The sequence below is a fragment of the Chitinivorax sp. PXF-14 genome (genome assembly GCF_040812015.1).
Classification (GTDB): Bacteria; Pseudomonadota; Gammaproteobacteria; order Burkholderiales; family SCOH01; genus JBFNXJ01.
In genome coordinates this window covers 1-57,671 of the sequence record NZ_JBFNXJ010000009.1, presented here as the reverse complement: position 1 = coordinate 57,671, position 57,671 = coordinate 1, and the positions used below count along the sequence as shown (strand labels likewise).

The window sequence follows — 57,671 nt, the reverse complement described above, 5'->3', positions numbered from 1 at the left end:
GTCGACGGCCAGCCGGCGGTGTTCTACCTGCACCCGTGGGAGATCGACCCGGGGCAACCGCGGCAGCAGGGGGTCGGGGTCAAGACACGCGTGCGCCATTACCTGAACCTGCATCGCACGGAATCCCGCCTGCATCGGCTGTTGGCGGATTTCCGCTGGGATCGCATGGACAATATCTTCCTCAAGGACGCGGCATGAACGACTCTTTACGCATGACCTCCGCGGCAGCGGTCTCGGTGCGCGAGCTTCAGCCATCCGACCTGGTGAGCTGGGATGCATTCGTGATGACCTGCCCGAGCGCGACTTTCTTCCATCGAGCCGGCTGGAAACGCGTCATCGAGAAGGCGTTTGGCCATCGTTGCGTGTTCCTGCTCGCCGAGCGCGAGGGCGTGATCGAAGGCGTCCTGCCGCTGGCCGAGATCAAGAGCCGGCTGTTCGGCCATTCGCTCGTTGCGTTGCCGTTCTGCGTCTATGGCGGCCCGGCCGCGAGCACGGCAGAGGCTCAGGCAGCGCTGGATCAGGCCGCACAAAAGCTGGCGAGGCAGCTCGGCGTCGAGCATCTCGAATACCGCTCGCAGCATGCCCTGCACCCGAACTGGTTCCACAAGGAGCTGTACGTCACCTTCCGCAAGCAGATCGAGCCGGATGTCGAGGCCAATATGCTGGCCATCCCGCGCAAGCAAAGGGCGATGGTGCGCAAGGCCATCAAGTTCGGCCTGGAAGGGGTGATCGATCGCGATGTCGAGCGTTTCTTCACCGCCTATTCGACCAGTGTGCACAGGCTGGGTACGCCGGTGTTCTCGAAGCGCTATTTCCAGCTGCTGCTCGACGAGTTCGGCCAGGATGCCGAGGTACTGACTATCGTGCAGGGCGATACCCTGGTGGCGAGCGTGCTGAGCTTCTATTTTCGCGACGAGGTCCTGCCTTACTACGGCGGTGGCATGGATTGCGCGCGCGAGCTGGCCGGCAACGATTTCATGTACTGGGACCTGATGCGGCGCGCCTGCGAGCGGGGCCTCAAGGTATTCGATTTCGGCCGCTCCAAGCTGGGCACCGGCGCCTATGATTTCAAGCACAACTGGGGCTTCGAGCCCACACCCTTGCCCTACGAGTATCTGCTGGTGACGGCCAAGGCTGTGCCGGACCATAATCCGCTCAACCCCAAATACCAGCGCTTCATCAAGGCTTGGCAACGGATGCCCATCGGGCTCGCCAATCTGATCGGGCCTCACATCGTCAAGAATCTCGGTTAGGTCCGGCCATGCAGCACCTTCTGTTCCTCGTCCATCGTTTCCCTTATCCCCCGAACAAGGGGGACAAGGTGCGTTCGTATCACCTGCTGCGCCACCTGGCCAAGCGTTATCGCGTGCATCTCGGCGCATTCATCGATAGTGCAGAAGACTGGCGTTACGTCGACGAGGTGCGGCAATACTGCGGCGAGTTTCACTTCGAACCGCTGAGCCCTCGCCGCGCCACGCTGAAGAGTGCGCTGGGGCTGTTGTCGGGCGAAGCGCTGACCTTGCCTTACTACCGCAACGGCAATATGCAGCATTGGGTGGACAGAGTGTTGCGGCGCCATCCGATCGAGCGTGTGCTGGTCTATTCGTCGCCGATGGCGCAATACGTGTCAAAACATGCGCAACTCACGCGTGTCGCTGATTTCGTCGACATCGACTCCGACAAGTGGCTGCAATATGCTGCCTCCAAGCGTTGGCCGCTGAGTTGGGTCTACCGTCGCGAAGCGGCCAGGCTGTTTGCGTACGAACAAGCCATCGCGGGGCAGTTCGATGCCACCACCTTCGTGTCCGGCATCGAGGCCCAGCATTTCCGCGAAATGGCCCCGCCGTGCGCCACCAAGGTCGGGCATGCCAACAACGGTGTGGATAGCGCTTACTTCGACCCACAGCGCGGCTACGACAATCCCTATCCGGCCGACGTGCAGCCTGTCGTGTTTACCGGCGCGATGGACTACTGGCCCAACGTCGATGCAGTCTCCTGGTTTGCCCGCGAGGTACTGCCGTTGCTGCGCAGCCAGCTGCCGCGGGCTGCGTTCTACATCGTCGGCACGCGTCCGACCGATGCGGTAAAACAGCTCGCCAACCTGCCTGGCGTGACGGTCACCGGCTCGGTGCCCGATGTCCGGCCCTATCTCGCCCACGCGGCGCTCGCGGTGGCCCCGCTGCGCATTGCGCGCGGCGTGCAGAACAAGGTGCTCGAAGCCATGGCGATGGCGAAGGCCGTGATTGCGTCGCCGCAGGCGGCCGAAGGCATCGAGGCGGAAGCCGGGCGCGACCTGCTGGTTGCCCATGCGCCCACCGATTACGTGATGCTGGCCCAGCGCGTGCTCGCCGGCGAGCTGCCGCTGCTGGGCCAGGCTGCGCGCGCAGCGGTGACAAGCCACTACGACTGGGACGCCAATCTCGCACAATTCGAACAATTGCTGAGCCGGCCGCCACTGGGCGGGCAACAGGCGGCCCTATCGGCTGTCTCGGCCTTGCGGAGGGCAGGATGAAGCGCGAATGGCCCCAATCCATCCCGGCCGGTGAAGCGACCGATGCCGCCTGGCGCTTGCCCTTGCTGATGTTCTTGGGGGTGCTGGCGGCCGTCCTGTGGTGGTATCGCGAGACCTGGATGGGCATGGCCGCGATCTGGGAGCGCTCCGAGACCTTTGCCCACGGCTGGTTGATCGTGCCGATCAGTCTCTGGCTGATCTGGCGCCGCAGGCACCTGTTGGCCACGCTGCACCCGCAGCCCGAATTCCTGCCGCTGCTCGGCGTGGCGGGGCTCGGCTTCGCCTGGCTGCTGGGCAACATCGCCGGCGCGGGTGTGGTCCAGCAATACGCGTTCACCCTGACGCTGCCGTTGCTGGTGTGGAGCATGCTGGGGCGCCAGGTGGCGTCCGCCATCCTGTTCCCGCTGGGTTACCTGGTGTTGGCCGTGCCGTTTGGCGAGGTCTTCCTGCCCTGGTTGATGAGCTTTACCGCCGACTTCACCGTCTGGGCGCTGCGCCTGACCGGCATCCCCATCTACCGCGAGGGGCTGTTCTTCACCATCCCGTCCGGCCAGTGGTCGGTTGTCGAGGCCTGCAGCGGGCTGCGCTACCTGATCGCGTCGTTCACGCTCGGCACGCTGTATGCCTATCTCACCTATCGCAGCTTCAAACGGCGACTGATCTTCACGCTGGCGTCGGTGCTGGTGCCGATCGCGGCCAACGGCGTGCGGGCCTACATGATCGTGATGATCGGCCACCTGAGCGGCATGAAGCTGGCCGTCGGCGTTGACCACCTGATCTATGGCTGGCTGTTTTTCGGCCTGGTCATGCTGCTGCTGTTCTGGATCGGTGCGTTCTGGCGCGAAGATACCGACGAGCCGGTCGTGGAAGGGACGCCGGCGGCTGTCGCTGGCATGCAGCATCAATCGCGTGCGCGCCTGCTTGCCGCGCTGGCTGGCGCGCTGGTGGTGGCCGGTGTCTGGCCGGCGTATGCCAACCATATCTTTGGACACCCGAACGTCGAGGTCGTGCTGCAACTGCCCGATCCCGACGGCTGGCAAAGGACGGCACCCAGCAACGACTGGCATCCGAGCTACGACAATGCCGGTTTCAAGCTGCAGCGCGACCTGCAGCAGGGTGGTGCGCGTGCGGGCGTCTTCATCGCCTACTACCCAAGCCCGGTCAAGGGCAAGGAGATGGTATCGACCGGCAACCGCATCGTCGCCGGCGAGCATGAACACTGGGCGGTCTCGCGCATGGCCGATCGCCAGATCGCGCTTGGCACGGTCAGCGAGATCGACATCAAGGGCGGGCCGAGCCGCGTCCGCGTGTGGCAACGCTACTGGATCGCAGGCGAGTGGGCGACCAGCCCCTATCTGGCCAAATGGCTGCAGGCGCGCGATCGCCTGCTTGGCAAGCCGGCCAGCTCGGCCGTGGTCATGTACTACCTGAATACGCATGACGATCCCGCAGCAGAGGAGGTGGCGCTTGACCGCTTTGCCCGCGCGATGGAGCCGCTCGTGACCCGGAGCTTGGCGCATGGCGGCTGACCGGCTGCGGGCCGAGCGCCCATTGATAGTGCATCTGATTCACAGTCTCGACGTCGGCGGCCTGGAGAACGGCCTCGTCAATCTGCTCAATCGCATGCCTGACGATGGCTGCCGCCATGCCATCATCTGCATGACGCACTACAGCGAGTTTCGCAACCGCATCAAGCGGCCCGAGGTGCAGGTGTATGCGCTGCACAAGCCGCCGGGCAAGGCACTGGGCACCTATGTGCAGCTATGGCGCCTGTTGCGGCGCCTGAAGCCTGCGCTTTTGCACACCCGCAATCTGGCGACGCTGGAAGGGCAGTTCTGGGCGATGCTGGCCGGGGTCAAGCGGCGGATTCATAGCGAACATGGGCGTGATGCCGACGATATCGACGGCAGCAACGTCAAATACCAGCGCATGCGGCGTGCCTTGCGACCGCTGGTGCAACACCAGATCGCGTTGTCGAAAGATCTGGAACGCTACTTGCTTGAGCGTGTGGCGGTGCCCGCGAAACAGCTGAGCCAGATTTACAATGGCGTCGACGACAGCCGTTTCTTGCCGGCGGCGCAGCGCCAGGCGGTAGCGGGCAGCCCGTTCAATGATGCGCCCGGGCTGATCGTGATCGGTACCGTCGGCCGCCTGCAGGCCGTCAAGGATCAGCTCAACCTGGCGCGTGCGTTTGCGCTGCTGATCGAGCGCCGCCCTGAGCTGCGGCCGGTTGCCCGGCTGGCGATCGTCGGCGACGGTCCCTTGCGCGCCGATGTCGAGGCCATCCTGCGCCAGGCTGGCGTGGCGGAGCTGTGCTGGATGGCCGGCTCGCGCAACGATGTGCCCGAGCTGATGCGCGCCTTCGATATCTTCGCGCTGCCATCGTTGGCGGAAGGCATATCCAATACCATTCTCGAGGCGATGGCGTCGGGGCTGCCGGTCGTGGCGACCGATGTGGGCGGCAATGGCGAGTTGATCGAAGCCGGCGTCACCGGGCTATTGGTGTCCAAGGCCGACCCGGCGGCGCTGGCCGATGCGCTGGCGCGTTATGTCGACGATGCCGCGCTGCGCGCCGAGCACGGCCAGGCAGGGCGCCAGCGGGTGGAACAGCAATTCAGCCTCGACCGCATGGTCGAGCGTTATACGCGGATTTACCGGCTTGCCCTCGAGGGCGGGCTCAAGAACAAGGAACGGAGCTAGGCCATGTGTGGCATCGTAGGGCTATTCGATCTGAAGGGCAGACGCGAGTTCGATCGTGGCCTGTTGTCGCACCTCAACGACCTGCAACACCACCGCGGCCCCGATGAGGGTGGACTGCATCTTGAGCCGGGGGTCGGCTTCGGCCATCGCCGCCTGTCGATCATCGACCTGTCGAGCGGCCAGCAGCCGATGTTCAATGGCGACGGCTCAGTCGTCATCGTGTTCAACGGAGAAATCTACAATTTCCAGGAGCTGATGCCCGAGCTGCAGGCATTGGGTTACCAGTTCAAGACACACAGCGACACCGAGGTCATCATCCACGCCTGGGAAGCCTGGGGCGAAGCCTGTGTCGAGCGCCTGCGCGGCATGTTCGCCTTCGCGATCTGGGACCGCAAGCGCCAGACCCTGTTCCTCGCGCGCGACCGGCTTGGCGTCAAGCCGCTGTATTACGCCTGGCTGCCTGACGGCACGCTGGCCTTCTCGTCCGAGCTCAAGTCGATTTCGGCCCACCCGGTGTTCGACAAGACGCTCGATCCGATGTCGATCGAAGACTATTTCGCCTACGGCTACATCCCCGAGCCGCGCACCGTGTTCATGGGGGCGCTCAAGCTCGAGCCGGGCCATACGCTGACGGTGCCGCGTGGCTGCACGACGATGCCGTCGCCGCGCGAATATTGGGACATCCCGTTCAAGCCGCTCGGGGCGATCAGCGAACAAGAGGCGCAGGAAGAAATGGTGCGCCGCCTGCGTGAGTCGGTGAAGATCCGCATGGTGGCGGAAGTGCCACTCGGCGCCTTCCTTTCCGGTGGGGTCGATTCGAGCGCGGTGGTGGCGATGATGGCGGGGCTGTCAGAAGGCCCGGTCAACACCTGCTCGATCAGCTTCGGCGACCCGAAATTCAACGAGGCCGAGTTCGCGCAGCAGGTGGCTCAGCGCTATCACACCAACCATTATGTGGAGCAGGTCGATCCCGACGACTTCAGCCTGCTCGATAAGCTCGCCGGCATGTACGACGAGCCCTATGCCGACAGCTCGGCGCTACCGACCTACCGCGTCTGCCAGCTCGCGCGCAAGCATGTGACCGTGGCGCTGTCCGGCGATGGCGGCGACGAGAACGTCGCGGGCTATCGCCGCTACCGTTTCCACCTTGGCGAAGAGAAGCTGCGTTCGGCGCTGCCGCTGTCGGTGCGCCGCCCGCTGTTCGGCACGCTCGGCACGCTGTATCCGAAGGCCGACTGGGCACCGCGCGTGTTCCGTGCCAAGTCCACCTTCGAGGCACTGGCACGCGACTCGGTCGAGGGCTATTTTCATGCCATCTCGATCTTCAAGACGCCGATGCGCGCCAAGCTCTACACGCCCAAGTTCATGGCCGAGCTCGGCGGCTACCACGCGATCAACACCATGATGCGCCATGCCGACCGCGCGCCAACCGATCATCCCCTGAGCCTGGTGCAGTACCTCGACATGAAGACCTATCTGGTCGGCGACATCCTGACCAAGGTCGATCGCGCGAGCATGGCCAATTCGCTCGAAGTGCGCGAGCCGCTGCTCGACCACCAGTGGATGGAATGGCTGTCCGGCCTGCCGCCGGAGCTCAAGCTCAAGGGCGGCGAGGGCAAATACATCCTGAAGAAGGCGCTCGAACCGTACCTGCCCAACGACATCCTGTACCGCCAGAAGATGGGCTTCGCCGTGCCGCTTGCCGGCTGGTTCCGTGGCCCGCTCAAGCAGAAGGTGCGCGATGCGCTGCTCGGCGAAACGCTGGCGCAGACCGGCTGGTTCAACCGCGACTACCTGCTCGAGCTGATCACCCATCACGAGAAGGGTATCCGCGATTACAGCGCGCCGCTGTGGACCTTGCTGATGTTCGAATCCTTTCTGCGCAACTGCCTGGGCAGCGAGACCCGGCGAGCGGTCGAGGCAGCCTGATGCGCATTCTGCATGTTCTCGACCATTCCATCCCGCTGCACTCGGGCTACACCTTCCGCACGGCCGCCATCCTGCGCGAACAGCGCAAGCTGGGCTGGGAAACCTTCCACCTGACCAGCCCCAAGCAGGAAAACTGCACGGTGGCCGAGGAGGATATCGATGGCCTGCATTTCTTCCGCACGCCGCCGGCCCAGGGCTGGATGGCAGGCAAGCCGGTGCTCGGCGAAATCGCCCTGATCGACGCGACGGCACGCCGACTCGAAGAAGTAGCGAGGCGCATCAAGCCTGATGTGCTGCACGCGCATTCGCCGGTGCTGAACGCAATCCCGGCGCTGCGTGTCGGGCGCAAGCTCGGCATCCCGGTGGTCTATGAGGTGCGCGCATTCTGGGAGGATGCCGCAGTTGACCACGGCACCAGCAAGGAGTGGGGGCTGCGTTACCGCGCCACGCGCGGGCTCGAAACCTACGCGCTGAAGCATGTCGATGCGGTGACGACGATCTGCGAAGGGCTGCGCGGCGACATCGTGGCGCGTGGCGTCCCGGCTGACAAGATTACCGTCATTCCCAATGCCGTCGATATCGAGAAATTCACCGTCGGCGCCGAGCCCGATCGTGCGCTGCAGGCCAGCCTGGGCCTCGAAGGCAAGACGGTGCTGGGGTTCATCGGCTCTTTCTATGGCTACGAGGGGCTCAACATCCTGCTCGATGCGCTGCCCATGATGTTGCGCGAGAAACCGGACATCCGCCTGTTGCTGACCGGCGGCGGGCATCAGGAGGCCGCGCTGCGCGAGCAGGCCGCCGCACTCGGGATCGCCGACAAGGTGGTGTTCACCGGCCGCGTGCCGAATGCCGAGGTGCCGCGCTATTACGATCTCGTCGACGTGCTGGTGTACCCGCGCCTGCCGATGCGGCTGACCGAGCTCGTGACGCCGCTGAAGCCGCTCGAAGCGATGGCGCAGGGGCGTCTCGTCGCTGCGAGCGATGTCGGCGGCCACCGCGAGCTGATCCAGCCCGACGTCACGGGCGTGCTGTTCAAGGCTGCCGATGCGGCCGACCTGGCGCGCCAGGTGCTGGCCCTGGTCAATCAGCCACAGTGCTGGCCGCAGATGAAGGCCGACGCGCGGCGTTTTGTCGAGACCGAGCGTAACTGGGCCAAGAGCGTCGGCCGCTATCAGGGCATCTATCCGCGCCTGATCAACGGAGCGGCCCGATGAGCGAGCAACTGAGCGTCGCCCTCGTTGGCCCCTTGCCGCCGCCTTCCGGCGGCATGGCCAACCAGTGTCGTCAGCTCGCACGCCTGCTCGGCGAGGAAGGCGTCCGGGTCGAGGTGGTGCAGGTCAATGCACCTTACCGGCCGGCCTTCGTCGCCCACCTGAAGGGCATCCGCGCGTTGTTCCGGCTGCTGCCCTACAAGCTCGCGCTGTGGCGTGCCGCGGGGCGCGCCGATGTCATGCACGTGATGGCGAATTCGGGCTGGTCCTGGTATCTGTTCGCCCTGCCGGCGATCATGATCGCCCGTCTGCGCGGCACGCCGATCATCGTCAACTACCGGGGCGGCGGGGCGGAGACGTTTTTTGCCAACGCGCCCGGCTGGGTGCTGCGCTACCTGAGGCAGGTCGATGCGCTGGTGCTGCCATCGGGCTTCCTGCGCGAGGTGTTCCAGCGTTTCGGCGTCGATGGCCAGGTCATCCCCAACATTATCGATCTCGACCGCTTCAAGCCCGCGCAACGCGATGGACGTGAGCCGCCGCACCTGATCGTCACGCGCAATCTCGAGCCGATCTACGACATCCCGAGCGCGCTGCAGGCCTTCGCCCTGGTGCGCCAGCAGCTCAAGCAGGCGCGGTTGACGATTGCCGGCTCGGGGCCCGAGCGCGAGCAGCTCGAACAGCTCGCGGCGGACCTCGGTATCGCCGATGCGGTGACCTTCACCGGCCGTATCGACAACGACCAGATGACGGCACTCTACGCCTCGGCCGATGTCATGCTCAACCCGAGCACCATCGACAATATGCCCATTTCCATCCTTGAGGCCTTTGCCAGCGGCGTGCCGGTGGTATCGACGCGCGTCGGCGGCGTGCCATTCGTGGCCGAGCATGGTCGGACGGCCTTCCTGGTCGAGGCCCGTGATTATCGCGCGATGGCGCAAAGCGTCCTGCGCCTGATGCAGGAGCCCGAGCTGGCGCGCGCATTCCGCACGGCCGGGTTGGCCGAGGCGCAGCGCTATGCCTGGCCTGTGGTGCGCGAGCAGTGGCTCGCGGCCTACCGCCAAGCCGGCAAGAGGGGGCACTGATGGGGATCTATACCGCACTGTGCGCGAACCTGCTGTTCCCCATGCATGAGCGGCTCAAGCACCACGATACGGTGGCCGTGCGGCGCGAGCTCGAACGCACGCAGTGGCTGTCGCGCGAGCAGGTGCGGGCGCTGCAGCTGTCGCACCTGCACGGTTTTCTCGGCGATGCGGCGCGGCAGGTGCCTTACTACCGCGAGCTGTTCCGCTCGCTGGACTTCGACCCGGCCAGCGTGACCTCGGTTGCCGATCTGGCCCGCCTGCCGCTGTTGACCAAGGACGTGATCCGGCGCGAGTTCGAGCGGCTGAAGGCCGACAGTGACGAACCCGTCAAGCTGTTCTCGACCACCGGCTCGACCGGCGACCCCCTGCGCTTCAATATCGGCAACACGCGCGTCAGCCACGATGTAGCGGCCAAGTGGCGCGCCACGCGCTGGTGGGATGTCGACATCGGCGACCGCGAGCTGGTGATCTGGAGTTCCGCCATCGAGCTGTCGGCGCAGGACCGCGTGCGGCGCGCACGCGACTGGCTGATGCGCAGCCGCCTGATGCCTTCGGCCTCGCTCAAGCCGGCCGACATGGATCGCTACCTCGACGAGATCCGCGCGTTCCGGCCGACCATGCTGTTCGGCTACCCGTCGTCGATGACGTTGATTGCCCAGCATGCCGAGAAACGGCGCGTGCGCATGGACGATCTCGGCATCAAGGTGGCCTTCTGCACCGCCGAGCGGCTGTACCCGCATCAGGCCGACACGCTCAAGCGCGTATTCGGCTGCCCGGTGGCCAATGGTTATGGCGGGCGCGATTCGGGCTTCATCGCGCATGAATGCCGGCAAGGCGGCCTGCACATCACGGCCGAGGACCTCATCGTCGAGATCGTCGACGAGCGTGGCCAACCCGTGCCGGCGGGCGAGCCCGGCGAGGTAGTCGTCACGCATCTGTACAGCGGCGGCTTTCCGTTCATCCGCTACAAGAATGGCGATGTCGCCGTGCTCGACGACGCGCAATGCGCCTGTGGCCGCGGCCTGCCGCTGCTCAAGGAGGTGCGCGGGCGCACCAACGACGTGCTGATTGCACAGGACGGCACCATGGTCCACGATGTTGCGTTCGCCATGGTGCTGCGCGACATGCCCGGCGTGAACGCGTTTAAGATCATCCAGGAATCGCTCAGCCACTGCCGGCTGCAACTGGTGACGGACGAGCGTTTCCAGGGGGCCGCCAGCGAAGCGCGCATCCGCGGGGCATTTGCTGCCCGCCTTGGCGCCAACGTGCAGACGGATATCGAATACCTTGCCGCCATCGAGCCGGAACGCACCGGCAAGTATCGCTATGTGGTGAGCAAGGTGAGCCAGATACAGGCGGGCGTGCCCGCCGCCACGAATTAACCCGATCTAAGGAGTTGCGACCATGTTGACGGCCGCGAAGACAAAGCTGCGCGAATGGCGCGAACAAATGCAGTTGCCCGAGGCGGCCAAGGCTGAAATGGCGCGTGACCAGGCCGGCCTGCCGCAGGCCGATCCCGGCATCGAGCCGGTGGTGCATGCGGCCATCGGCTGGCTCAAGCGTGCCCAGGACCAATCGGCCTCGCACGATGGCGGCGTGGCGCGCGACTTCAGCCTGACCAAGGGATGGGCGGTGTCCTACCCCGAGACCACCGGCTACATCATCCCGACCATGATCGACTACGCCAACCGCTACGGCGATGACGACGCGCGCCAGCGCGCGCGGCACATGATCGACTGGCTGGTGGCGATCCAGTTTCCCGAGGGCGGCTTCATGGGCGGGCGCATCAATGCCGATGTGCGCGTCCCAGTGACCTTCAACACCGGGCAGATCCTGCTCGGGCTCGCGGCGGGCGTGGTCGAGTTCGGCGATGTCTATCGCGAGCCGATGCGCCGAGCGGCCGACTGGCTGCGTGACTCGCTCGATCCGGACGGCTGCTGGCGCAAGCATGCGACACCGTTTGCCGAGGCCGGCGACAAGACCTATGAAACCCACGTGGCCTGGGGCCTGTTCGAAGCCGCCCGCATCGATGCCGATCGCGGCTATGCCGAGGCCGCGCTCAGGCAGAACCGCTGGGCGCTGACGCAGCAGCAAGCCAACGGCTGGCTCGCCAACTGCTGCTTGAGCAATCCGCACCGCCCGCTGACACATACGCTCGGTTACGCCTTGCGTGGTTTCATGGAGGCTCACCGCTTCAGCGGCGACAGCGACATCCTGGCTCGCGCCATCAAGACCGCCGATGGCCTGATGACGGCGCTGCGCGACGACGGCTATCTGCCCGGCGCGCTGAACCCCGACTGGTCCTCGTCGGCGAACTGGTCCTGCCTCACCGGCGAGGTGCAGATCGCGCACAGCTGGCTGATGCTGTATGAGATCACCGGCGACAGGAAGTATTTCGACGCCGCCGCGCTCGCCAACCGTTTCGTGCGCCGCACGATCCGCATCGACGGCCCGGCGGACATGCGTGGCGCGGTCAAGGGCTCGTTCCCGGTGCAGGGGGCCTATGGCGCCTTCCAGTACTTGAACTGGGCGCCCAAGTTCATGATCGATGCCAACCTGCTCGAACTGGACGTGCGTCGCCGTGGCTAATCCGCTTGCTAGCCTCAAGGCTGCCGTCAAATCGGTGCTCGCGGCCGTCAACGCGCGCCGCCGCCATGCGCAGATCAAGGCCGAGGCGCCGCACATCACCAAGGCCGAGATCACGCGCGGCCTGCGCGAGATGGGCATCGTGCCCGGCGACGTGGTCATGCTGCATTCTTCGCTGAAGAGCCTGGGCTATGTCGACGGCGGCCCGCGTGCCGTGCTCGAGGCGATCTACGATGCGGTATCGCCCGGCGGTACGCTGGTAGTGCCGACCTACTATCTGCCGGGCGGCACGATCTACTCGACCTGCCAGATGAGCGATTATGTGTTCGACCCGCGCGTGCATGGTTCCAACCTTGGTGCCCTGCCCGATACCTTCATCAGGATGCCGGGGGTCGAGCGCAGCATTCACCCGACCCATTCCGTTTCGGCACTCGGCCCCAAGGCCGCCTACATCGTGGGTGACCATCACAAGGCCGCGTCGATCTTCGGCGAGGGATCGCCGTGGGCGCGCAGCCTCGAGCTCAATGCCAAGGTGCTCGGGCTGGGCATCTCGATGGGGCCGGTGACCTTCTATCACGTGCTCGAAGATCGCCTGCTCGACAAGTTCCCGCTGCCGGTGCGCATGACGGAAACCTATCGCCTCAAGTGTCGCGACTGGCAGGGACAACTGATCGAGGTGCCGGTCACGCCGCTCGACCTGGCCTATGTGCCGCGTCGTATCGACAACAAGTCGCGAGCCGACCTGCGCGAATTCTTCTACCAGGACTTCCTCAAGGCCGGCATCCTGCATCCGGGCAAGGTTGGCGAGGCGCGCTCCTGGTACGTGCCGGCGCAGGATTTCTATATCCGCCTCGAGTATCTGGCCGAGCGGGGCATCACCATCTACGCCGAGCCCGCAGAGCTGGCCGCATTCCAAGGGTAGCCCAGTGCAGGCAACACGCAGTTCCATCGTTTCATCGTTGCGCTGGATTTCCATCGCCAAACTGTCGGGCCAGGTACTCAACTGGGGCATGACCTTCGTCGTGCTGCGGCTGCTGGTGCCCGACGACTATGGCCTGATGGCCATGGCGACGGTGTTTGTCTCGTTCATGTACATGTTCGCCGACCTCGGACTCGGCGTCGCCGTGATCCAGGCGCGCGACTGTCCCAAGGAGCGGCTGGCCGAAGTGTTCGGCGCGATGCTGCTGCTCAACGTATCGTTGTGCCTCTTGCTGATGCTGGCGGCGCCGCTGATCTCGCAGTTTTTCAACGAGCCACGGCTGACCGCGGTGCTGCGTGTGCTGTCGCTGCAGTTCGTGCTCGGCGCGCTGGCCTCGATCCCGCGGGCGATGCTGCAACGCGAGATGCACTTCAAGGTGTTCTCGATGATCGAGGTGTCGGGCGCGCTGGTCTCGGGGCTCACCACCATCGTCATGGCCTGGCTCGGCTACGGTGTCTGGGCATTGGTCGGCGGCACGCTGGCATCCACGATCTGGAGCGGCGTGTGGGTGAACCTCGCCGCACCGCTGCGTGTCTGGCCGCGCTTCACCTTCGCCGAGAGCCGGCAGCTGCTGGCCATCGGCGGCAACGTGACACTGAGCCGCGTGATGTGGTTCTTCATGTCGCAGGCCGATGTCTTCATCGTCGGCAAGGTGCTCGGCAAGGAGGCGCTCGGCTTCTACTCGGTCGCGATCCAGCTGTCGGCGATGCCAATGAACAAGGTGATGACGATCATCAATCAGGTTGCCTTGACCGGTTTCGCGCGCATCCAGGACGACAAGGAGACCGTCATCCGCAGCATCGTGGCTGGTGTGGGGGTGATTTCCTTCATTGCCTTTCCGCTGTTCTGGGGCATGTCCAGCGTCGCGCAGGAAATCGTCGCGGTCGTGCTCGGTGCCAAATGGTCCCAGGCTGCGCTGCCCTTGCAATTGATCCCACTGATCATCCCCTTGCGCATGCTCGGTAGTTACATGTCTACGGCGGTGCAGGGCATTGGTCGTCCCGATATCGATGTGCGCAACACCTTCCAGGGCATGCTGCTGATGCCGCCGGCTTTCTATGTCGGCTGCCTGTTCGGCCTGCCCGGCGTTTCCATCGCCTGGCTGCTGGTGGTGCCCTTGTTGTTCGTCGGCAATATGAAGCGCTTGCTGGAGGCTGCCGGCGTTCCCTTGCAGGATTTCTACGCGAATTTGAAGCTGCCGCTGGCGATCTCCTTGGGCATGTATGCCATGGTGGCGCTGATACGCTATCTGCTGCCGCTGGATGTTGGTGCGGTGGTGTCGCTGGTGCTGTTGGTGGCGACTGGCGCGACGGCCTATGCGGGCACGTTCTGGGTAGTCGGTCGGGAGCGTTTCTTGAATGTATTGCGGGTCGTGCGTGGTTAAATCGATGGATAGGCGGAGGAACATGAAGGATCGAAACGACTGGCGCCGTGCAAGCGTGTCGCCGCTGTGTCTGGCGCGGACAAGTCCATGCCACGGGGTGTCGGCATGACGATCTTTGCGGGCATCGTGTCGCGTCGCCCTGGGCGACCTATCCCTGAGCCGGCCCGGCGCGAGCTGAGCGAGCTGCTGTCGCGCCATCCGGGCGAGCAGGTGATGACGCGCGTCGGCGCGGACTGGCTGCTGGCCAAGGTCGATATCGGCGCCTATGGCCATGCCGGCATCGTCGATGGCGAGCAGGGCGACGTCAGCCTGCTCGCGGGTGACCCGATCTATCTCGAACGGCATGACGGGCGCCATGCGGATCTGCAGGCCCTGCATCGGGACTGGCAGTCTGGCGACTGGTCGTCGCTGCGTGAATGCCGCGGCACCTTCGCAGCAGCCCATTTCGACCCCGCCAGCCGGCGCCTGCACCTGGTCGCGGACAAGCTCGGCGTGCGTCCTGTCTACTATTGGGCCAACGATGACTGGGTGGTGTTCTCCACCGCGTTCCGCGTGCTTGAACGGCTGTCGCTGGTGGAACGCCGCATCGATCTGCGTGGCGTGACCGAGAAGGCATGCTTCACCTTCCCGCTGGCGGACCGCACCATTTTCGAGGGCGTCCATACGATTGCTGCCGGCGAGGTGGTCAGCTTCGATGACGGCCGTATCGACCATATACGCTACTGGCGCTGGGACGAGCTGCCGGCGCTGGATCTGCCGCAGGACGAGCTGGCCGCCACGCTGTATGCGCGTTTCAAGGACGCCGTTGCGCGCCGCTTGCGGGGTGACAGGACGGCATTGTCCTTCCTCTCCGGCGGGCTCGATTCACGTGCGATCGTGGCGGTGCTGAGCGATGTCGGCGCGCATATCCATACGCTCAATTTCGCGCCAGTCGGCACGCAAGACGAGCTGTTCGGCGCCGAGATCGCCAAGCGTCTGGGGACTCGGCATCTGGCCCTGCCGCAGCGCAGCGAGGCATTCGGCGAGCAGCAGCGCCGGATCTTCGATCTCTGGCACGACTCGCTGCAGGCTGGCGAGGCCGAGCCCGAGCACCCGCGCCTGATCTGGTCCGGCGATGGTGGCAGTGTGGGCGTGGGGCACGTCTACCTGACGCCCGAGATGGTGCAGATGGCGCGCCAGGGCAAACTGCGCGAGGCAGCCCAGGCCTTTCTCGACAAGCAGCATCTGGCCGTGCCGCGATCCGTTCTCAAGCGCGATGCGGTGGCCAGGCTGGCCGATTTGCCGGTGCAGGGCATCGTCGACGAGGTCAATACGCAGCATTGCGCCGACCGAGGGCGGGCACTGCACCTGTTCCTCATGAACAATGATCAGCGTCGCCATCTGGCCGATCATTTCGAGAATATCGACGTGCGCCGCATCGAGTTGCACCTGCCGTTCTTCGATGCGCATTTCATGGCGGGCATCCTGGCTTCGCCGATCGATGGCTTCCTGCGCCATCGCTTCTACAACCTGTGGCTCGGCCAGTTTCCCGCCGCCGCGCGCGAAGTGCCGTGGCAGAGCTACCCCGGCCATGAAGCATGCCCATTGCCGATGCCCGAGGGGCTGCGCTACCAGTGGCGTGATGTGTTCTCGGACGACGTGGTGGCCGAGCGCCGCCGCAAGGTGGTCGAGGAGGGGCTTGAACTGTTGCGCAGTGCGCCGTTTCCGTCGCATGTCATCGACAGGCTCAAGCTGCGCCTGATGCTGTGGGCCATGAAATGGGGTGTGCGCGATACCGCTTACGTCGTCAGCTTCGTGCGCCCCTATGTGCGTTGCTGGCAACACTGCCAGCCCCGTTGAGCATGACCCACGCCGGGCCCCGCGTTCGCCCAGCACCGGCCCATATCGCGGCGGTCGATGCCGGACGTGGGCTGGCGGCCAGCTATGTGGTGCTCGCGCATGTGTTCCAGATACTTGGCTACAAGTATTCATTGAGCGGCTGGCCACTGCTCGTCGACATGGCCAGCGCCTATGCGCACCAGGCAGTGCTGTTCTTTTTCCTGCTGTCGGGCTTCAGCATCCACTACGCTAGCCTCGACCGGCCGCTCGATACCTGGGCTGGCGTCCGCCTCTACTATTACCTGCGTCTGCGCCGGGTGGTGCCGATCTTCTTCGTGGTGGTCGCCGGGTTGCTGGCCGTGCTGTGGCTGGGCAAGTGGCTGGCCCTGCCCGGCTACGACGAGAAATGGCAGGCCTGGGGCTGGCGCGACGTGATCTATTCGCTGCTGTTCCTGACTGATCGTGCCGGCACCTGCGGGCGCATCGCGACGGTGCTGCCGAGCGATCCGCCGTTCTGGTCGCTGTCCTATGAGATGTTCTACTACCTGATATATCCGTTTTTCTGGCTGCTGGCGCGGCGTTTCACGATCGGCGGCGCGGTGCTCGCCGGCGCTATCGCCAGTGTGGCGGCAATTTTCTTCGATGGGTGGCAATGTCACCATGTATTCAACGTATTACAACTGTATTATGTCTGGTGTCTTGGGGCGTGGGTGGCCGATGTCAGGCGGCACGGCATGCGCCTGGCCTGGCCCCGTTGGCTGATGTATGCGCAGGTGTTCCTGGCGGCAGCTGCCGGCTGGACGGTGGCGGAGTCGGCCTGGCTGCGCTGGGAAGAGCCGCTCTGGGTGGCCGCGCTGTTTCCGCTGCTGGCCCTGTCCGTGGCCGGCTGGGGTGAGATCAGCCGCCGGCAGGCCATGCTCGCGTCGCTCGCCATGGTGCTCGGGCTGGCCGCGGTGCTGGGGATTGCATCGGTGAAGGCGGTATCGCATGACATGGCGATGTTCTGCTGGCGTGTGCTGTTGCTGGCGGCCATCGTGCTGCTATGGGTGTGGTCGGACGGCCTGGCCTGGCGGCAGCGGGCCAGGGGGGGCTTGATACGGCTGTTCCTGCCCCTGGGGGCGGTGTCTTATGCGCTGTACCTCGTGCACTACCCGGCGCTGGCATGGGCCCGCGCCGTGACGGAAAAACTGCATTGGCCGGTATCGGCGGCGCTGCTGTGCCTGCCGCCGGTGCTGGCATTGGCGTGGGGGCTGGAGCTGCGCTTGCAGCCACGCGCCGTGGCCTGGCTCGAGCGCTTGCGCAAGGGCCGGCGAGGTGACTTGGTCTCCGCCCCGAGATAGGGATCGGTCAAACGGTCCGGTTTATATGAGTACTTGAGTAGCGATCAACATGCGCGATTATGCCCTGCTAGCCTTCATTCTTGGTTCCATCCCCATGGTGTTCCAACGCCCCTGGGTGGGGGCGTTGTTGTGGGCATGGATCAGCCTGATGAACCCGCACCGCTTTACCTGGGGCATCGCCTACGACTTTCCGGTTGCCGTGGTGGTGGGCGGGGCAACGTTGCTGGCGACGGTGCTCCGTAACAAGGAAGTGCATGCGCCCAAGTTTTCGGCGGCGCTGGCGGTCTGGATGCTCTTCCTGCTCTGGATGTGCATCACCCTGCCGTTCTCGTTCTACCCCAATGTGGTCATGGACATGTGGAGCAAGGTCATGAAGATCATGCTGATGCTGTTCGTGACCATCCTGCTGGTGCATGAGAAAAAGCACATCGAATGGCTGATCTGGGTGGTGACGCTGTCCATCGGTCTGCTTGGCCTCAAGGGCGGCATCTTTACCCTGACCAGCGGCGGCGATTTCAAGGTATGGGGGCCGGCAGGCTCGTTTATCGAAGGCAATAACGAGATGGGCTTGGCGCTCATCGTCGTCATCCCACTCGCTTACTACCTGCATGAGCAGGTGCACGACAGGCGGATCAAATGGGGACTGCTCGCCGTGATGGGAGCAAGCGCCATCTCGGCACTCGGCACGCAGTCGCGCGGCGCGTTTCTGGCCATCGTGGCGATGGCCACCTTTCTCTGGCTCAAGAGCAGTCGAAAACTCATCGTGGGGCTGGCGATCACGCTGGCTGCGCCGGCCATGCTGATCTTTATGCCCGATGCCTGGCACGCGCGCATGGATACCATCAACAACTATCAGGAAGACGGTTCGGCCATGGGGCGCATCAACGCGTGGATCATGGCCTACCGGCTGGCTTGCGACAACTTCTTTGGCGGCGGCTTCCAGATCTATGACGGCGCAACGTTTGCCCGCTATGCGCCCGACCCGAGCGATATCCATGCCGCGCACAGTATCTATTTCCAGATACTGGGAGAGCACGGCTTCGTCGGGCTGGGCTTGTTCATCTTGCTGGGGATCATGATCTGGCGGCTCGCCTCGCGCCTGATCAAGACGACCAAGGATGATGCCGATCTGGCATGGATCACCATGTTCGCCCGTATGGCACAGGTGAGCCTGGCCGGTTTCGCGGTCGGCGGTGCCTTCCTGAGCCTGGCTTACTTCGACCTGCCTTACTACCTCCTCGTCATCCTCTCCTGCATGGACCGCTGGCTGGCCCGCGAGCGCGCGCTGCAGCCCGTCTGGCATGAAGCGCGGCGGCCGATGAGGTCGGCGCGGGCAAGGCCGGTGTGAGGCGGGGCGCGGCAATGAACAATCAACTGCGGGACAAGGTGTGCACGTGCTGGGCCTGATCAACCGATTGGCGGGAGGCGATGGCATCAAACATGGCCTCAACATCCTTATCTATCATCGCGTGCTGCCCACGGCAGACCCGCTGTTTCCGGGCGAGGTAACGGCCGAGCGTTTCGAATGGCAGATGCGGCTGCTCGCCCGCCACTTCAACGTGCTGCCGCTGCAAGAGGCCGTATCGTGCCTGGCGTCGGGTACCTTGCCGCGTGCGGCGGCGGCGATCACCTTCGACGATGGCTATGCCGACAACCTGACGGTAGCGCTGCCCATCCTGCAGCGCTACCGCCTACCGGCCACCGTGTTCGTCGCAACGGCCTATCTCGATGGTGGCATCATGTGGAACGACCGCGTGATCCACGCCATGCGCACGGTGCCGGCCGGCCACCTGGACCTGCAGTCATGCGGCCTCGGCGTCCATGAGGTTGGCGATCTGGCGTCGCGTCAGGCCGCGATCCGCGACCTGCTCGGCAAGCTCAAGTATCTCGAATGGCAGGCACGCGAGGACCGCGTAAACCAGTTGGTCGATGCACTGCGGATCACCCAGCCAACTGACATGATGCTGACCACGCCGCAACTCAAGCAGCTGGCTGCGGCAACGGGGGTGGACATCGGCGGGCACACGCGCACCCATCCTATCCTGTCCCGGCTTGATGTGGCCTCCGCGCGGGCGGAGATCGCGGATGGCCGCGCCGAGCTCGAGGCGATCGTCGGCTATCGGCCGCGCTTGTTTGCCTATCCCAATGGCGGGCCGAATCAGGACTATGCCGCCGAACATGCGGCCATCGTGCGTGAACTCGGCTTCGATGCCGCCGTGTCGACGGCCTGGGGTGCGGCCCGCCCAGGGGCGGACCTGTTCCAGCTGCCGCGTTTCACCCCCTGGGATTTGCAGCCGTTGAAGTTTTCCCTGAGGCTGGCGTCGAACTATCGACGCGACAACTACGCGCTGGCCTGACCAGCACGCGGTCAGGCCAGGCTCAGCGGCTGGTGCGCTGCTCGCGCAACCACTGCGATAGCATCATCAATATCCACACCATCGTGCCATAGTAGCCGGGGTGTTCCCTGAGCTTGCTCATGACCTCGTCGATGAAGTCCGGCGCCACGATGCCATGCGGCTTCAGATCGGTCAGGCTGTCCTGCACCAATTGCTGCAGCCCGGCGTGCTTCTGCAGCCAAGGACCGAAGGGCAGGCCAAAACCGTGCTTCTCCTTGGTGATGATGTCGTCCGGCAGGAAGCCGCGTAGCGCCTCCTTGAAGAACCAGCGCAGCTGCTGGCCCTTGAGCTTCCAACCCGGCTCGAGCGATAGCGAGAAGGCGGTCAGCTTGTCATGCAGCATGGGGTAGGCGATATCGACGCCGGCCAGCTCGCAGGCGAGGTTGACCTTGACCAGATCGTTGTCGGCCAGCGTGTACTTGAAGTCGAGCGCGAGCATCTGATTGACCATGTCACGGGCGTGGGCCTGGTTCCAGGTGTGCTTGAGCATCGTCAGCGGCTGCGCCGGGTCGATGCGCGACAGGAAATCGCGCGTCAGCACCTTGTCCGCGCCGAAACGCTCGAGCAGGTTGTAGCTCTCGAGCCGTGCCGGCATCGGCGTCTTGGCCTGTTCGATATAGCTGCGTGCCTTGCGGATGACGGGGATGGCCTGCGGCAGATTGAAAGCGAGCGGCTCGATCAGGCCGTTGCGCAGCCCGCCCGGCACGCGCTCATAGATCGCGAACACCTGTTGCTTGGCATAGCGGGCATTGCCGCCGAACAGCTCGTCGCCGCCATCGCCGCCGAGCATGCGCTCGACACCGTCCTGGCGCGCCATGCGGGCGCAGTAGTAGCCCGGCACGGCGGATGCGTTGCCGAACGGCTGGTCGCTGATCGCCGCGATCTTGGGGATGGCATCGACCACGTCGTCCGGCGTCACATAGTATTCGGTGTGCCGCGTCTTGAAGTGGCTCGATGCAAGCCGGGCAAAGGCCATTTCGTCGTAGCCCTCGGCCTCGAAGCCGATCGAGTAAGTGCGTGCCGGTTTGCCCGAGACATCGGTCAACATGCCGGCAATGGTCGAGCTGTCGGTGCCGCCGGACAGGAAGCAACCGGTCTCCGCTTCCAGGCTTGCTTCGCGCACGCTCTCGCGCATCAGGCTGATGAAGCTTTCCTTCTGCTCGACGAAGCCGCGTGCCTGGCTCTCGACGAAAACCGGCTCCCAGTAACGCGCGATGTGCACCTTGCCGTCGCGCCATTCGAGGTATTCCCCGTTCTGCAGGCGGCGCATGTCGCGGTAAACCATGTCCGGGCCGGGGATCATGTGGAAATACAGATAGTGGTAGATCGCCTGCGGGTCGAGCTCACCCGTCACGCCGGGGTGCTGGCGCAGGGCGCGCGCGTGACTCGCAAACACCAGCCCATCGTCGAGCTCCGCATAGCAGAGGTTGTGCGAGGCGAAGCGGTCGGTGGCGAGCAATGCGCGCTGGCGGATCGTGTCGACCAGCGCCAAGGCAAAGCCGCCGGCCACATGCTTGAGAATCTCGGTGCCGAGCTTGGCATAGCCTTCCGCCAGGGCCGCCGCGATGCCGTGGCGCATTTCCAGCGAATGCCAGGTGGGCGAGGTCATGCGCGGATGGCCGACCACGATGGCCATGACACCGCCGTCGTGATGGATCACGGGGGCATGCTTCAGCAGCGCGCCGCCGACGGCGGCGCCGGCATCGAGCGCCAGGGCTGGCCGTGCGCCGTCGAAGCGCGTGAGCTCGGACAGCATGCGATCGAGCGTGTCGCGTGCCGTTTGCGGATCGGCATGATGGCCGACCCAACCGCAAAGTCCACTCATATCGTGTCTTTAAACCTGTGTATGGAAAATTCGTTGGGCGCCGTCGCGCGGGCGGATCGTCGCCGCTTGCGCGTCACACCAGCACCTCGGTCGGCTCCGGGTGGCTCAGAAAGCCGGTCGGGCTCGCCGTCAGGCCATAGGCGCCGGACTGGAACACCACGACCAGATCGCCAACTTGGGCCGCGGGCAGATCCATCTTGTCGCCGAGCAGATCGAGCGGGGTGCACAGCGGCCCGACGACAGATACCGTTTCGCGAGCGCCGTCCATGCGATTGCCGATAGCCACCGGATAGTTCTTGCGGATCACTTGGCCGAAATTGCCCGAGGCCGACAGGTGATGGTGCAGGCCGCCGTCGGTCACCAGATAGGTGTGGCCGCGCGAGACCTTCTTGTCGATCACGCGGCAGACATAAACGCCAGCCTCGCCAACCAGATAGCGGCCAAGCTCGATTACCACCGCCGCACCGGGCAGTCGGGACGCGGTCTGCGGCAAATGCCTCGCCAGATTGTCGGCGATCGGCGCCAGGTCTAGCCGACTTTCGCCGGGGAAATAGGGGATGCCGAAGCCGCCGCCGATGTTCAGTGTCCTGAGCGCGCTCGGCGCATGCTCGGCCAGCCGGTAGGCGAGCGCAAAGGTCTGGTCGTGCGCCTCGATGATGGCCTCGGGCTTCAGATTCTGCGAACCCCAGAAGATGTGGAAGCCTTCGAAATCCAGGTCGAGCTGGCCGATCCGGCTCAATACATCGGGTACGCGTTCGGCGTCGATACCAAACTGCTTGGGGCCGCCACCCATCTTCATGCCCGACGATTTCAGCTCGTAGTCCGGGTTCACGCGCACCGCGACGCGTGGCCGCAGGCCAAGCTGCTGGCCCTGTGTGGCGGCGCGTTCGAGCTCGCGTTCCGACTCGACGTTGAGGGTGATGCCGGATGCGATCGCCTGACGCAGCTCGGTTTCGGACTTGCCGGGCCCGGCGAAGCTGATGCGTGCCGGGTTCATGCCGGTGTCGAGCGCGACGCGCAGTTCACGCCCCGAGGCGACATCGAGGCCATCGACGAGCCCGGCCATGTGCTGCACGACGGCAGACATCGGGTTGGCCTTCATGGCGTAGTGCAGCTCGATGCCGGCCGGCAGCGCGGCACGCAGCGACGTGACGCGGGCGCTCAGCAGCGCCCGGTCATAGGCGTAGAACGGCGTCTGCCCGACCCGCTCGGCCAATTGGGTGAGTGCGATGCCGCCGAGGTGAAGACAATTGGCGTGAGTCGGGAACTGGTCGGTCGGGGCGTGGACGGGCTTGGTACTCATCGGCTCATTCTTGTTCAAACAGGTGGTTCAGCTCGGCCGACAGCAGTTTGCGGTCGATCTTGCCATTCGGGTTGCGCGGCAGGCTGCCGCTACGCGGTTCGATGTGGTGCGGCAGCATGAAGGCGGGCAGCTGGCGCTTGCACGCGGCCAGCACGGCGGCGGTGTCGAGCGTGGCGTTCCCCTTGGCACTGGCGACCACGACGATGGCTTGGCCCAACTGCGGGTGCGGTACGCCGAAGGCCGCGCATTCGCCGACCAGATCGGTGCCGTAGACGACTTCTTCGACCTCGGTCGGGCTCACACGGTAGCCCGAGGTCTTGATCATCTCGTCGCGGCGGCTGATGAAGTAGAAGAAGCCTTCCTCGTCGCGGCGCACGGTGTCGCCCGACCATACCGCCAGCTCGGGAATCACCAGACCCGGCTGCACGGCAGGGATGGCCTTGAAGCGCTCGGCAGTCTTGGCCGGATCGTTCCAGTAGCCGAGTGATACGTGTACGCCGCGGTGCACCAGCTCGCCCGGTTCGTTGGCGGCGCAGGCGCTGCCATCCTCGCGCAACACCATGATCTCGGCATTGGGGATGGCCTTGCCCATCGAGTCGGGGCGGCGCTCCACCTCGTCCGGCGGCAGATAGGTGGAGCGGAAGGCCTCGGTCAGACCATACATAAGATAGGGCTTGCTATTCGGCAGCGATTTGCGCAGCGCCGCCAGCGTGGCGCTCGGCATATGGCCGCCGGAATTGGTGAAGTAGCGCAGGTGGCGGGCCGCGTCACCCGGCCACTCGAGCTGGGCGAGCTGCACCCACAGCGGCGGCACGCAGGCCAGGCCGGTGATGCGCTCGCGCGCGCAGGCCGTCACGATGTCGCGCGGCAGCAGGTAATTCATCAATACCGCCGTGGCGCCGGTCAGGAAGGCCGTCGTCAGCTGGTTCATGCCGTAGTCGAAGCTCAGCGGCAGCACCGACAGCAGGCGGTCGTCGGCATTGATCTCTAGGTACTCGGCCACCGACTCGGCGCCGGCCACGATATTGCAATGGGACAGCACCACGCCCTTGGGTTTGCCGGTGCTGCCCGAGGTGTAGAGGATGGCGGCCATGTCGCCGTCGATCAGCCGGTGTTGTGGAGCAAGCGCTGGCTCGGCCATGAACTCGTCCCAGCCGATCAGCGTGACGCCGGGTACGGCCTGTGCGCCGGGCTTCAAGCCGACAACGACGATGGTGCGCAGGTCATGGCAATGCTGCAGGCTGTCCGCCAGCGCGAGCAGCCGCTCGTGCGAGGTAACCAGTACGCGCACATTGCAGTCCTGCAGGATGTAGCCAAGCTGCTCGGCCTTCAGCAATGGGTTGACCGGCACGTAGACGCCGCCGGCGGCGGCCGCACCAAACATCGACACGACAGTCTCGAAGCGCTTTTCCAGATAGATTGCCACGCGCTCCGATTTTTCCAGCCCGAGCGCCGTCAGGCCGCTCGAGAACTGGCCGAGCAGGGCCGCGAGTTCGCGATAGCCGAGGCTGGTTTGTTGGTAGCGCAGGGCCTCCTGTTCGGGATGGCGTTGCGCGGTGTGGTCGATCAGTTCGTGAACGAGCTTGGGCATGAGAAGTCGCAGTCGTGGAATCAGGAGGCGTCGCCCAGGTTCTCGGCCGGCGTGTCGGCCGCCGGGCGGTTGCGCTTGAGCATGTCACGCAGCTTGGGCAAGAAGCCCCAGCGGTAGACGTTGACGTGGTACAGCGTGCGTACTTCGTCGCTCCAGCGCGTGTGCCACTCCATCAGCTTGCCATAGAATTCGATCCGCTTCAGCCGGGCTTCTGCAAACAGTTGCGGGAAATATTCGTGGCGCATCAGGAAGGCCGGCGAGGTATCGCGTATCGACTCATCGTAAGTGGTCTTGAGGATGATCATTTCTTCCGCCCCCTCGATGCACAGATCCATCGCCACCACGGTGTCACCATACCAGTAGCGGTAGATCGCGCCTCGGCCGGCCGTGATGAAATCGGCCAGCAAAGCAGTATAGAAGCGCCCCTGGGCATTGTCCGGGTGGACCGCAGTGCCGGTGTCCGATTTCCAGCCGGCGCTCTCCAGCCTGCCGTAATCGGCAATCGCGGCGGGTACCTGGGCCGGGTCGGTGATGCGTTCGAGCCGGGTGGCCATGCCTTCACGCTCCAGCCGGTTGGCCTGCTTCTTCATGTTCTGGCGCAGGTTCTTGCCGCGCTTCGCCCAGTAGTCGTCGAAGCTGCCGTCGAGCGTCACACGGGCCGTCTGGATGTAGTCTTGTGTCGCGGTGCGCCCGTTGGTGGCCGGCCGCTCGCGCAGGTCCGGGTCCATCTGCTGGATGCCGAGCAGCAGCGCGGCGCCGGGCAGAGCCGGCACGAGCGAGGCCGCCAGTTCGACCATGTCGAGGCCCGCGGCTTGCACCCACAGGCCGATCGGCGCCTGCGACGGCTGAAAGGTTGACCAGGCACCGCGCCTATCCTGCCGCACGATGGTCATTACCTGGATGCCGCCTGCGTCGCTGCCGATGGCCAGCCGTTCGTCGCCCTGTGCGAATTCACGCAGCAGCGGGGTAATGAACGCGCCGCCCTGCAGCACCGATCCGCCGCGTGCGTTGTTGAGCCTGTCCCAATCGCCGGCATGGCGTTCAAAGGCTGAGATTGGCTCCAGTCGCCATTTCATCGTGCTGCTCCAGTCTTGCTTGCGGACGCCGCGTGCAGCGTCGTCTTGATGGTGTCGATCATCCAGTCTAGCTCCTTGCCCGACAATTCTTGATGACAGGGAAACTGGAATACGCGGCGCGACAGGTCCGTGCTGACCGGGCACAGCGCGGCATCAACGCCGGGCCACAGGTGTTCGCCGAAGCGGATGATGGGAACGCGTTGGCGCTTGAGCTGCACGAATACCTTTTCGGGCTCGTCCATGACCAGCGGAAAGACATAAGGGACGACCGTCGGCGGCAGTTCCGGATAGAGGGGGTGGCAGCCTTCGGTGTCGCGAAACGCGTCGAGCAGCTTCTGGTAGTTGCTGCGTCGCTTGGAGATGATGCGGTCGAAGCTGCTGGCACGCATCAGCCAGCGCGACGGCAGCGACATGCGCTTGTCCATCCACTGCGGCTCGAACGAGGTACCGCCCTCGGCCGAGCTAGGGGCGGCGGACAGGGCCGATACACCAGGGCCGGCAATGCGCTTGGTGTGGTTCCAGAGCGTATCCTTGAGCCACAGCAGCGGCTTGGCGATGAGGTTGGCGCCAGACAGCCGGCCATACTGCAGCGCGTTTTCGAGCGTGTTGATGGTCGACTTGAGCTGGAACGACAGCTCCGGGCGCTTCAACTCCAGTCGCTTGGCGGCGGGATTGCGCATGGCGATGCAGCCACCGTCGTAGATGGGGAAGAACTTCCAGGGTGAGGCGATGGCGTATTCCCCAAAGCTGCCGATGGCCTGTCCGCCGACTTCGCCGAAGAATGCGTGGGCGCAGTCCTCGATCATTGGCAGCCGGTGGTGCTCGCAGAACTCGGCCAGCTTGTGGCCATCCTGCGGAAAGCCGAAATAGTGCGTCACCAGCATGGCGGCCGGCTGGTGCTTGGCCACCAGCTGCTCGACATGTTCTAGGTCGACCTTGGTGTCGGGATGGATGCGGTAGAACACCGGCACGGCACCGATCCAGACGATCGGCTCGATCATCGCATTGCAATGGTAGGCCGGCACCAGCACCCGGCTGCCACGCTTGAGGCCCAGCGAGAACAAGGCGTTGGCAATGCCCATGCGGCCGCTGGTCAGGTATTCGAGACGGTCGAGCGAGAGCACCGAGGGTAGCTTGCTGCGGTTGCCGCCAAACAGGGCTGCCCACGACAGCACCGGGTCTTTCGGTATGGCAGGCGGAGGAAAACTGTTTTCGGTGCTCATGGAAAAAGCATAAAATCGTGTTTTAAGAAAATGTCTTTAACATAATAACATGGAGCCTGCCGCATGTTTTGACGGTTCCGTGTCGACTGCTGAAGATGTTGGCCCAGAGGCCCCGTTCGCCTTGCCAATGCTATCGCCGCCGCAGATAATCGGGCGCACCGGGGCTGGCGGGTTTGCGGCCGTTTGCATATTGGATGTGGTTGAAAGTACAGGAACATGGCGACATTGATGGAAGTGAAGGGTCTGCTCAAGGACGTGCTGCAGCTGGGCGACCGCGTGGATGAGTTTACCGAGGATAGCCCGCTGCTGGGGAGCATCCCCGAGCTTGACTCGATCGCCGTGATCAATCTTATAACAGCCCTCGAAGAACAGTTCGGTTTTACCATTTCCGACGACGAGATCAGCGCCGATACCTTTGCCAGTGTTGGCAGTCTGGTGGCCTTCGTCGACGCCAAGTCGGGCGCGTGAGCAACGTGGCAGGGCCGGATGCCTTCTTTCTGGAGACGCCGGCGGGCCAGCGTTTCTGCCTGCATTATCCGTCCCTGACCGAAACGCGGGCGTGTGCGGTCTACCTGCACCCGTTCGCCGAAGAAATGAACAAGTCCCGCCGTATGGCAGCTATGGCCGCGCGTCGCATGGCGCAGCGCGGCATCGCGGTGCTGCAGATCGATCTCTGCGGTTGCGGCGACAGCGCGGGGGATTTCAGCGATGCCAGCTGGTCGGGCTGGCTCGACGATGTGGGCCACGCCGTGGCCTGGATGCGCAGCCGTTACGGCCAGGCGCCGATGCTGTGGGGCTGCCGCCTCGGTGCCCTGCTGGCGGCCGCCCATGCCGCCAGCGATGCCGATTGCCGACGCTTGCTGTTATGGTCGCCGGTACTCCATGGCGAACAATTCCTTACCCAGTTCCTGCGCCTGAGGGTGGCGAACCAGATGCTCGCGGGTGGCGAAGGGCTCACCACCCAGCAGCTGCAGCAGAATCTGCAGGCTGGTGCGAACGTCGAGGTCGCCGGCTATGAGCTGGCGCCTGCACTGGCCCTGCCTATGGCGGCGTGCAAGTTGGCCACGCTGTTGCAGCCGGGCCAGCAGGTCGATTGGTTCGAATTGCAGACATCCGCCGACCGCCCCTTGCCTGGCGTGATCGACAAGCTCGTTGCGGAGCGCTGCGCGGCAGGTGTCGAGATTGCCCTGCAGGCGGTGATCGGCGAGCCATTCTGGTCCACGCAGGAGATTACCGACGTACCGGCCTTGCTCGATGCCACGCTTGCTGCGCAGGAGGAGCGTCGTGTCCTGGTCTGAGTCGGCGCTGACATTCGACTGCCAGGGCGAGTCGCTACCCGCCATCATCAGTCTGCCCGCAAACGGCATGGCCGAGCGAGGCGTGCTGATCGTGGTGGGCGGGCCGCAGTATCGCGCCGGTAGCCACCGCCAGTTCGTGCTGTTGGCCCGGCACCTGGCCCGGCACGGCATCGCTGCGATGCGCTTCGACTACCGTGGCATGGGTGATGCCGGTGGCGAGCTGCACAATTTCGAGCAGATCGATGACGATCTGCGTGCCGCCATCGATGCCTTCCAGCACGCGGCGCCAGCGGTGCGCGAGGTCGTGATCTGGGGTCTGTGCGATGCGGCCTCTGCGGCCCTGTTCTATGCCTGGCGCGACAAGCGCGTGACCGGGCTGGTGCTGCTCAACCCCTGGGTGCGCACCGAGGCGGGGCTCGCGCGTGCCTATATCAAGCATTACTACCGTCAACGTCTGCTTAGCGCCGAGTTCTGGCGCAAGCTGCTGTGCGGCGGGGTCGATCTGAAGGACGCCTGGCGCTCACTGGTCGACAAGCTCGCGCAGGCCAGGCAGCCGGCGGCGCCAGTGGCCGAGCTGGGGCTCGATGCAAGCCTGTCCTTGCCGGATCGCATGTGCGAGGGCTTGCGGCGCTTTGCCGGGCGGGTGCTGCTGGTGCTGTCTGGCGACGATCTCACTGCCGCCGAGTTCCGCGAGGCGGTGGCGGCCTCGCCCGACTGGCAGGCGCAGCTTGCCGCCCCGCGCGTGACGCAACGCGAGCTGGCGGAAGCCAACCATACCTTTTCGCGGCGCGAATGGCGCGACCGCGTTGCCGACTGGACACTGAGTTGGGTGCGTGAATGAAGAAAAAACGGGTGCTGTTGATCGCTTACCACTACCCGCCGTTGCGTGGGTCGAGCGGCATCCAGCGTGCGCTGCGCTTTTCTCAGTACCTGCCGGAATTCGGCTGGGAGCCGATCGTGTTGACGGCCCATCCGCGCGCCTATCAGGACACTTCGGCCGACCTGATGGCCGATATCCCCGCCAATACCATCGTCGAGCGCGCCTTTGCCCTCGACACCTCGCGCCATCTGGCACTGGCGGGCCGTTATCCGCGCGCCTTTGCACTGCCCGACCGCTGGGCAAGCTGGTGGTGGGGGGCGGTGCCGGCCGGGCTCAAGCTGATCCGGCGCTATAAGCCCGATGCGATCTGGTCGACCTACCCGATCGCCACCGCACACAAGATCGGCCTGACCTTGCAGAAGCTCTCCGGCCTGCCGTGGATCGCCGATTTCCGCGACCCGATGGCGCAGGAGGGCTACCCGGCCGACCCGGCTACCTGGCGTGCCTTCCAGCGTATCGAGATGGAAACCTTCAAACGCTGCGCGCGCGCGACGTTTACCTCGCCCGGGGCGATCCGCGAGTACCAGAAAACCTATCCGGCGCTGACCGACGGCAAGCTGGTGCTGCTCGAGAACGGTTACGACGAGGAGGCCTTCCTGCGAGGCCCGGCGCCGCTTGCAGCGCCGCCACAGGGGCCGAAGGTGCTGCTCCATAGCGGCATCGTCTACCCGAGCGAACGCGATCCGACCCAGCTGTTCGCGGCCTTGGCGCGCTTGAAGCAGGCCGGCCGGATCGATGCCGCGCGCTTGAAGGTTCGGCTGCGCGCCACCGGCAACGACGCCTTTATCGCCAGGCAGATTGCCGATGTCGGCATTGGCGATCTGGTCGAGCTGGCGCCGGCTGTCCCCTATAACGATGCGCTGGCCGAAATGCTGTCGGTCGATGGCCTGCTGGTGATGCAGGCCTCGAACTGCAACGGCCAGATACCGGCCAAGCTGTATGAATACTTCCGCGCGCAGAAGCCGATCCTGGCACTGACCGATCCCGCTGGCGACACGGCGCTGACGCTGAAGGCGGCGGGCGTCGATTCGATCGCGCGGCTCGACGATGCGGGTGACATCGCCGTGCGCCTGACACGCTTCCTCGACGATATCCCGCTTGGCCGTGCGCCGGTGGCGAGCGACGAGACGGTGCGCGCGTCCTCGCGCCGCGGGCGGACCCGGCAGTTCGCCGAGCTGCTGGACCAGGTTTGCTGAACGGCATCCGCACGTTCAGCGCAAAGCCTACGCTAGATAGGCCCATATCTTGATTTGGAGAGGTGCGATGAAGGACCGTTTGCTGTGTGCGCTGTTGCTGCTGGCGTTGACCCCGCTCGCCTGGGGCATGGAAGAAGACTGCCCCATGGTGAAGGGGCCGAAAAACCGTGACTATTCGGTGCGGGAAGATGCCCAGTTGCTCGCCATCATCGAGCGCGCGCATTTCTCCTCGGATGTCGAACTCGGCATTCATGGCACGAGTGGCACCATGCCTGGTGGGGATATCGCCTATACGCTCGAAAACTATCCCAACCATCCACGTGCCTTGGCTGCGATGATGCGTTTGGCCGATCGCGGCCACACCACCAAGCCATATGGCGCGAAGTATTCGATGCAGTGTTATCTCGAACGCGCGGTGACGTTCTTCCCGCACGATCCGACTGCCAAGATGATCTACGCCACCTATCTGGGCAAACTGAACAAGACCGATGAGGCGATCAAGCTCTTGAAAGAGGCCGACGAGGCCCTGCCGAACGATCCGAACATCGCCTACAACCTGGGTCTGCTGTTCTTCACCAAGAAGGACTACGCGCAGTCGCTGGACTATGCCCACAAGGCCTATGCGGGCGGTTTCCCATTCCCCGGCCTGCGTGACAAGCTGAAGAAGGCCGGTGCCTGGAAAGAGGCGCCGGAGGGCGCACCGGCACCCGCACCGGCCACGCCGGCCATCAGCGCAACGCCTGCGACATCAGCGGCACCTGCGGCCCAGGCGCCCGCGCCGTCGACGCAGACGCCGCCTGCCGTGCCGGCTTCGCCAGAACGCTGACCTTGTCCCATGCGCCGTGTCGCCGCCCGGCTGCTGCTGTGTTTCACCTGCTGCCCTGGCGTGTTGGCCGCGGCGACGCTGCACGCGGGCCCGGATGACTACCTGAGCCGGCTGGCTGAATTGCAGCCGGGCGACGAGTTGCTGCTTGCACCGGGTGTCTATCGTGGCGGCCTGCCAGTGCATCGGCTGCTCGGTACCGCCGAGCAGCCGATCATCATTGCTGGCGACCCGGACAAGCGGGCCGTGTTCCTCGCCCGCGCTAACCGCAACACGGTCAGCATCGTCGATTCGGCCTATGTCACGGTACGCAACCTTGTCCTCGATGGCGGCGACCAGCCGGCCGATGGCGTGCGTGCCGAGGGCAATGCGCAGTGGGCGCACCACATCACGCTCGAGCACCTGCTGATCGTCCGCCATGGCGTGGATCAGGGCTATGTCGGCATCTCGACCAAATGCCCGGCCTGGAACTGGGTGATCCGCGACAATCGCATCGTCGGCGCCGGCACCGGCATGTATCTCGGCAATTCCGATGGGCGCGCGCCGTTTGTGGTCGGCCTGATCGAGCGCAATGTGGTGGCGGATTCGATCGGTTACAACCTGCAGATCAAGCATCAGCAGCCGCGTCCGCCGCTACCCGACATGCCGGTGCAGCCGTCGCGCACCCTGATCCGGCACAATGTGTTCATCAAGGGGCACAACAGCAGCAGCGGCATTGCGGCGCGCCCCAGCGTGCTGGTCGGCCACTGGCCCTTGCAGGGGGCGGGGCAGGACGATCTGTACGAAATCTACGGCAATCTGTTCTATCAGAACCCGAGCGAGGCCTTGTTCCAGGGGGAGGGTAATATCGCCTTCTATCACAACGTGCTCTTCAACAGCCATGGAGATGCCGTGCACATCCAGCCGCACAACGACATTCCGCGCCGTATCGACATCTTTCGCAACACTGTGCTGGCTACGGGCGACGGCATCCTGATCCGCAACCCGCTGTTCGGCGCCGGCGAGCCGCAGCGGGTGTACGCCAACGCGGTGTTCTCGGCACGCGGCAACAGCGGCGGCGAGCGTTGGGGCAATGTCGAGGCCGAATGGCAGGCCGCTCCGCAATACCTGCGCGCGCCGTTCGCCAGTGCAGGGGCGAGCCGCCTCTACCCGCTACCGGGCAGGCTACGGCTCGACAGCGCAGATCCGGCGTGGCTGACGGCCTACACCGATGCGGTCCGGGACTTCGACGGGCGGCGCTTCGCCAGCCGCTACGTCGGCGCCTATGCCACGGCCTCGGGGCAGCCGCTCGCCCCCTACCTGGCCGGGCGCCTGACGCCGGGAGATGCACCATGATTGCCAGCCTGCCGCGCCTGATCGGCTTTCGCATGCTGTCCCTGCTATGGCTCGCGCTGTTGCTGGCCGGACTGTGGGGGCGCCCCTACTTGCCGCTGCTGCTGCCCCTGTTGCTGTTGCAGCTGGTGGTGCAGGCACGCTGGCCGCTGGCCTGGCTGCTGACGCTGCCGGCCATGTTGCCCTTGATGGACTGGTCGCCGTGGAGCGGTTGGCTCGAGTTGCAGGAGTTCGACTTGCTGGTGCTGCCGGCGCTAGCCGTCGCCTACTGGCAGGCGCCGCGCCAGCCGGTGGCGGGGCGGTTGTCCCCGCTTGCCACGGTGCTGGTGGGGGGGCTGTTGCTGTCGTGGGCCGGCGCGCTGGTGCATGGTGTGCTGCAGCTGGACCCATCTGCGACCTGGCTGCCTGGCTCGCTGAGCGCCAGCAATGTGGTCCGCGGGGCGAAGGGCACCTTGCTCGGTATCGCCATGCTGCCACTGGTGCGGCGGGCCTGGGCTGAGCGGGAGACGGCCCTGTGGCACTATTTCATGCCAGGCATGGCCATCGGCCTGTGCCTGGCCAGCGCGATGGTGGTGGCGGAGCGCTGGCTGTTCCCTGGCTTGACCGACTTCGCCAGCGATTATCGCGCGGTGGGGCCGTTCTACGAGATGTTTGCCGGTGGCGCCGCGCTGGATGGCTATCTGGCGCTCGGCTTGCCGCTCTTGCTGTGGGTCGGTCTGCGCCAGCGCCACGATGCCTGGCTGGCGGTGGGCGCTGGCGTATTGGGGCTCGGGCTGTACGCCTCGTTGACCACCTTTTCTCGCGGCGTCTACCTAGGCGGCCTGCTCAGCGTGCTGGTGATGGCGGCCTTGCTGCTGCGCGGCACGGGGGCAGGGCGGCGCTCGATCGGCGTGCTGCTGTGGCTGTTGCCCGGCATCTACGGCCTGCTGCAGGTGTTTCATGGCGGCGGCTACCGCACGCTTGCCGCGGCCCTGCTGGCGATCGTGGCCGCGCTATTGCTGGTGGCCACGCCCCGGCCGTCGCGCGGCCGCCCGGCCTTGCTGCTGGCGCCGACCATGCTGGGAGTGCCTGCCGTGTTTGCCTTGTTCGCGCTGTTCGACAAGGGCGCCTATCTTGCCTGTGCGCTGGCCGCGCTGACGGCCGCCGCCGGCTGGCTGTGGTACTGGCGTGCGGGTTCGGCCCGCGGCTTGGCGCTGGCCTGGGTGGCCACGCTGGCCTTGCCCCTGACCGTGCCGATGGTGGGCTGGCATTGGGGCGGGCAAGCCGCGCTGACGGCGGCCCTGGCCTGGGGCGGCTACGCCTGGGCGACGCTGCTGGTCGGCCGTCTGGCCGGCTGGGGGGCTGAGCATCCGCGCGATCTGGCCTTGCCTGTCGTCTTCATCGCCTTGAGTGCGGTGGTGGTGCCGGTGCTCGGCAACTACTACATGGGGCAACGCTTCGGCCAGGTCTCGCAGGATCTGCAGGGCCGCGGCCAGCACTGGAGCGACGTCGTGGCGCTGGTGGATAGCCCCGCGGCCATGCTGCTGGGCAAGGGGGTCGGGCATTTCGTCGATGATTACTACTGGCACAACCGCCACGCCGAGCTGCCCGGCGCCGTGCAACTGGTGCACGAGGCTGGCCGCAACTACGTGAAGCTCGCCGCGCCGCGCTTCATCGGCGGCTTCGGCGAGGTGGTGCGGCTGTCGCAGCGGGTATCGCTCGGCTCGGGCACGGTCTACTTCTCGGCGCTGGCACGCAGCGCCATGCCAGATGGCGCATTCGACATCTACCTGTGCGACAAGTGGTTGCTCTACCCGTTCAACTGCCTATTTGCCGGGGCGGGCAACGTGGGGACGACGTGGCAGCCGATCCGCGTCATGCTCAAGGGCGAGCGCATCGTCGATGGGCGCTCATGGCTGCGCCCGAGCCAGATCAACCTGTCGACGGGCAATACCAACCGGGCATCGAGTATCGACCTGACCGACATCGACGTCACCGATGCCAGCGGGCGCTCGCTGCTCAAGAATGGCGACTTCCGTCAGGGCATCGCGCACTGGACCTACACCAGCGACCGCCACCACCTGCCGTGGCACGCCAAGAACATGTGGCTGCACGTCTACTACGAGCAGGGACTGGCCGGTGTACTGAGCTTCTGCTGCGTGCTGGCCGCGGCCGTCGCATCGCTGTTGTCACGCCACCGCCGCGACGACCGGCTGGCCGTGCCGATGCTGGCGGGCCTCATCGGCCTGCTGGCGGTGGGCCTGTTCGACAGCCTGCTCGACTTCGGTCGCATCGCCTGGCTGTTCTACCTCGTGCTCTGGCTTAGCCTGATGAAGAGCGTGCCTACGGCGCCTTCGCGCGCAGCAACTCGTCGATGAAATTCGAGGGGATGGCGTAGGTGATGCCGGATGGCGCCGTTAGTGCCGCTTCCTTGGTGCCCTTGACGAACACCATGTTGATGATGCCGATGACCTTGCCCGTCTCGGGCTCATAGACCGGGCTGCCGCTATTGCCCGGATAGGCGGTGGCATCAAGCTGGAAGATGCTGAACGCGCCGGACTGCAGGCGTTTTACCACCTTGGTATCGAGCTGGCGCGAGGTCAACGCCGGCAGCACGATGGGGGTGATGCCGGCCACGCGGCCGGTATGGGTTGCCGGGTACAGGCCGAGCACCATGCCGATCGGGAAGCCGGTGAAGGCGACTTCCTCGCCCTCGCGCACCCTCGACGAATCGCCGATCGTCAGTGGTGGCAGCGGGACACCGGCAATACGCAGCAGCGCCAGATCGTGCGCCTTGTCGCTGCCCACCAGCTCCGCCTCGCGGAATACTGCCTGGCCGTTCTGGCGTACCAGGATGCCGAGTTTTTCCTTGCCTTCCGGGTCGAGCACGGGCGGCACGACGTGCGCATTGGTGACGATCAGGTTGCCCGAGGCCACCGCGAAACCGGTACCCAGGAAGCTGACCGGCGGCTGGCGTGTCGGCGACTGGGTGCCGACACCGACGATACTCGGGCGCACCTTGTCCACCGTGTCCGGCAGGGACTCGGCATGGGCCGCCAGGGGGGCGGCCAGGCAGGCGCCGAGCAGCAGAAAACACAAGCCTGTCTTGGGATACATGGCTTTCCTTGTGTGGATGTCGACTGCAGCCAGTATAGCCGATCGGCTCCGGCATCGGACCTGCTGCTGCGGCGCCCGGGGTGTCACCAAAACTTAACCGTCCGGTAACGCGAATTGCATGGGCAGGCCCTAGCCTGTGCAGCATTGATTCGATGGAGAAATCGCAATGCTGCAACCCAGGGTAGAGGACAAGTCGCACGTCAGCGGCAAGCTGTCGGTATCGTTGGCGAACCATGCCGATGAAGTCGCCGAGGCCCAGCGTCTGCGTTACCAGGTGTTTGCCGAGGAGATGGGCGCGCGCCTGCCCGACGCTGCCACCGGCCTTGACCGCGACATGTACGACGCCTTCTGCGAGCATCTGCTGGTGCGCGACGACAGCACTGGTGAGGTCGTTGGCACCTATCGCATCCTGTCTCCATCGCAGGCACGCAAGATCGGCAATTACTACTCCGAGTCGGAATTCGATCTGGTGCGGCTTGGCCACATCCGCAACCGCATGGTCGAGATCGGCCGCTCCTGCGTGCATCCCGACTATCGTTCCGGCGGCACCATCACCATGCTGTGGGCGGGCCTCGCCGAATACATGGTGCGCAACAGCTACGAATACCTGATCGGTTGTGCCAGCATCAGCATGGCCGACGGCGGACACAATGCGGTCGGCATCTTCAAGCAAGTCCGCGACAAGCACATAAGTCCCGTGGAGTGGCGTGCTTTTCCGCGTTGCCCGCTGCCGCTCGATGCCATCGATGCCAGCCAGGATGTACAGTTGCCGCCGCTGATCAAGGGCTACCTGCGCGTTGGCGCGCTGGTATGCGGCGAGCCGGCCTGGGATCCCGACTTCAATACCGCCGATCTGCTGATGCTGCTGCCGATGGCGCAGATGAACCAGCGCTACCTGCGCCACTTCATCGGCCGCTGAGCCGGCCTGGCCTGCATGAGCCCGATGGGCGCGGCTTGTGGCCGTTACCCGTTGGCGTGCCCGTCGCGCATGCCGGGCCGTTCATGAAATGCGGTTGGCATGCGCAACAGGCTCGCCTTGTGCCCCATCCCATCGTTACAATGTCCGCCTTTCAGAACGGCGCATCGTCATGCGCAATTCACGAGGGCTTGTAGTGCGTAAGACGTTTTACCCGCTGCGCTTCTGGCGCCTGTTTCGCCTGACCGTCCACCTGTTCTATGGCGTGGCCAGGGTCGCAATCCGTTTCCCCGTGCTGGACCGCGATGGCCGGGTGGCCTTCGTGCAGAGCTGGTCGGCCACGATGGCGAGCATTCTCAACCTCAAGGTCAAGGTGGTGGGTGAGACGCCGGGCGTCTACCCAGGCAATACCTTGCTCGTCGCCAACCACATCTCGTGGATCGATGTCTTCGTGCTCAACTCGGTGACGGTGTCGCGCTTCGTGGCGAAATCGGAGATCCGCAACTGGCCTGTCATCGGCTGGCTGTGCGAGAACACCGGCACCCTGTTCATCGAGCGCGCCAGGAAACGCGACACGGCACGGGTCGGCAGTGTCGTGTCGGCAGCACTGGCGGAGGGCGATTGCATTGCCATGTTCCCCGAGGGGACGACGGCCAACGGCACCTTCCTGCGCCCGTTCAATGCCTCGCTGTTCCAACCCATTCTCGAATCGCAGGGCATGGTGCAGCCGGTCGGGCTGCGCTACCTCGGTACCGATGGCCAGGTCACGCTGGCGCCTGCCTATACCGACAACCTGTCGCTGATCGAGTCGATCTGGCGCATTGTCTCGGTGCGTGAAATCGTGGCCGAGCTGCACTTCTCGCGCACGCTGACCGCTGAAGGCGCGCACCGCCGCCATCTGTGCCGCGAGGCGGAAGCGCTCATAGGTAGTGCGTTAAATCTGCCGCTGCTCGGCAAGGCAGCTGGAACACCTGCCGATCCTCCAGCCTGACGGCAGTCAGCGCGCCACCCCACAGGCAGCCGGTATCGAGTGCCAGCAGGTCGTCGCGCAGCCTGAGCCCGAGTGCCGACCAATGGCCGCACACGACCGGGGTGCCGGCACTGCGCCTGCCCGGTGCGTCGAACCAGGCGGTCAGGTGGGGCGGGGCGTCGGGTAATTCCCCCTTGTACTTCAGGTCGATGTCGCCGTCCCGCGTCACCAGGCGCATGCGCGTCATGGCGTTGACGATCAGCCGTAGCCGCTCCCATCCCGTCAGCGCCTCGTCCCAGTGGCGCGGCTCGTTGCCGTACATGTGGCGAAACAGCTCGTGGTGCGCGTCGCCCTGCAGCACAGTCTCGACCTCGCGCGCAAGGCGGAGGGCATCGTCGGCCGACCATTGCGGCAACAGGCCCGCATGCACCATCAGGTAGCCCTCGGCGGCATGCACGAGCTTCTGCCGGCGTAGCCAGCCCAGCAGGTCGTCGCAATCGGGGGCCGCCAGAATGTCGCCAAGGGTGTCGTCCGAGTGCTGCTTGCCATGCCCGGCCGCGACGGCGAGCAGGTGCAGGTCGTGATTGCCGAGCACGACGTCGATGTGATCCTGTAGCCCGTAAGCCCAGCGCAGCACGTCGAGCGAGCCGGGGCCGCGATTCACCAGGTCGCCGGCGAGCCACAGGCGGTCCCGCGCGGGGTCGAATTCGATCTGTGCGAGCAGGGCTTGCAGGGGCTCGAAACAGCCCTGGATGTCACCGATGGCGTAAGTTGGCATGGCGTTGGTGCGATAAGTGGTCGGCCGACATTATAGCGGGCTGTCATGGCCCTCAGGCGAGGGCCGGCGCCATGGTAAAATCCGGCTTTAAGCCGTTGATTCCCCGTGTATGCCGCCACCCAGCCTCAATCAGCCACAGCGCGAAGCGATCCACTACCTGGACGGGCCCCTGCTGGTGCTCGCCGGGGCGGGGTCGGGCAAGACACGCGTGATCACCCACAAGATCGCCTACCTGATCAACGAGTGCGGCTACTCGGCGCGCAACATCGCCGCCATCACCTTCACCAACAAGGCGGCGCGCGAGATGCAGGAGCGCGTCGAGGGGCTGCTGCACGGCAGTGCCGGCAAGGGCCTGACGGTGTGCACCTTCCACAGCCTCGGCATGCAGATCATGCGGCAGGAGTCGAAACGGCTGGGCTACAAGCCGCAGTTCTCGATTCTCGATGCCAACGACGGCTACAAGATCATCTCGGACATCCTCAAGACCACCGACAAGGCCGAAATCCGCCGCGTACAGGGTGTGATCTCGCGCTGGAAGAATGATTTCGTCTCGCCCGAGGATGCGCTCAACAACGGCGACCACGAGGGCGATTTCCACGCCGCGCGCTGCTATCGCGAATACCAGGACACGCTGTTCGCCTACCAGGCCATGGATTTCGACGACCTGATCCGCCTGCCGGTCGAGTTGTTCGAGAAGGACGAGGAGGCGCTGGCAAAATGGCAGCGCAAGCTGCGCTACCTACTGCTCGACGAATACCAGGACACCAACACCTGCCAGTACCGCCTGGTCAAGCTGCTGACCGGCGTGCGCGGCATGTTCACCGCGGTAGGCGACGACGACCAGTCGATCTACGCCTGGCGCGGCGCCAATATGGAGAACCTGCGTTTGCTGCAGCAGGATTTCCCCAGGCTGCACATCATCAAGCTGGAGCAAAACTATCGCTCGACCTCGCGCATCCTGCGTGCCGCCAATGCGGTGATCGGCAACAACCCCAAGCTGTTCGACAAGAAGCTGTGGAGCGAGCTGGGCGAAGGCGAGCCGATCAACATCGTCGGCGTGAAGGACGACGAGCACGAGGCCGAGACGGTGGTCATGCGGCTGATGGCGCACAAGTTCGAGAACCGCAAGAAATACCTCGACTATGCCATCCTCTACCGCGGCAACCACCAGGCGCGGGCATTGGAACAGGCGTTGCGTAACCAGAAGATCCCTTACGTGATGAGCGGCGGGCAGTCGTTTTTCGACAAGCCCGAGATCAAGGACGTGATCGCCTACCTGCGGCTGCTGGCCAACCCGGACGACGACCCTGCCTTCATCCGTGCCGCCACCACGCCCCGGCGCGGCATCGGCGCCAGCACGCTGGAAAAGCTCGGCACCTATTCGGCCGAGCGCCACATCAGCCTGTTCGAGGCCGCTTTCGAGACCGGGCTGGAGATGCAGCTGACCGACAAGCAGCTCGGCCCGCTGCAGACCTTCTGCAAATTCATCAACCACGTGCAGTACCGGGCCGAGCGTGAGCCGGCTGGCCCGCTGTTGCAGGAGATGCTGAAAGCGATCGACTACGAGACCTGGCTCATCGACTCGGAAGAGGGCAAGGCCGGCGAGACCAAGTGGAAGGCCGTGCTCGACTTTATCGGCTGGATCACCAAGAAGGGCGAGGAAGACGGCAAGACGCTGATCGAGCTGAGCCAGACCATCGCGCTGATCACCATGCTCGAAGGCCGTGACGATGCCGAGGTCGACGCCGTCAAGATGTCGACGCTGCATGCATCGAAGGGGCTCGAATACCCGCACGTATTCCTGGTCGGCTGCGAGGAGGGCATCCTGCCGCACCGCGAGTCGATCGACGGCGGCATGGTGGAGGAAGAGCGCCGCCTGATGTATGTCGGCATCACCCGCGCGCAATGGAGCCTGACCATCAGCTACGCCACCAAGCGCAAGCGGGCAGGGGAGTGGACGGTGTGCGAGCCGAGCCGTTTCCTCGACGAGCTGCCGCGTGACGATATCCGTCGGCACGGCCTGCAGGGCGACAAGCGGGCGCTCAGCATCGATGAAAAGAAGTCGCGCGCCGCCGGCCTGCTCGCCATGCTCAAGGAAAAGCAGGGGTCGAAGGCCTGAATCAAGGCCCATGGCCCATCCACGCGGGCTCTGCGCCTGCACCACCTCGTCAAAGCCGGCAACGGCTGGCGATCCTGTATCGGGCCTGCGAGCGCCTCTGACTGGCGCGCTGGGGCGGCATTGCCGTGGGCGGTTCACCAATACCTGCTAACTCAAGGCTGGCTGCAGTTGATTCGCCGCCTTGGTGAGAGGTAATTAATTTCTCCTATCGGTTGAGTAAGGGGCTATCGCGACATACACTGAAAGCTCGGAAACCGACTGGTGGCGGGGATTTCGGTGGGTAAAGCGGTGGGGCAACTGATTGAAAGGTGGGCGCTGGGCCTGGCGCTGGGCACGGTATCCTTGTCTGGTGTCGCGCAAACCGCTTCGGCACCGATCGTTTTCAAGCCGATTCCTGTCTATTCCATCTTTCCGCCGCTCAAGCCGAATGGCTCGGCAGACGATGCCTTGGCAAGCGGCCGCGTCGTGCCGGGTTACTACACGATGGCCGAGCCGGCCAGCAGGCCGTGGCGCATTGCCTTCCTATTCCCGCACTTGAAGGACCCCTATTGGGTCGGCTGCAGCTACGGTGTGATGACCGAGGCGCAGCGCCTGGGCGTGGCGGCCGACATCCTGCCTGCGACGGGGTATGACGATCTGGCCGGGCAACTGCGCAAGATGGACGAGGCGATTGCGGCCAAATACGACGCCATCGTGTTGTCGCCGATCAGCATGACGGCCAACAATCCATCGATCGCCAAGGCACGTGCGCAAGGCATTCCGGTTTTCGAGCTGGCGAACGACAGCTCCAGCGATGACCTGACGGTCAAGATCACCACCTCGCTGACCAGCATGGGCTTCGAGACCACGCGCTGGGTGATCAACGATGCGCAAAAGCGTGGCCTGAAATCCATCAATATCGCCCTGCTGCCGGGGCCTGCCGATGCCGGGTGGGTGAAGGGGGAGGTCGAGGGGACGCGCCAGACGGCCAGGCGTGCGCCGATCAAGATCAACATTCTCGACATCAAGTACGGCGACAGCGGCAGTGCCCTGCAGACGCAACTGGCCACCCAGCTGCTGACGCAGCATGGCGACAAGCTAGATTACATCCTGGGCTGCACCGGCTGCGCACCGGCCGTGGTACGCCCCCTGAAGGACGCTGGCCTCAGCGGCAAGGTCCGCATCGTGGCCTATGATTTGACGCGCGAGATAGCCGGGCTGGTGCGTAGCGGCGACATCTACGCGGCATCGGACACCAAGGGCGTGAGCCAGGCCCGTGTCGCAATCAATACGGTGGTCAACTTCCTGGAAAAACGCAACACGGAGCTGCCGCACAGCATTCTGATCAAGCTTGGCCTGGTCAGCCAGGACAACTACGCCGGATACGATTTTGACTCGTCCGTGGCCCCCGACGACTACAAGCCTGTGCTGTCCTATCGGCCGCGCGACGCCAAGTGACGGGGCAAGCGGGCAACAAAAAAGCGCGGAGATGTCCGCGCTTTTTTGTTTGATTGATGCTCGCTTACTTGGACGAGTTGACCATGTATTCGATTGCCGAGCGGAATTCCGCATCGGAGCCGCTATAGCCACCCTTGGGCGGCATCGCGTTGAGGCCCTTGGTCGCGCTGGCAACCAGTGCATCGAGGCCCTTGCCGATACGCGGTGCCCAGGCAGCCTTGTCGCCGAATTTCGGTGCGCCGGCAGCGCCGGTGCCGTGGCAAGCCACGCAAACCGAGCCGTAGATTTCCTTGCCCTTGGCCGGGTCGACCTTGTCCGCGCCACCCGCAGCTGCCTTGGGCTCGGTGAAGCTGCCACCCGACTTGTTGGCCATGTAGGCGATCGCGCGAGCGACTTCGTCATCGGTCAGGTCAGGCGAACCACCGCGGGCCGGCATTGCGTTGAAGCCCTTGGTCGCATGCTCGATCAGGGTCTGGAAGCCCTTGGTGATGCGCGGTGCCCAGGCGCCGTTGTCACCAACCTTGGGTGCGCCAGCCGCGCCAGTGGCGTGACAGGTCGTACAGATGGCGGTAAATACCTGTTCGCCGCTGCGAGCGCCCGGCGCAACCGGAATGCTGGCCTTGGAGATGCCAACCGGCTGGATGCGCGCAGTCACGGCTTCGTTCGACATCGCCAGATCGGCGGTATTCGGGCTGCCCGTGCTGACGCTGCTCACCAGCTTGACCAGCAGATAAATGGAAATGACCGGGACCGCAAATGCGGCCACTACGATGCCAATCAAGTTCTTCGGCGAATTGCTGCTCATGTCTATCCGTCCCTCAACGAAAATCCGCGAACAAAAATGGGTGGATTATACCGGCATTTCCGCGCCCAAGCACCCCGGCATAGACTCCCCTGCAAAAAAACGCTATTCTTACGCCCTCTTTCGCGTGGGCCGTCCTGGCTCACGTTCTGGCGCCCGTAGCTCAGTGGATAGAGTGTTGGCCTCCGAAGCCAAAGGTCGCGCGTTCGACTCGCGCCGGGCGCGCCAGGTCTTTCAGATGCAATCCTTGTGTAATGTCGCCGTTTGGCACCAACCTGGTGTGCATCCTTTCTTGTGTTCCGCGTACCCCCATGTCAGTCCTGTCGTCTGGTCGCTGCTGAAGCCTCGTGCGCCGGCAGAGCCGCGCTGCCGGTGCTGAACGGCGGCATGGTGCGACTTGCCACCGGCGACGATGTTCCCACTGCACACCCATCCCACCTATATCGTCATGGATTCCCGGTGCGGCTGCTTTTTTGCTTCACGCATCGATACGCCGTGCCAGCGGCGAAACGAGCGGCTTAGCGCGGTCAGGTCGGCGTAGCCGAGGATGTCGGCAATTTCCGCTGATTTGAGCGTGGATTGCAGCAGGTATTTCAGTGCCAGATCGGCCCGCACCTGATCGTGGATACCGGCGAAAGTGAGCCCGGCGGCCTGCAGGCGGCGTTGCAGCGTGCGCTCGGACAGGGCCAGCCGTTGCGTGACTTGCGCCAGGGTACAGTTACCAAGCGGAATCAGTGTGCGCACCACGGTGCTGACCGAGCGTCCGATGTCGTCGGGCAACTGATTTTGCTGCTGGCGCAGCAGTTCTGACACGACCTGGTGGTGCGGCGCACGCGCGGCTTTGAGTGGGTAGTCCAGCAGCGCCAGGTCAATGGTGATGGCGTTGACGTCCTGATTGAATGCCAGATTCGGCCCGAACGCGCGGCGGTAACGTTCCTGGCTGGCAGGGGGGCGATAGCGCAGTTGCACTGCCAGCGGTTGCCAGCCCTTGGGCGCGTGGCGCCGCAGTTCGTTGCACAGCAGCGCCAGGCCGAGTTCGATGGTTTGGCGGTCGTCGATCTGCCCGGCATCGACCAGGTGGTAGGACAACCGCAGCCCGTCGCCCATGCCGACCAGATCGCCACCGAGCCCGCGCGAATGCAGCGAGCTATATTGCTTCAGGTCGAGCAGCATCTGTTTTACCGTCGGCGCATTCTGTATCAGCGGCCAGAGCGGCCCGAGCACGGCCAGCGTCTGGCGCTCGGATAGCCGCAGGCCGAAATCCGGCGTGGCACAGAAACGGGCGGCCAGATCGAAAAACTGCACCACCTGATTGAAGCGTACCGGTATCTCTTCGGCTTCGATCACGGCCTGACTCAGCCCGGCTGCGGCACAGACCTGTTGCGGATCGCCACCGAGCGCCTGCACCAGTTGCGGCGCATATGCCAGCACGCCACTTCTGACCCACGGCCCGGCGGGTTCTGACGAATTGTCATGCAAGCGCTTCATGTTGGGGCAAGCGATACTTCAATCGTGCAGATTGGCGGATTATGCCAACTAATTGGCGCCCATTGTCAACTTTGGCGCGGCAAGGCTTGCGATGATGTCCCGCATGCTCATACCGACAAGGAAGCAGCCATGAGCAGCGTTGCCGTCAGCAACCAGCCGGCGCTGATCACCGGTGGGGCCACCGGCATTGGCCGGGCAACCGCGCTGGCGTTTGCCCGGTGTGGCGCGCACATCATTGCCGTGGATCTCGATGCGGCCAGACTGGCCGCGCTGTGCGCCGAGATCGACGTGTTCGGCTGCCGTGCCACGCAGGGCCGCGATCTGCTCATGGCCGGCCCGTTCGTGCGGCTGAGTGATTACGCCAAACGTCTGGTGCCAGGGTTGCCGCGGCGCGTGACGATTCGTCAGTCAAAAAACATCGGTTTTATCTGAGGGTAGGGGAGAGGGACATCATGAACACACAGACAATCGGGTGGCCTTGCCTGGCGCTGGTGCTGCTGTCAGCCACGGCGCAGGGCGGGGTGGTGCAAGGGCAGGTGAAGACCGTGGACGGCAAGCCGCTGGCCGGCGCGATGGTCACCGCCTTCGACCCGCAGCAGAAACGCCGTGACACCGTGTATAGCGACGCCACGGGCAACTTCGTGCTGCGCGTGGATTTTGCCGGCAAGCTCACGCTGCGTGCGCGGGCGCCGTATTTCCGGGATGAAAGCCGCGAACTGGAGCTGGTGGCCGATGGGCGCAGCCAGCAGTCCTTCGCCATGAGCCGGCACAGCGTGGCGGCCGAATTGTCCGCCAGCCTGCCGGCCTCGGCCCATCTGGCCACCGTGCAGTGGGCCAGTCACGATAGCCGCAGCGCGTTCATCAGCCAGTGCAATTACTGCCACCAGGTCGGTAACGAACTGACGCGCGGCAGCAAGGATCTGGATGCCTGGCGGGCCACGGTGCGCCGCATGGAAGGCTATTTCTCGATTCTCACCAATCAGGAGGCCGACGACATCGCCAAGACCCTGAGCGCGAGTTTTCAGGGCAAGCCGGTCAAGGCCGTGGAACAGCATGATGTCAGCCCGGTGATCGCATCGGCAAAAATCAAGGAATGGGTGGTGGGCGACGCCCACAGCTTCATCCACGACACCGATGTGGGCGGGGACGACCAGTTGTACGGCTCGGATGAAGGCAACGATGTGATCTGGCATCTGGATCGCAACACCGGGGCGATCAATCAATACAGGCTGCCCGATGTCGATCTGCCCGAAGGTGGCATGTTCGCCGGTTTTCAGCTGCCCATCGGCGTGTTCTCCGGCAAGCACGGCCCGCACAGCATGGCCCAGGGCAAGGATGGCCGCTTCTGGATCACCAACGCGCTGTCGTCGAGCCTGATGTCGTTCGACCCGGCCACCAAACAATTCAAGCGTTATGACCTGGGCTTCAAACACCTCTATCCCCACACGGTGCGTATCGATCAGCAGGGCATGGTCTGGTTCACCATCACCGCGACCAACGAGGTGGCGCGTTTCGACCCGAAGACCGAGCAGTTCAAGGTTATTGTCTTGCCGCACGGTGGCTTCTGGCAAGCGGTGACGGATTACACCTTCCCTTACGCGCTGAAGGCGCTCAGCTATTTCCCGAAGCAAAACTACCAGCTGACGATCAGCCATCACAAATGGGCCAATGTCGGCCGCGAGGCGTTCAATTTCCCTTACGGTATCGACGTCAACCCGCTGGATGGCTCGATCTGGTACGCCAAGCTGTATGGACACAAGATTGGCCGTATCGATCCAAAGACCTTCGACATCACCGAATTCGACACCCCGCTCAAAGGCCCGCGCCGCTTGCGTTTCGACGCGCAGGGCAATCTGTGGATACCGGCATTCGACGACAGCGGTGTGATGAAATTCGACACCCGCAGCCACAAGTTCGAGAGTTACAAGCTGCCGCTGCTGGCACACAACGAATACGAGGTGCCCTACGCGCTGAACATTCACCCGAAAACCGGCGACGTCTGGGTCACGTCCAATATGTCCGATCGCGTGTTCCGCTTCGACCCGCGCAGCAAGACGTTCGTCACCTATCCGATGCCAACCCGCGTGACCTGGCTGCGCGACCTGGTCTTCGCCAGGGACGGCGGGATCTGCTCCAGCTCCTCGAACCTGCCGGCCTACGGCATCGAGGGAGGGCTGGCGTCGTTCATCTGCCTCTATCCCGATGGCGAGCCGGCCGCGCAAGCGCAGGGCCAAACCAGCGGCATGGCCAAGCACCTTTGACGTTGACTGAGGGGCGGATGATGAGTGAATGCAATTTCGCGGACCTGCCGTGGCGGGCTCCGGGCTTCCATCAGCGGGTACAGGCGCTGGCCGCCGGGTTTGGCCGGCAATTCGGCCTGCCCCCGGTGCATCAGCTGGGCGTGTTGGTGCCGGATGTCGACGCGGCAGCGACCGAGCTGGAGCGGCAGGGAATGGAACGATTCTTCGTGGCCGGCGGCACACCGCGATTCTGGCGGGAAGAGGGCATCCTGCATGCCATGGCCGGCAAGCTGGCCATGGCTTACCGGGATGGAGTCGAAATCGAGCTACTGGAGCCGGGGCGCAACACCAACTGGTATCGCAACAGCCTGGCGGAGGGCGGCTGCTATGCCATTCAGCATCTCGGCTATCTGGTCGATGATGTCGACGCCGTGGCCCGGCGGCTGCAGGCGGCAGGCTATCCACTCAAGGTACGCGGATTGCTGGCCAATCTCGGCATGCGCTGCAATTTTGCGTATGTCGATACCCGGCCGGTTCATGGCTTCATCACCGAATTGATCGATCTGCGCGTGTTCGGCCTGCGCCTGCCACCGGCAATGATTTACCGCCCGCTGGCGAAGCTGCAGAAGCTGCTGGGGGCGCGTCACTTCAATTTCTAGCGCAATGCTTGTGGTTAGCCACCCCCGCATAGCCCGGCTCGCCACCGAGCTGGCGCAGAATGGTGCGGCTGATTGCCCACACCAACGTCACGATCAGCGCAAGCAAGCCGGTGGCGATGCAGCCCAGCAGCATGGCGTTATGCCAAAAGGCCCGCTCCACGTCGTCGATGTCGATGCCCGTGCTGATCGTCCATTGCCAGGGCTGGAGCGGCTTCACATAAGACAGTTTCTCCAGCGGCTCGCTGTTTCCGGGTTTGGGAAACCAGCCGTGCAGGAAGCCGCCACCGGTGCTGCCGGCCCTGACCCTGTCCTGGTACAGCTAGGCCCCTGACGCTGCAAGCCGCCATTTGTACGTTGCGGCGGCATGCATACACCATCCCCACTTCAACGGAGCTGAGCATGAAGCTCTACGAGAAGCTCGCCGGAGACATCGAACAGCAGATCCGCAAGGGGGTGTATCGCGAAGGCGAGCGTCTGCAGTCGATTCGCGAGACCAGCCGCAGCCGGAATATCAGTATCGCCACGGTTGTTCGCGCTTATCTGCTGCTGGAAAGCCGGGGGCTGGTCGAAAGCCGGCCGCAATCGGGCTTCTTCGTCAGCCTGCGGCGTGACACCAAGTCCCCCGATGTGCTCGATCACCCGTGCCCAATCGCCATTTCGGCCTCGGTCGATGTCAGCCGCCTGGTGTTGTCGACGCTGCGCTCGATCGCGGTGGACGATGCGGTACCGCTAGGCTTACCCTATCCCGATGCCGCCGGCTTCCCTTTCGACAAGTTCAACCACTATTCCTTCGAAGCCGGCAAGGAGGCCTCGCGCCATGAGCTCAGAAACGGCCTGCCACCGGGGCACCCCAAGCTGATCCGTCAGATCGTGCGGCGGCATCTGGAACATGGCCTGCTCGTCGACCCATCCGAGGTCATCGTCACGGTTGGCGCCACCGAGGCGATCAACCTGTGCCTGCAGGCAGTGGCCAAGCCGGGCGACATCATCGCGGTGGAATCGCCTACCTTCTACGCCATGCTGCACGCGATCGGGCGCATGGGCATGACGGTTGTCGAGGTGCCCACCGACCCGATCCGTGGTATCGACGTGGATGTGTTGGCCTCGTTCGCGCGCGAGCTGCCCATTGCCGCCTGCACGGTGATGCCCAACTTCCAGAATCCGCTCGGCTACCGCATGACCGGCGAGCGCAAACAGGCGCTGATGGCAACGGTAACGGAGCTCGACATCCCCATCATCGAGAACGGGGTCTATAACGAGCTCTATTACGGCGACGTGCCGCCGAGCACGCTCAAGGCCTATGACCGCAAGGGGCTGGTGCTGCATTGCTCGTCGTTTTCAAAAACGCTGACCGCGGTCTATCGCATTGGCTGGGCGCTGCCAGGCCGGTACCGCGACAAGGTCGAGAGGCTGAAATTTCTGAACACGCTGACGACCGCCTCCATCCCGCAACTCGCCATCGCCGAGTTCATGGCGCGCGCTGGCTACGAGCACCACCTGCGGCGTCTGCGCAAGCACAGGCCAAGCTGATGCGCCACACGGTCAGCCGTGTCTTTCCCGACGGCGCCTGTCCAGCCCCGAGGGTAGCTACGTGCTGTGGGTGGAGCTGCCGCCACAGGTCGACGGCATGAAGCTCTACCAGAAGGCCCTGGCGCGCGGCATCACCGTTGGGCCGGGCTATATGTTCTCGATCTCAAATAGCTACCCGAACTACATCCGGCTCAACTACAGCAGCGCCTGGTCCAGTGAGATCGAGCAGGCTGTCGCCACGGTCGGCGCCATTGCGAAGAGTTGCATGCGCTGACACCCCAAGGCGGTCGGTTTCAACCGATGTGTCGCGTGTCCGTCCGGCGTGCTTGTGCTGGTACATTGCCTCGTCGGCCGCCTGCAGCAGTCTGTCCGCCGAATAACCATGGTCATCGCTCGACGCCAGGCCAATGCTGCCGCCGACGCGCACCGTTGCACCGCATGTGAGTTCGATGGGCCGGGAAGCTATCTCGATGCAGCGCTCGACGACCGCTCTGGCCTCGCTCTCGTTGGCCACGCCCGAGAGGAACCAGGCGAATTCGTCTCCGCCGAGCCGGGCGGCCGAGTCGTTGCTCCGCAATTTGCTGCGCAGCCTGTCGCCCACTGCGCGCAGGACTTCGTCGCCGGCATGATGGCCAAGCGTGTCGTTGACCGGCTTGAAGCCATCCAGGTCCAGGTAGCAGACAGTCAGGCCTTGCCCGTCCCGCTTGGCCTGTGCCACGGCCTGCCGCAGCAGCTCCTCGAACAGGTGGCGATTGGGCAGGCCCGTCAGGCCATCGTGCAGCGCCTGGTGCTGGGCGCGCTCCCCGCTGTGCTTGAGCTGGTGGAGGTCGACGACCATCCAGAGGAACTCGGTGTTGGTCAGGGCCGTGGCACTGAGATCGACCCAGAGCTCGTTGCCGGTGCGGGTGCGCATCTTGACCTGCGTATGGAAGCGGCCATCGCGTCTCAGTGCCTCGTACCCGAGCGCACCGATGTGATCGAAGGTGGTGTCGTCAGGGTACAGCAGGCGCATCGACGCACCGGCCACGGCGCCATCGTCATAGCCCAGGATGCGGTGGATCGCCCGATTGGCCCACAGGATGTGCCGCCCCTCGACGCGGACCATGCCGACCCGCTCGTTGTTGAGCACGAGCGCCTGTTCCTTGGCGATCCGCGTCGCCAGGGCGCTGGCCGCAACCTGCCGCCTGTGCTGGCAGGTGAGGTAGACGAAGCCGCCGCCGACGAGAAGCAGCACGGCGCCCGTCAGCAGTCACTGATGGCGCATCTCGGCATCGGGCGCATCGCCCTGCTGCGGGCTGGCCTCAGTGCCTGACCGCTATGCCGGCGACGCCCGCCAGCCACAGCGCGACGAAGCATACGCGCTTGTGCACCGCCAGGCCGCGCCGCCACGATTGAACTTTGACCATGCTGATTCTCCGGCTCGCCTGCGTGCTTATCGCGGCGATCCCGCTGGCTGCTTGGCCGGTCGCCAACCAGGCAAGCGGGCTGGGTGATAGCCTGTCGGCCTAAATGAGTGATTCGGGATAGGGGCTGCGGCAGGCCCGCTGCCGATCGGTTGCGGCCCTTGGTCGGCGCTACGCTGCAACGGCTGGTTTGCCGGTGGAAGCGCCATCCATCGCGCAGGTACCAGATTCAGCGCCGCATTGATTGCCGGAGTGTCGGCGCGCCAGGATTGGCATGCTGGGGGCTGGCGCGGCTCCGCCTCACTCGATCGGGATCGACGTGCCGACCTTGACCCGGTCGAGCGCGATCAGGGTGCGGTAGCTGGCGACAAGGTCATTCGTTGCAAAGAGGGATCGCGTCAGCCCTTCGTACACCCGCATGTCGGCCGCGACGATGATCAGGATGAAGCTGGTGCCGCCCGTGACGTAGTAGCACTGCTGCACTTCCGGCGCCGCCCGAAACAGCGCCTTCGCCGCATCGACCGTTGCTGCGCGCTCATCACGCAAATACACCTCGACAATGGCGGTGATCGTCAGCCCGATCGTGTCGGGATCGACGACGGCGGCATTCCCGGCAATCACGCCTGCCGCCTCCATGGTCGCTATCCGCCGCTGCACGGCGGCGGCGGACAGGTTCACCTCCTCGGCAATCTTCCGCTGCGGTGTTTTGTTGTCCGCCTGTACCACACGGAGGATGGCGAGGTCGAAACTATCCAGCTCGAGGCGTTGATTCGATTTTTGCTTCATTTTCGATTATTTGTTGCGGGCTACTTGTCAATTTAGAGCCAAATAACTTGGTTGGTGAATATATTATTCAAAACAGGCTAAATTTAGAACAAGATAGGTGGACATCGTGAGGCATCGGCACGACACAACTTCTACCGTGGGAGGCATTTTCTGCGGCATGGGCGCAGGTGCTGTGTGGGGGCTGGTTTTTCTGGCACCGGAGCTGGCCAGGGCTTTCTCGCCGCTGCAGCTCACGATCGGGCGCTATCTGTCCTACGGCGCCGTATCGGCGGTCCTGATTCTGCCTCGCTGGCGGGCGCTGGCTCACAGCGTCACCAGGCGCGAATGGATCGCCCTGGGATGGCTCGCGCTGGCGGGGAACACGCTTTACTACATACTTCTATCAAGCGCAGTCCAGCTCGGCGGCATCGCGATGACATCGCTCGTGATCGGTTTCCTCCCGGTCGCGGTGACGATCATCGGCAGCCGCGATCAGGGTGCGGTGCCGCTGCCCAGGCTCGCGCCATCGCTGCTGCTGTGTGCGGCGGGTGCGCTATGCATCGGCTGGCAAGCGTTGACGCCGAGCGCCGGTGGATTTCAGCGGCAGCAGATCGCTGGGCTGCTCTGTGCCATTGGTGCACTTGCATCGTGGACGAGCTATGCAGTCGGCAACAGCCGGTGGCTTGCCCGCCTCGATCACATCTCGGCTCACGACTGGAGCCTGCTCATTGGCATTGTGACTGGCGCGCAGGCGTTGCTCCTCATCCCCATCGCGGCGGTGATCGGGGTGGAGCAGCATGACAAACTCGCCTGGATGCAATTCGCAGAGGTGTCGCTTGGCGTGGCCCTGCTGGCATCGATCGCCGGCAACGCGCTGTGGAACCGCATGAGCCGCCTGCTGCCGCTTACATTGATCGGCCAGATGATCCTGTTCGAAACGCTCTTCGCGCTGCTCTACGGCTTCGCGTGGGAGCAGCGCCTGCCCAGGCCGCTGGAAACCACCTCCTTTGCCTGCGTGATCCTGAGCGTCGCGGCGTGCATCTCGGCACACCGCAAACCTGCGCTACTTGCCGCTGCATGAGGGACAGTTCTGCAGAAAGTGGTTTGGTTTCTCGACACCGGCGCGCTGGTTGCGGCGACGATTCCCGTATCGCGGAGGGCGCCACTCCACTGCTTCATCGCCGGCCCAATTTCCCCGTAGCCATGTTGCTGCACGGCAGCAGCTTGGCGTTATTACCCTGTGGGCGTGTCAAGCTGGCCACAATTCGCTAGACCCGATGATTGTGACGGTGCCCTCACACCGGAACGCGCATGGTCTGCGGCGTGTGGCCGATGAATTCAATGCGGTTTTGTGCACCGTGCATTGAGTGCTCATGCCGAGGCCGCCACGATGGCGGCAATCGACGCTACAGCCAACAGGTGCCGCAGTTCGTGTTTTGAGGCGCCACCCCGTGAATGCTAGGTGTTTACGATAGCCGGCGAATGCCGTTTTATCGGTCTCGTTTCCATTTATCCCATACTTGTTCTACGCTGCAGAAATAGCCTGGCCCGCGCAGATTAGGCCCCCGCCAGGCCTCATTACAAGGGCATATTGGCTTGCACTTGCGGGGTTCTTGGGTTTTAATTCCAAATGTATTAGCAAATCAATATACACAACTCCTCATCGACAGTTGCCATAAGCAGCCCATCTCTATCTATAAGGAACAAACAATTGAAACCCTTCGATATGTTTCGAGGTATCCGTCACGGCTTGCTCGCCGTGACCGCCCTCGCAGCGTTCGCCGTCGCCGGTTGTAGTGGCGGGGGCGGTGGCGGATCAAACTCGGGGACGGGAGGGACGCCGACACCAGCCACAGAAGCGCTTACCGTCGCAATCAGTACAAATTCGGTTGGGCCGGGTGTGCCTGCCACCGTTACTGCGACGTTGACGTTAGGGGGGGCTCCTGTTGCTAACGAAGTCTTGACTTTCTCGACGGATACCAATTATGGAACATTTACTCCGGCATCAGGGACTACGCTGACTGACTCCAGCGGTGTGGCACGGATGACGTTGAATGCTGGCACTACCTCCGGGGCATCTACTGTTACGGTACAGAGCAGAAACGGAACCAAGCAGACGGTAAATTATCTGGTCAGCGCAACGGCTGGGGGGACGACCGCCGGCCTGAGTTTGAGCAGTTTGGCAACTGGTGTGCAGAGTTTGTCCGCCTATGGCACAACGTCCGTATCCGTATCGGTACTCAGTGGCGGAGCGTTGTATCAGCCCCCTGTGGATGTAACGTTCTCTTCTACCTGCGCTTCTGCCTCAGCACCGCGTGCGACAGTTACTTCTAAGGTTACCACGGTAAACGGCGTGGCTACGGCACAGTATAAGGACAACGGTTGTAATGCTACCGATACGATAACCGCTTCAACTGTCGGTGCAACAAGCGTTACCGGCTCGTTGGTTGTGTTGAGCCCGTCCATTGGTTCTATCCAGTTTATCGATGCAACACCTACTGTATTGGCGCTGAAAGGTACTGGCGGCGCGGGGCTATCCGAAACATCGCTGGTACGCTTTAAAGTGGTTGACCAAGCGGGGCAACCTATCAAAGCAAGCGTCAAATTTGCACTAAGCACCAGTGTGGGCGGTGTTGCCCTAACATCCAATAGCGCCACTTCCGATGCGACAACGGGTCTTGTCTCGACAAACGTGAATTCGGGTACCGTGGCGACCCCAGTGCGAGTGACTGCGACAATTCTCGACGCTAATGGTGCGGCCACTGCCCTGTCTACACAGTCGGATAAATTGTCGATTTCTACTGGCTTACCCGATCAGGCCCACTTCTCTCTTGCTGCAGAGGTTCCCAATATCGAAGGCTGGGACTTCGATGGCTCAACCACGAGTATTACTGCAAGAGCGTCCGACCATTTCAGTAACCCGGTTCCTGATGGTACGGTGGTCAATTTCATTGCAGAAGGTTCGTCGGTTCAGCCTCAATGTACGACCACTGGTGGTGCCTGCTCCGTCACCTTTACCAGCCAGGCGCTTCGGCCAACAAATGGCCGTGTTTCGGTGCTTGCCTATGCCATTGGTGAAGAGGCATTTGTAGATCTCAACGGCGATGGCTATATCAATTCGTTGTCTGAGTTTATCGATGCCAATGGTACAAGTGCAGACATGCCTGAAGCATTTGTTGACTTCAACGAAAACGGTGTCCGAGATGCAAATGAGCCGTTCGTGGATTTCAACAACAATGGCGTCTACGATGCTCCTGATGGTGCATATAACGGCAAGCTGTGTAATTCTGCAGCAACGCCGACTTTGTGTAGTGCTCAGCAGTCTTTGAATGTGTTCCGGAATCGAGTGATTGTGTTGTCCGGTTCGACTGCCGTGATTACGCTGACACCACCCGCGACGCCTATTGACTTGGGGCATTGTGGTGGAACTCAGACTATCACTGCATTTATTCGCGACATTCATGGCAACCCCATGCCAGCAGGAACAACAGTCACATTTGCAGCTGATGATGGCACGGTTGTTGGTGTGTCCTCGTATACCGTCCTGGGAACGACTGTGCAGCCTACCGACCCGAACTACGCATTTTTCTTGAAGGGTGATGGCACCATTGATCCCAATACTGGGAGCTGCAAAGACCAGACCAATGCCGGCTCGGCGACGGTGACGGTCAAGACCCCGAAAGGGATCATCACGACTGCATCTGTTGCTGTAATGAACTGATTAAGTAAGAGTCCAGCAATAAAACCAATGCTAGTTAATTGCACCCTTGTCTGGGTGTGAAAATAGAGGGGACGCATGATTGCGTCCCCTTTTTTTTCTTTTACAGGTATCCCCGGGGAGATACTGCCTGAAGCTGTTGTGTTGCATCCGGGCTGGTGGTGTTCCTTTAACGGGCGGTAACGTCGTGCTTGGTTGTGCAGCGTTCCGTAGATTTTGGTTGCCAGCCACCATCGACCTACCTGCAACGGGCATCAGCACTCCAGGCGCGCTACTAGCTGAACACCGCGCCAGCCTTCAGTAGCACGCCGCAGATGCCTGCAAATCAGCAGGGCATGAGGTCCGAGTCCCACTTGAGGAATGCATGCGGACGGAAAGCGTCAGCATCGATCTCGGCCACCACCGAGCCTTTCTGCATGGCGTTGTCGCCCACGCTGTACATGGCGCCGAGGACCTTCACCACCTCTACTTCCGCCCACGGGTCATCTGGCGACATCGCGAGGTTTAACGAGGCCTTGCCAAGCACGAGGGTCGAGGGATTGAGGATGGTTTCCTGCCGGACCAGCCTGGGGCTGAACTCGAAACCCGAGCTGTCTGGTGTGATGAAGTGCTTGATGTTGTACGAAAGCCCGCGGACTTTGCCATCGGCTGTGGCGCTAGACAGCATGAACCGCTGCATGCCTTTCATGTCGTTGAACGGTGCATCCAGGTCTGCACTCAGCTCGACGAATCGACGGCCTTTACGTTCAACCCAGCCGTGGACTTGGCTTCCTTCCTTGGCGAAGTGAAATGCCCCCATCTTTTTGGGGAAGCCGAATACTTCACGTCCTCCCGCCATGGCGATATCGTTGTCGACTGGCATCGCAAGGCAATAGTTGCCCTCCTCTCCGTTGTAGGATGCACGGACGAAAAGAGCTGCCTCGTGGTAGGCAACACCAAAGTTGGTCGATGGGTACCAGCTGATGAAGGCAAAGGCAACGGGATCCGCCGCCGGCTTGAGCGGTGCGGGCAAAAGTCGTTGAATGATTTCAGGCTTGGTTTCCCAGGCAACTGTCAGCATCTCCGCGCCAAAAAAATCAACGGATTCCCTTTTCTTGTTTTCAATTTCGGCTGCAGTCTTCACGAAGCTCATCTCTGGTTCCTTTCCAGTCATATACGGAGCGGTTCATCGGTATTGCGGATCGCATGTCTGTGAGTGCTGAAACGCTAGGCTTCAACTCGGGTTTGATGTCTGCGGTGATTGGAGCATCATTGACGCTGGCTGGGCCCCAACGTCAGGGCCAGGGCAAAGTCGGCAAGGCGGCCGAAGGGCGCCCGCATCAAACGTGGCAAGCTCCAGCGAGATTGGACGTAGACACTCTTGGCGTGGCTCATGCTGCGGAAGCCCTCCATGCCGTGATAGGCCCCCATACCGCTGGCCCCCACGCCACCAAAGGGGGCATCATCAAGCGCCACATGGGTCAGGGTATGGTTAACGCCGAAGTGTCCGGATGTGGTTCGGCGCATCAGTTCGTTGCATTCGGCACCGGTCTCGCCGAAGTAATAGAGCGCCAGGGGGCGCGGCCTGGCGTTGATGTAGTTGATGACATCTGCCATGTCTCGGTAGGTCACCACGGGCAGGACTGGCCCGAATATCTCCTCCTGCATCACCAACATGTCATCGCTCGCGCCGACTACGAGCGTGGGGCGCATGACTCGAATCTTTCCTTGCGGGGGCTGCTGCTCCGTTCCCACCGTCACAACGCGCGCGCCTTTCACCTTGGCGTCATCCAGCAATGACGTCAGGCGACTCAAGTGCCTGTCGCTGACGATCGACGTGTAGTCCGTTCCGCTTGTTCCGTCCGGGTAGAAGCGATCAACCATTGCGGAGTAGGAAGAAACAAACGCATCCAGATCGTCGGCATGGACCATGGCGAAGTCTGGCGCCACACAGGTTTGGCCTGCGTTAGAGAGCTTCCCGTACACCAGGCTTTGCATGGTCAGTGGCGAGACATGTCCTCTGGCGATGACGGCGGGGCTCTTTCCCCCTAACTCCAACGTCAGCGGCACCAGGTTGTCGCTGGCCGCCTGCATGATCTTGCGTCCTACCGGCGTGCTACCGGTGAACAGCAGGTGATCGAAGGGTAAGCGGCTGAAGTCCGCGCCGACATCGGCACCACCAAGCACCACCGCTACTGTCTCCAGAGAGAAGATGCCACTGAGCATGCGTTGCAGCAGCTCGCTCGTGCGGGGCGTCAGTTCTGATGGCTTTAGCATCACCCGGTTGCCTGCCGCGATGGCCGTGGCGATCGGAATCAACGATAGCGAGACGGGATAGTTCCAGGGGGACATCACGCCAATGACCCCCTTGGGCTGGTACTCGATGAAAGCACGACCAAAACGGTGAAAGAGCGCGACATGGCGCCGCTCCCGCTTCATGAACTTGCGCAGATTCTTGCTCAGGTAGTCGATGGCCTGAACCACGCCAACCAATTCCATGATGCTGGTCTCGTGCCGTGAGCGATGCCCAAAATCGGTGCTGATGGAATCTTCCAGTTCATGGCGGTGCCAGATGACCGCCCGACGCAAGCGGGCAAGCTGCTGCTTTCGTTCGTGAAGCGAGGGGATCCCGGCAGCCAGATATGCGTCTCTCTGCCGGGCGATGAGTTGCTCTGAATTGATTGAAACTGCGGTTTCGTTGGCCATAGAGGTGCTTTCGCCTTCCTTGAGAGCTCACGTTGGTTGAGCGGCCTTGAAACTCTATTTTTAAAGTTAGCTTTATGGTCAAGCGGTTTTTTAGGGGCTGAAGACGCTGGCTACGCCCCCTATGCATAGGGCGCCCGTTCCTCCTCGCATCAAGCTGACAATTCCAACGCTAGGCTGGACTGAACATCGCTAATTTGTACTCTACAGCGTTAAATACTATTCGATTAGTCGAGCCTTTCAATACAAAACGGTCTATCTTCGTGACCAAGCACATTCCAGTCCCAAGCACTTATCTTGGCATTACACCCCCTGATAGGGCATTCCAGCGGTATAAGCGTGCATTTGAGGTCTACGCCGTCTGACTCCAGCCAGCCGGGGATTTGCTCCCAAGCCAGCCTCATAGGTTGGCCATGCAGCGGACACAAACCCCGATTCAGTCGCCACAAACGCTGTAGATCGACTGGTAGTCGCCGTTTGCGATGTGCATCAGTAGCAAGAAACTCTGTAAAATTTTTACGATCAGCCATTTCTAGTAGCCTTTATCGTTGGAAGTGACACAAGCGATGGTCATATGGCTGTGT

At 63.6% G+C, this 57,671-nt stretch carries 46 protein-coding genes, 1 tRNA gene and 1 pseudogene (1 of these 48 running past the window's edge); 34 read left to right on the top strand and 14 right to left on the bottom strand.

Going from position 1 to position 57,671, the window contains the following annotated elements; all coding sequences use genetic code 11:
* From ABWL39_RS12185 to ABWL39_RS12110, 16 genes are all read left to right on the top strand, one after another.
* Positions 1-198: the 3' end of an XrtA system polysaccharide deacetylase gene (locus ABWL39_RS12185; protein ID WP_367791201.1), read on the top strand. It extends 648 nt beyond the left edge of the window; 198 of the gene's 846 nt are visible here — the last part of the coding sequence; the start codon falls outside the window, past its left edge; its stop codon occupies positions 196-198.
* Positions 195-1,253, top strand: coding sequence for a FemAB family XrtA/PEP-CTERM system-associated protein (locus ABWL39_RS12180; protein WP_367791199.1), 1,059 nt, complete (start codon positions 195-197; stop codon positions 1,251-1,253). Before ABWL39_RS12185 ends, ABWL39_RS12180 begins: the two co-directional genes overlap by 4 nt.
* Before the next feature lie 8 nt (positions 1,254-1,261).
* The gene (locus ABWL39_RS12175; RefSeq protein WP_367791197.1) at positions 1,262-2,512 is read left to right on the top strand and encodes a TIGR03087 family PEP-CTERM/XrtA system glycosyltransferase; all 1,251 of its coding nucleotides are present in this window, start codon (positions 1,262-1,264) and stop codon (positions 2,510-2,512) included.
* Positions 2,509-4,041: an exosortase A gene (gene xrtA / locus ABWL39_RS12170; RefSeq protein ID WP_367791193.1), complete on the top strand. Its 1,533-nt coding sequence runs from the start codon at positions 2,509-2,511 to the stop codon at positions 4,039-4,041. Before ABWL39_RS12175 ends, xrtA begins: the two co-directional genes overlap by 4 nt.
* Entirely contained in the window at positions 4,031-5,212 is a 1,182-nt protein-coding gene (locus ABWL39_RS12165) for a TIGR03088 family PEP-CTERM/XrtA system glycosyltransferase (RefSeq protein ID WP_367791190.1), read from the top strand. Before xrtA ends, ABWL39_RS12165 begins: the two co-directional genes overlap by 11 nt.
* Positions 5,213-5,215: 3 nt before the next feature.
* Positions 5,216-7,141, top strand: a complete 1,926-nt coding sequence (locus tag ABWL39_RS12160; protein ID WP_367791187.1) for an XrtA/PEP-CTERM system amidotransferase — start codon at positions 5,216-5,218, stop codon at positions 7,139-7,141.
* Complete coding sequence (locus ABWL39_RS12155; protein ID WP_367791184.1) at positions 7,141-8,355, top strand: TIGR04063 family PEP-CTERM/XrtA system glycosyltransferase; 1,215 nt, start codon at positions 7,141-7,143, stop codon at positions 8,353-8,355. The genes ABWL39_RS12160 and ABWL39_RS12155 overlap by 1 nt, the downstream gene beginning before the upstream one ends.
* On the top strand, positions 8,352-9,434 hold the full coding sequence (locus ABWL39_RS12150; protein ID WP_367791181.1) for a glycosyltransferase family 4 protein: 1,083 nt from the start codon (positions 8,352-8,354) through the stop codon (positions 9,432-9,434). The genes ABWL39_RS12155 and ABWL39_RS12150 overlap by 4 nt, the downstream gene beginning before the upstream one ends.
* On the top strand, positions 9,434-10,816 hold the full coding sequence (locus ABWL39_RS12145; protein ID WP_367791178.1) for a phenylacetate--CoA ligase family protein: 1,383 nt from the start codon (positions 9,434-9,436) through the stop codon (positions 10,814-10,816). Before ABWL39_RS12150 ends, ABWL39_RS12145 begins: the two co-directional genes overlap by 1 nt.
* Before the next feature lie 22 nt (positions 10,817-10,838).
* Entirely contained in the window at positions 10,839-12,023 is a 1,185-nt protein-coding gene (locus ABWL39_RS12140; protein ID WP_367791175.1) for a hypothetical protein, read from the top strand.
* Positions 12,016-12,942, top strand: coding sequence for an AAC(3) family N-acetyltransferase (locus ABWL39_RS12135; RefSeq protein ID WP_367791172.1), 927 nt, complete (start codon positions 12,016-12,018; stop codon positions 12,940-12,942). Before ABWL39_RS12140 ends, ABWL39_RS12135 begins: the two co-directional genes overlap by 8 nt.
* Before the next feature lie 37 nt (positions 12,943-12,979).
* Positions 12,980-14,383 (top strand): lipopolysaccharide biosynthesis protein, encoded by a 1,404-nt coding sequence (locus tag ABWL39_RS12130; protein ID WP_367791169.1) that lies wholly within the window; start codon positions 12,980-12,982, stop codon positions 14,381-14,383.
* A 105-nt stretch (positions 14,384-14,488) separates the two neighbouring features.
* Positions 14,489-16,222 carry an asparagine synthase-related protein gene (locus ABWL39_RS12125; protein ID WP_367791166.1) on the top strand — a complete coding sequence of 578 codons (1,734 nt, stop codon included), beginning with the start codon at positions 14,489-14,491 and terminating at the stop codon, positions 16,220-16,222.
* Positions 16,223-16,224: 2 nt separating this feature from the next.
* Positions 16,225-17,541: an acyltransferase family protein gene (locus ABWL39_RS12120; protein ID WP_367791163.1), complete on the top strand. Its 1,317-nt coding sequence runs from the start codon at positions 16,225-16,227 to the stop codon at positions 17,539-17,541.
* A gap of 49 nt (positions 17,542-17,590) precedes the next feature.
* The gene (locus ABWL39_RS12115; RefSeq protein WP_367791160.1) at positions 17,591-18,889 is read left to right on the top strand and encodes a putative O-glycosylation ligase, exosortase A system-associated; all 1,299 of its coding nucleotides are present in this window, start codon (positions 17,591-17,593) and stop codon (positions 18,887-18,889) included.
* Between the two features lie 46 nt (positions 18,890-18,935).
* Positions 18,936-19,898, top strand: coding sequence for a polysaccharide deacetylase family protein (locus ABWL39_RS12110; protein WP_367791157.1), 963 nt, complete (start codon positions 18,936-18,938; stop codon positions 19,896-19,898).
* Positions 19,899-19,920: 22 nt separating this feature from the next.
* Here ABWL39_RS12110 and ABWL39_RS12105 read toward each other — a convergent pair whose 3' ends face one another.
* The 5 genes from ABWL39_RS12105 to ABWL39_RS12085 all read right to left on the bottom strand — a co-directional run bounded on the left by ABWL39_RS12105 (position 19,921) and on the right by ABWL39_RS12085 (position 26,955).
* A complete protein-coding gene (locus tag ABWL39_RS12105; protein ID WP_367791154.1) occupies positions 19,921-21,762 on the bottom strand; it encodes an asparagine synthetase B in 1,842 nt (613 codons plus the stop codon).
* Positions 21,763-21,835: 73 nt separating this feature from the next.
* On the bottom strand, positions 21,836-23,065 hold the full coding sequence (locus ABWL39_RS12100; RefSeq protein WP_367791151.1) for a pyridoxal-dependent decarboxylase, exosortase A system-associated: 1,230 nt from the start codon (positions 23,063-23,065) through the stop codon (positions 21,836-21,838).
* A 4-nt stretch (positions 23,066-23,069) separates the two neighbouring features.
* Positions 23,070-24,656, bottom strand: a complete 1,587-nt coding sequence (locus ABWL39_RS12095) for an acyl-CoA ligase (AMP-forming), exosortase A system-associated (RefSeq protein ID WP_367791148.1) — start codon at positions 24,654-24,656, stop codon at positions 23,070-23,072.
* Positions 24,657-24,676: 20 nt separating this feature from the next.
* On the bottom strand, positions 24,677-25,732 hold the full coding sequence (locus tag ABWL39_RS12090) for a GNAT family N-acetyltransferase (protein WP_367791145.1): 1,056 nt from the start codon (positions 25,730-25,732) through the stop codon (positions 24,677-24,679).
* The gene (locus tag ABWL39_RS12085; RefSeq protein ID WP_367791142.1) at positions 25,729-26,955 is read right to left on the bottom strand and encodes a DegT/DnrJ/EryC1/StrS family aminotransferase; all 1,227 of its coding nucleotides are present in this window, start codon (positions 26,953-26,955) and stop codon (positions 25,729-25,731) included. The genes ABWL39_RS12090 and ABWL39_RS12085 overlap by 4 nt, the downstream gene beginning before the upstream one ends.
* Before the next feature lie 216 nt (positions 26,956-27,171).
* Between ABWL39_RS12085 and ABWL39_RS12080 the strand changes: the two genes are divergently transcribed.
* The 7 genes from ABWL39_RS12080 to ABWL39_RS12050 all read left to right on the top strand — a co-directional run bounded on the left by ABWL39_RS12080 (position 27,172) and on the right by ABWL39_RS12050 (position 34,841).
* On the top strand, positions 27,172-27,423 hold the full coding sequence (locus ABWL39_RS12080) for an acyl carrier protein (RefSeq protein ID WP_367791138.1): 252 nt from the start codon (positions 27,172-27,174) through the stop codon (positions 27,421-27,423).
* Entirely contained in the window at positions 27,420-28,253 is an 834-nt protein-coding gene (locus ABWL39_RS12075; RefSeq protein WP_367791134.1) for a hydrolase 2, exosortase A system-associated, read from the top strand. Before ABWL39_RS12080 ends, ABWL39_RS12075 begins: the two co-directional genes overlap by 4 nt.
* Positions 28,240-29,094, top strand: a complete 855-nt coding sequence (locus tag ABWL39_RS12070) for a hydrolase 1, exosortase A system-associated (RefSeq protein ID WP_367791131.1) — start codon at positions 28,240-28,242, stop codon at positions 29,092-29,094. The genes ABWL39_RS12075 and ABWL39_RS12070 overlap by 14 nt, the downstream gene beginning before the upstream one ends.
* A complete protein-coding gene (locus ABWL39_RS12065) occupies positions 29,091-30,329 on the top strand; it encodes a glycosyltransferase (RefSeq protein WP_367791128.1) in 1,239 nt (412 codons plus the stop codon). Before ABWL39_RS12070 ends, ABWL39_RS12065 begins: the two co-directional genes overlap by 4 nt.
* 67 nt (positions 30,330-30,396) lie before the next feature.
* A complete protein-coding gene (locus tag ABWL39_RS12060) occupies positions 30,397-31,155 on the top strand; it encodes a tetratricopeptide repeat protein (RefSeq protein ID WP_367791124.1) in 759 nt (252 codons plus the stop codon).
* 9 nt (positions 31,156-31,164) lie between these two features.
* Positions 31,165-32,487 (top strand): hypothetical protein, encoded by a 1,323-nt coding sequence (locus ABWL39_RS12055; protein ID WP_367791121.1) that lies wholly within the window; start codon positions 31,165-31,167, stop codon positions 32,485-32,487.
* Positions 32,484-34,841 (top strand): hypothetical protein, encoded by a 2,358-nt coding sequence (locus tag ABWL39_RS12050; RefSeq protein WP_367791118.1) that lies wholly within the window; start codon positions 32,484-32,486, stop codon positions 34,839-34,841. The genes ABWL39_RS12055 and ABWL39_RS12050 overlap by 4 nt, the downstream gene beginning before the upstream one ends.
* Here ABWL39_RS12050 and ABWL39_RS12045 read toward each other — a convergent pair.
* Positions 34,807-35,580: a serine protease gene (locus tag ABWL39_RS12045; RefSeq protein WP_367791115.1), complete on the bottom strand. Its 774-nt coding sequence runs from the start codon at positions 35,578-35,580 to the stop codon at positions 34,807-34,809. The two genes, ABWL39_RS12050 and ABWL39_RS12045, sit on opposite strands and share 35 nt — an antisense overlap.
* Positions 35,581-35,746: 166 nt before the next feature.
* Between ABWL39_RS12045 and ABWL39_RS12040 the strand changes: the two genes are divergently transcribed.
* Entirely contained in the window at positions 35,747-36,499 is a 753-nt protein-coding gene (locus tag ABWL39_RS12040) for a GNAT family N-acetyltransferase (RefSeq protein ID WP_367791112.1), read from the top strand.
* A 193-nt stretch (positions 36,500-36,692) separates the two neighbouring features.
* Positions 36,693-37,487 (top strand): lysophospholipid acyltransferase family protein, encoded by a 795-nt coding sequence (locus ABWL39_RS12035; RefSeq protein WP_367791110.1) that lies wholly within the window; start codon positions 36,693-36,695, stop codon positions 37,485-37,487.
* On the opposite strand, the gene ABWL39_RS12030 is transcribed toward ABWL39_RS12035, so the two are convergent.
* Positions 37,417-38,244, bottom strand: a complete 828-nt coding sequence (locus ABWL39_RS12030; protein ID WP_367791106.1) for a symmetrical bis(5'-nucleosyl)-tetraphosphatase — start codon at positions 38,242-38,244, stop codon at positions 37,417-37,419. The two genes, ABWL39_RS12035 and ABWL39_RS12030, sit on opposite strands and share 71 nt — an antisense overlap.
* A gap of 109 nt (positions 38,245-38,353) precedes the next feature.
* Here ABWL39_RS12030 and ABWL39_RS12025 point away from each other — a divergent pair, with 109 nt between their 5' ends.
* Positions 38,354-40,363, top strand: coding sequence for a UvrD-helicase domain-containing protein (locus ABWL39_RS12025; protein WP_367791103.1), 2,010 nt, complete (start codon positions 38,354-38,356; stop codon positions 40,361-40,363).
* A 288-nt stretch (positions 40,364-40,651) separates the two neighbouring features.
* Entirely contained in the window at positions 40,652-41,800 is a 1,149-nt protein-coding gene (torT, locus tag ABWL39_RS12020; RefSeq protein ID WP_367791100.1) for a TMAO reductase system periplasmic protein TorT, read from the top strand.
* Positions 41,801-41,864: 64 nt separating this feature from the next.
* Here torT and ABWL39_RS12015 read toward each other — a convergent pair whose 3' ends face one another.
* Entirely contained in the window at positions 41,865-42,605 is a 741-nt protein-coding gene (locus tag ABWL39_RS12015) for a cytochrome c5 family protein (protein ID WP_367791097.1), read from the bottom strand.
* Between the two features lie 149 nt (positions 42,606-42,754).
* On the opposite strand from ABWL39_RS12015, the gene ABWL39_RS12010 reads away from it, so the two are divergent.
* Positions 42,755-42,830, top strand: a tRNA-Arg gene (locus tag ABWL39_RS12010).
* 210 nt (positions 42,831-43,040) lie between these two features.
* Here ABWL39_RS12010 and ABWL39_RS12005 read toward each other — a convergent pair.
* Positions 43,041-44,033, bottom strand: coding sequence for an AraC family transcriptional regulator (locus ABWL39_RS12005; protein ID WP_367791094.1), 993 nt, complete (start codon positions 44,031-44,033; stop codon positions 43,041-43,043).
* Positions 44,034-44,075: 42 nt separating this feature from the next.
* Here ABWL39_RS12005 and ABWL39_RS12000 point away from each other — a divergent pair, with 42 nt between their 5' ends.
* The 3 genes from ABWL39_RS12000 to ABWL39_RS11990 are packed head-to-tail and all read left to right on the top strand — an operon-like array spanning position 44,076 to position 46,989.
* On the top strand, positions 44,076-44,522 hold the full coding sequence (locus tag ABWL39_RS12000; RefSeq protein ID WP_367791091.1) for an SDR family NAD(P)-dependent oxidoreductase: 447 nt from the start codon (positions 44,076-44,078) through the stop codon (positions 44,520-44,522).
* A gap of 20 nt (positions 44,523-44,542) precedes the next feature.
* Positions 44,543-46,351, top strand: a complete 1,809-nt coding sequence (locus ABWL39_RS11995; protein ID WP_367791088.1) for a carboxypeptidase regulatory-like domain-containing protein — start codon at positions 44,543-44,545, stop codon at positions 46,349-46,351.
* 17 nt (positions 46,352-46,368) lie between these two features.
* Positions 46,369-46,989, top strand: a complete 621-nt coding sequence (locus tag ABWL39_RS11990) for a VOC family protein (protein ID WP_367791085.1) — start codon at positions 46,369-46,371, stop codon at positions 46,987-46,989.
* On the opposite strand, the gene ABWL39_RS11985 is transcribed toward ABWL39_RS11990, so the two are convergent.
* Positions 46,979-47,308, bottom strand: coding sequence for a cache domain-containing protein (locus tag ABWL39_RS11985; protein ID WP_367791536.1), 330 nt, complete (start codon positions 47,306-47,308; stop codon positions 46,979-46,981). The two genes, ABWL39_RS11990 and ABWL39_RS11985, sit on opposite strands and share 11 nt — an antisense overlap.
* Positions 47,309-47,388: 80 nt before the next feature.
* On the opposite strand from ABWL39_RS11985, the pseudogene ABWL39_RS11980 reads away from it, so the two are divergent.
* A pseudogene (locus ABWL39_RS11980) lies at positions 47,389-48,793 on the top strand (PLP-dependent aminotransferase family protein).
* Here the strand turns inward: ABWL39_RS11980 and ABWL39_RS11975 are convergent.
* Both ABWL39_RS11975 and ABWL39_RS11970 read right to left on the bottom strand, forming a co-directional pair.
* Complete coding sequence (locus ABWL39_RS11975; protein WP_367791082.1) at positions 48,683-49,753, bottom strand: diguanylate cyclase; 1,071 nt, start codon at positions 49,751-49,753, stop codon at positions 48,683-48,685. The pseudogene ABWL39_RS11980 and the gene ABWL39_RS11975 sit on opposite strands and share 111 nt — an antisense overlap.
* A gap of 469 nt (positions 49,754-50,222) precedes the next feature.
* On the bottom strand, positions 50,223-50,708 hold the full coding sequence (locus ABWL39_RS11970) for an Lrp/AsnC family transcriptional regulator (RefSeq protein ID WP_367791079.1): 486 nt from the start codon (positions 50,706-50,708) through the stop codon (positions 50,223-50,225).
* Between the two features lie 97 nt (positions 50,709-50,805).
* On the opposite strand from ABWL39_RS11970, the gene ABWL39_RS11965 reads away from it, so the two are divergent.
* Positions 50,806-51,768 (top strand): DMT family transporter, encoded by a 963-nt coding sequence (locus ABWL39_RS11965; RefSeq protein WP_367791076.1) that lies wholly within the window; start codon positions 50,806-50,808, stop codon positions 51,766-51,768.
* Positions 51,769-52,398: 630 nt separating this feature from the next.
* Positions 52,399-54,408, top strand: a complete 2,010-nt coding sequence (locus tag ABWL39_RS11960) for a hypothetical protein (protein WP_367791072.1) — start codon at positions 52,399-52,401, stop codon at positions 54,406-54,408.
* A 322-nt stretch (positions 54,409-54,730) separates the two neighbouring features.
* Here ABWL39_RS11960 and ABWL39_RS11955 read toward each other — a convergent pair whose 3' ends face one another.
* Complete coding sequence (locus tag ABWL39_RS11955; RefSeq protein ID WP_367791069.1) at positions 54,731-55,537, bottom strand: acetoacetate decarboxylase family protein; 807 nt, start codon at positions 55,535-55,537, stop codon at positions 54,731-54,733.
* A gap of 116 nt (positions 55,538-55,653) precedes the next feature.
* Complete coding sequence (locus tag ABWL39_RS11950; protein WP_367791066.1) at positions 55,654-57,090, bottom strand: coniferyl aldehyde dehydrogenase; 1,437 nt, start codon at positions 57,088-57,090, stop codon at positions 55,654-55,656.
* Positions 57,091-57,671 lie beyond the last annotated feature (581 nt).

Excerpts from the sequence above, each read along its gene's own strand:
- ABWL39_RS12180 (WP_367791199.1), top strand. The coding sequence starts at position 195 with ATGAACGACTCTTTACGCATGACCTCCGCGGCAGCGGTCTCGGTGCGC.
- ABWL39_RS12175 (WP_367791197.1), top strand. The coding sequence starts at position 1,262 with ATGCAGCACCTTCTGTTCCTCGTCCATCGTTTCCCTTATCCCCCGAAC.
- xrtA (WP_367791193.1), top strand. The coding sequence starts at position 2,509 with ATGAAGCGCGAATGGCCCCAATCCATCCCGGCCGGTGAAGCGACCGAT.
- ABWL39_RS12165 (WP_367791190.1), top strand. The coding sequence starts at position 4,031 with ATGGCGGCTGACCGGCTGCGGGCCGAGCGCCCATTGATAGTGCATCTG.
- ABWL39_RS12160 (WP_367791187.1), top strand. The coding sequence starts at position 5,216 with ATGTGTGGCATCGTAGGGCTATTCGATCTGAAGGGCAGACGCGAGTTC.
- ABWL39_RS12155 (WP_367791184.1), top strand. The coding sequence starts at position 7,141 with ATGCGCATTCTGCATGTTCTCGACCATTCCATCCCGCTGCACTCGGGC.
- ABWL39_RS12150 (WP_367791181.1), top strand. The coding sequence starts at position 8,352 with ATGAGCGAGCAACTGAGCGTCGCCCTCGTTGGCCCCTTGCCGCCGCCT.
- ABWL39_RS12145 (WP_367791178.1), top strand. The coding sequence starts at position 9,434 with ATGGGGATCTATACCGCACTGTGCGCGAACCTGCTGTTCCCCATGCAT.
- ABWL39_RS12140 (WP_367791175.1), top strand. The coding sequence starts at position 10,839 with ATGTTGACGGCCGCGAAGACAAAGCTGCGCGAATGGCGCGAACAAATG.
- ABWL39_RS12125 (WP_367791166.1), top strand. The coding sequence starts at position 14,489 with ATGACGATCTTTGCGGGCATCGTGTCGCGTCGCCCTGGGCGACCTATC.
- ABWL39_RS12120 (WP_367791163.1), top strand. The coding sequence starts at position 16,225 with ATGACCCACGCCGGGCCCCGCGTTCGCCCAGCACCGGCCCATATCGCG.
- ABWL39_RS12115 (WP_367791160.1), top strand. The coding sequence starts at position 17,591 with ATGCGCGATTATGCCCTGCTAGCCTTCATTCTTGGTTCCATCCCCATG.
- ABWL39_RS12105 (WP_367791154.1), bottom strand. The coding sequence starts at position 21,762 with ATGAGTGGACTTTGCGGTTGGGTCGGCCATCATGCCGATCCGCAAACG.
- ABWL39_RS12100 (WP_367791151.1), bottom strand. The coding sequence starts at position 23,065 with ATGAGTACCAAGCCCGTCCACGCCCCGACCGACCAGTTCCCGACTCAC.
- ABWL39_RS12095 (WP_367791148.1), bottom strand. The coding sequence starts at position 24,656 with ATGCCCAAGCTCGTTCACGAACTGATCGACCACACCGCGCAACGCCAT.
- ABWL39_RS12090 (WP_367791145.1), bottom strand. The coding sequence starts at position 25,732 with ATGAAATGGCGACTGGAGCCAATCTCAGCCTTTGAACGCCATGCCGGC.
- ABWL39_RS12085 (WP_367791142.1), bottom strand. The coding sequence starts at position 26,955 with ATGAGCACCGAAAACAGTTTTCCTCCGCCTGCCATACCGAAAGACCCG.
- ABWL39_RS12080 (WP_367791138.1), top strand. The coding sequence starts at position 27,172 with ATGGCGACATTGATGGAAGTGAAGGGTCTGCTCAAGGACGTGCTGCAG.
- ABWL39_RS12065 (WP_367791128.1), top strand. The coding sequence starts at position 29,091 with ATGAAGAAAAAACGGGTGCTGTTGATCGCTTACCACTACCCGCCGTTG.
- ABWL39_RS12060 (WP_367791124.1), top strand. The coding sequence starts at position 30,397 with ATGAAGGACCGTTTGCTGTGTGCGCTGTTGCTGCTGGCGTTGACCCCG.
- ABWL39_RS12055 (WP_367791121.1), top strand. The coding sequence starts at position 31,165 with ATGCGCCGTGTCGCCGCCCGGCTGCTGCTGTGTTTCACCTGCTGCCCT.
- ABWL39_RS12050 (WP_367791118.1), top strand. The coding sequence starts at position 32,484 with ATGATTGCCAGCCTGCCGCGCCTGATCGGCTTTCGCATGCTGTCCCTG.
- ABWL39_RS12045 (WP_367791115.1), bottom strand. The coding sequence starts at position 35,580 with ATGTATCCCAAGACAGGCTTGTGTTTTCTGCTGCTCGGCGCCTGCCTG.
- ABWL39_RS12040 (WP_367791112.1), top strand. The coding sequence starts at position 35,747 with ATGCTGCAACCCAGGGTAGAGGACAAGTCGCACGTCAGCGGCAAGCTG.
- ABWL39_RS12030 (WP_367791106.1), bottom strand. The coding sequence starts at position 38,244 with ATGCCAACTTACGCCATCGGTGACATCCAGGGCTGTTTCGAGCCCCTG.
- ABWL39_RS12025 (WP_367791103.1), top strand. The coding sequence starts at position 38,354 with ATGCCGCCACCCAGCCTCAATCAGCCACAGCGCGAAGCGATCCACTAC.
- ABWL39_RS12015 (WP_367791097.1), bottom strand. The coding sequence starts at position 42,605 with ATGAGCAGCAATTCGCCGAAGAACTTGATTGGCATCGTAGTGGCCGCA.
- ABWL39_RS12000 (WP_367791091.1), top strand. The coding sequence starts at position 44,076 with ATGCAAGCGCTTCATGTTGGGGCAAGCGATACTTCAATCGTGCAGATT.
- ABWL39_RS11995 (WP_367791088.1), top strand. The coding sequence starts at position 44,543 with ATGAACACACAGACAATCGGGTGGCCTTGCCTGGCGCTGGTGCTGCTG.
- ABWL39_RS11990 (WP_367791085.1), top strand. The coding sequence starts at position 46,369 with ATGATGAGTGAATGCAATTTCGCGGACCTGCCGTGGCGGGCTCCGGGC.
- ABWL39_RS11970 (WP_367791079.1), bottom strand. The coding sequence starts at position 50,708 with ATGAAGCAAAAATCGAATCAACGCCTCGAGCTGGATAGTTTCGACCTC.
- ABWL39_RS11955 (WP_367791069.1), bottom strand. The coding sequence starts at position 55,537 with ATGAGCTTCGTGAAGACTGCAGCCGAAATTGAAAACAAGAAAAGGGAA.
- ABWL39_RS11950 (WP_367791066.1), bottom strand. The coding sequence starts at position 57,090 with ATGGCCAACGAAACCGCAGTTTCAATCAATTCAGAGCAACTCATCGCC.